Below are 57,671 nucleotides of genomic sequence, written 5' to 3'. Positions count from 1 at the left end.
ATGATCACCGAGGAGGTGATCGAGGCCGCCGTAGCCTCCTGCCACCCGCTTGCCGGCCGGAAGTCGCTGCGGCTGAGCGACTTGGCGCCTCATCCGGTCATATCGTTGCCGAGCGGCACCGGCCTGCGGAGCCGGCTGCAGGACGCGTGCGCGGCCGCCGGTGTGGTCCCGAGGATCGCTTTCGAGGCGACCAGCCCCCAGGAGCTTGCAGAGCTCGCCGTCCACGGCCTCGGCGTAGCCATCCTGCCGCAGTCGATGGCGCGGGCTCACCCCCAACTGCAGACCCTGCGAATAGTGCCGGCGCTGCGCGGCCGGCTGGTGTGGGCATGGCGTCGCGGCGTCAACGATCCGGCGGCGCGCCTGATCTGTGAGCGTGCGCTCCAGATGATCGGGGAGCGTCGGTCGGTGTCGTAGCCGGTGCCTAGAGTGAACGCGTGAGCCCAGCCAAGACCGCAGCGGAGACGAAGGCCGGCCAGACGTCAGACTCCAAGCCGACGCTGATGTTGCTCGATGGCAACTCTCTGGCGTTCCGGGCGTTTTATGCGCTGCCCGCGGAGAACTTCAAGACGCAGGGCGGGCTGACCACCAACGCCGTCTACGGCTTCACCGCGATGCTGATCAACCTGTTGCGTGACGAGCAGCCGAGCCACATCGCCGCGGCGTTCGACGTCTCCCGCCAGACCTTCCGCCTCGAGAAGTACCCGGAATACAAGGCGGGCCGGTCGGCGACCCCGGATGAATTCCGCGGCCAGATCGACATCACCAAGGAGGTGCTCGGCGCACTGGGCATCACGGTGCTCGCCGAGCCCGGGTTCGAGGCCGACGACGTCATCGCCACGCTGGCGACCCAGGCCCAGGGCGAGGGGTACCGCGTGCTGGTGGTCACCGGCGACCGGGACTCCCTGCAGCTGGTCAACGACGACGTCACCGTGCTGTATCCCCGCAAGGGGGTCAGCGAGCTGACCCGGTTCACCCCGGAGGCGGTGGTGGAGAAGTACGGTCTCACACCGGCGCAGTACCCGGACTTCGCGGCGTTGCGGGGCGACCCGAGCGACAACCTGCCCGGCATTCCCGGGGTGGGCGAGAAGACGGCGACGAAGTGGATCGCCGAGTACGGCACGCTGCAGGGCCTGGTCGACAATGTCGACAAGGTCAAGGGCAAGGTCGGCGACAACCTGCGCGCGCATCTGTCCAGCGTCGTGCTCAACCGCGAACTCACCGACCTGGTTCGCGACGTCCCGTTGGCGCAGACCCCGGACACATTGCGCATGCTCCCGTGGAACCGAGACCAGATCCATCGGCTCTTCGACGACCTCGAATTCCGGGTGCTGCGCGACCGGCTGTTCGACACGCTGGCTTCGGCTGATCCGGAGGTCGACGAGGGCTTCGATGTCCGCGGCGGCGCGCTAGAGCAGGGAACGCTGGCCGAGTGGTTGGCGCAATACGACCGCGGCGAGCGGTTCGGCCTGGCCGTCGTCGGCAACCATCTCGCGTTCGACAGCGACGCCACCGCGCTCGCCCTCGTCGCCCCGGACGGTGACGGCCGTTATCTCGACACCGCCACACTGCATCCCGACGACGAGGCGGCACTGGCGTCCTGGTTGGCCGACCCCGCGGTGCCGAAGGCCCTGCACGAAGCCAAGCTGGCGATGCACGACGTGCAGGGCAGGGGCTGGACGTTGGCCGGGGTCACCTCGGACACCGCGCTGGCGGCCTACCTGGTGCGGCCCGGACAACGCAGTTTCGCCCTCGACGACCTCTCGCTGCGTTACCTCAAGCGTGAGCTGCGCGCGGAAAACCCGGAACAGCAACAGCTTTCGCTGCTCGACGACAGCGACGGCGTCGACGACCAGGCGGTGCAGACGCTGCTGTTGCGCGCCAACGCGGTACGGGACCTGGCCGACGCTCTCGACGAGGAACTGGAGCGCATCGACTCCTCGGCGCTGCTGGGCAGCATGGAATTGCCGGTGCAGTGCGTGCTGGCCGAACTCGAGACCGCCGGCATCGCGGTGGACCTGCAGAAGCTCTCAGCGCTGCAAAGTGAGTTCGGCGATCAGATCCGCGACGCCGCGGAGGCGGCCTACGGGGTTATCGGCAAGCAGATCAACCTGGGCTCGCCCAAGCAGCTGCAGGTGGTGTTGTTCGACGAGTTGGAGATGCCCAAGACGAAACGCACCAAGACCGGCTACACCACCGACGCCGACGCGTTGCAGAGCCTTTTCGAGAAGACCGGACACCCTTTCCTGCAGCACCTGCTGGCCCACCGGGACGCGACCCGGCTGAAGGTGACAGTCGACGGGTTGCTCAACGCGGTGGCTTCCGACGGGCGCATCCACACCACGTTCAACCAGACGATTGCGGCCACCGGGCGTTTGTCGTCGACGGAGCCGAACCTCCAGAACATCCCGATCCGCACCGAAGCCGGCAGGCGGATCCGGGATGCCTTCGTCGTCGGCGGTGACGCGACGTACACCGAGTTGATGACCGCGGATTACAGCCAGATCGAGATGCGCATCATGGCGCACCTGTCCGGGGACGAGGGCTTGATCGAGGCGTTCAACACCGGCGAGGACCTGCACTCGTTCGTCGCCTCGCGGGCCTTCTCCGTGCCACTCGACGAGGTCACCGCCGAACTGCGGCGCCGGGTCAAGGCGATGTCCTACGGACTGGCCTACGGACTGAGCGCCTACGGGCTGGCCCAGCAGCTCAAGATCTCCTCGGAAGAGGCCAAGGTGCAGATGGAGCAGTACTTCGACCGGTTCGGCGGGGTGCGCGACTATCTGCGTGACGTCGTCGACCAGGCCCGCAAAGACGGATACACCTCTACGGTGTTCGGTCGCAGGCGTTACCTGCCCGAACTCGACAGCAGTAACCGCAACGTCCGCGAGGCCGCCGAGCGGGCCGCGCTCAACGCGCCGATCCAGGGCAGCGCTGCCGACATCATCAAGGTCGCGATGATCAACGTCGACAAGGCCGTCAAGGACGCCGGCCTGGCGTCGCGGATGCTGCTGCAGGTCCACGACGAGTTGTTGTTCGAAGTCGCCGACGGGGAGCGGGACACCCTCGACGCACTGGTTCGCGAGCACATGGGCAACGCGTATCCGTTGACGGTACCCCTGGAGGTGTCGGTGGGCTACGGACCCAGCTGGGACTCCGCGGCTCACTGAGGATGCAGGAGACGACGGACCGCACACAGTTCCTGGCCCGGCTGGGGGCTGCGATGGCCGGCGCGAGCTATCCGGTGACGTTCGTCCGGCAGACGCTCGAACGGGTGTCCGCCGGCTACGGCCAACACAACGAGGTCGTGGCCTTGCCCAACAACGTGCAGGTGGTGGGACCGACCTCCCGCGAGGGGACGCCGGTGGCTTCCGCCAGCGTCGGTTCGGCCCTGCGGTTCGACCAGACCTTCCCGCTCGCGCAGCTGGTGACCCGGACCGTCGAAGGCAGGGTGTCGCCCGCCGAGGGCCAGCGGGACCTGAACCGGATCATCGCGCGGCGCCGCCCGTATCCAGCGTGGGTCACCGTGCTCGGGTACGGCGTGTTCTCGGCAGGGCTCGCCCTGGTCATGGAACCCACCGTGCTCAACCTCGTGGCGGCCACGGTGCTCGGGTTCATGGTCGGGGTCATGTGGACGGTCAGCGAACGAGTGCCGGTGCTTGCTCCTGTGACGCCGGTGCTTGCCGCGGTGCTCGTGGCGGGGCTGTGCATCGTCGGCGCACAGTATCTGAGCCTTGACCATGTCGGGTTGCGAGCGCTGATCCCGCCCCTGGCGGTGTTCCTGCCAGGGTTGGCCATCACCGTCTCGGTGATCGAGCTGGCGGCCGGTGACGTCATCTCCGGTGCCAGCAGGCTCGTCGCAGGCTTCATGCAACTGGCGCAGCTCGCCTTCGGAATCTTCATCGCGAGCCACATGCTCGGGCTCGACGACGCGCAGCTGACCTCGCAGGCCGTGAACAAGCTCGGCCCGTGGGCGCCCTGGCTCGGGGTCGGCGTATTCGTCGTCGGCATCATGCTGTTCCTCGCGCCGCCACTGGCGTTCCTGCCCTGGCTGGCGGTGCTGGCCTACACCGCCTACGTCGCGCAGTATCTCGGCGATCTGCTGTTGGGTGGCTACACCAGCGGGTTCTTCGGGGCGCTCGCCCTGACAGTCGCGGCGCTGATGATCGCGCGGCGCCGGGACTCGCCGCCTGCGGTGGCGATGGTCGTCCCCGGCTTCTGGCTGCTGGTGCCGGGCTCGCTGGGGCTGATCGGGGTGGCGGAGTTGTTCGGAGCCGACGGCGATTCGGCGTTGCCGGCCACGCTGATCTCGATGATCGCCATCGCGTTCGGGGTGCAGGCGGGTCTGGTGGCCTGGCAGCTGGTCCGCCGACGCCGACAGCGTCACTGACGCCCAGTTGTCGCCGACGTCGACATCTCGCGGCTGGGGTGATCGTGCATGTGCATGATCAACTCACGCGGCCCGGTGGGCAGCCGCCAATGAAACGTGATGGCCGCGAGCCGAAGCACCGTGGCGACTGCGGAGCCCACCACCACCGCCAGCCACTGATGGCCGACGTGGTCGATCGCGACGTAGAGCACCGCCCCGAGCATCGCGGGCGCGGCGTACATGTCGTCGGGTCCCAGCACCATCGGTACCTCGCGCGCCACCACGTCGCGCATCGCGCTTCCCGCGACTGCAGAGATCACGCCCAGCAACGCGGCAGCGAACCAGCTGGCCCCGTGATCGGCCGCGATCGCCGCGCCCGAGGTCGCGAAGAACCCCATGCCGACCGCGTCCAGCACCAGCACGAGCTGGTTGAGCTGGATCACCCATTTGGCGAAGACCGTGGTCAATGCCGACGCTGCCAGGCAGACGGTGATGTCCTGCCAGTGTTGGATCGACGCCGGTGGCGCCAGATCCAGCAGCATGTCCCGCAGGACGACGCCGCCGATTCCGCTCAGTACCGCCAGTGTGGCGATACCGAACAGATCGAACCCTTTGCGCACTCCGACGACCGCCCCCGAGGTCGCCAGCACGGCGATACCGACGTAGTTGACGAGGTGTTGGATCACGACCCGCACGCTAGGGCGGAAAGCTGACAGCTACCTTCCAGGCGGCTGAAAACCACGAAGCTGGACGCCGGCGTGGTAACCCGCCAGCTGTCTCAGCGCAGGCGAGGCGGCGCGGGCAGCGTAGACGGCGTGGGTCTCGTCGACCAACAGTGCGGCGACGCGGTGATCACCGAACCCGCGGTCGATGCGGTCGCGCACGAACGCCAGTTCCACGACCTGCTGGGCGAACCGCTTCACCGATTCACCGGCCTGCTTCCCGCCGAACCGGGAGGCTTCGGCGATCGCGCGCTTGCGGGTGGCGATGGCGCCCAGCCAGCTGGCTTCGTTGGCGGTCACGACACCGGCGGCCACCATGCCCGGCAGTTTGGCGGCCACGATGCGTTGTTCGCGCCGCCGGTTGTACAGCGCGAGCGCGACGGTCGCCCCGAAAACCGGCATCATCCACAGCACATACACCGCGAAGTAGCCCTCGGGGCCCAGCAGCGCCGAGCCGTTCCACATCGCATGCAACAGCACGGCTCCGGCGTAGCCGGCCACGATGCAGCCGGTCTTGGCGATGGCGCTGCGTCGGTGCAGCGCGAACCAGACGCCCAGCGCGAACAGCGTGGTGAACAGAGAATGCGCGAAGGGCGCCATCACCAGGCGCAGAGCCGCGGTGGCCAGCGAGTCCGCCAGCGACTCACCGTCGGCGATGTAGAGGATGTCCTCCAGCCAGGCAAATCCCGCCCCGACCAGTCCGGCGTAGACCAGACAATCGGTCAGCGAGTTCATCTCGTTGCGGCGGGCACCGGTCATCATGAGCAGCAGGAACAAACCCTTGGCCGCTTCCTCGGTTACCGGCGCGGCCAGGACCAGCGTGAGTGCGCTCGGGGTCGCCTCGTCGGTGGCCGGTGTGCCGGCGCTGAACCAGACCTCCAGAACGATCTGCAGCACCGCGGACATCAGCACCGCGACCGACGTTCCCCACAGGAACGCGAACAGCAGCAGCCGCGGCGGTTCGGGCTCCCACCGGTCGAGCCACAGGTAGGCCAGCACCACGACAGTCATCGCGGCGCTGGACAACACGAACCCCACCGCGGTGCCCGCCGGGTTCACCGCGGTCAGCAGGATGACCAGCAGGCCGGCCAGCGTCCCCAGCGTGATCAGTACGCCGATCGGTGCGCCGACGCTGCGCACCCGACGCACGAACGGCGCTCCCGCCGGTGTGCCAGGATGGACGGGTCCGCCGTAGGCGCCGGGGAAAGACACCTGAGCAGCCTATCGACCAGCACAGATGTGCGCCGGCGGCTGGGTCGCTGTCGACCTGCGGTGTCAGCGCCGAGGCGACCAGGTTTGTTCGGGCTGCACCCCGTCGAGTAAACTCGTCACGCACCTGTGTGCAAGATCTCAGGTCACGCAACAACCACAATTGTCCCTACGATCGAACCTGTCCGGAGCAACCCACCATATGCCAAGTCCCTCCGTCACCTCGCCGCAAGTAGCCGTCAACGACATCGGCTCGAGCGAGGACTTTCTCGCCGCCATCGACAAAACCATCAAATACTTCAACGATGGCGACATCGTCGAGGGAACGATCGTCAAGGTTGACCGTGACGAAGTCCTTCTCGACATCGGCTACAAGACCGAAGGCGTCATCCCTTCTCGTGAGCTGTCCATCAAGCACGACGTCGACCCCAACGAGGTTGTGTCCGTCGGCGATGAGGTCGAAGCTCTGGTCCTCACCAAAGAGGACAAAGAAGGCCGCCTGATCCTGTCCAAGAAGCGCGCCCAGTACGAGCGCGCCTGGGGCACCATCGAAGAGCTCAAGGAGAAAGACGAGGCCGTCAAGGGCACCGTCATCGAGGTCGTCAAGGGCGGCCTGATCCTCGACATCGGGCTGCGCGGCTTCCTGCCCGCCTCGTTGGTCGAAATGCGTCGTGTTCGCGATCTGCAGCCGTACATCGGCAAGGAGATCGAGGCCAAGATCATCGAGCTCGACAAGAACCGCAACAACGTCGTGCTCTCGCGGCGTGCGTGGCTGGAGCAGACGCAGTCCGAGGTGCGCAGCGAGTTCCTCAACCAGCTCACCAAGGGCGCCATCCGCAAGGGTGTGGTCTCCTCGATCGTCAACTTCGGCGCCTTCGTCGATCTCGGCGGTGTCGACGGCCTGGTGCACGTCTCCGAGCTGTCGTGGAAGCACATCGACCATCCCTCCGAGGTCGTGCAGGTCGGCGACGAGGTCACCGTCGAGGTGCTCGACGTCGACATGGATCGCGAGCGGGTTTCGCTGTCGCTCAAGGCGACTCAGGAAGATCCGTGGCGTCACTTCGCCCGCACCCACGCCATCGGCCAGATCGTGCCGGGCAAGGTCACCAAGCTGGTGCCGTTCGGCGCGTTCGTCCGCGTCGAGGAGGGCATCGAGGGCCTGGTGCACATCTCCGAGCTGTCCGAGCGCCACGTCGAGGTGCCCGACCAGGTGGTCCAGGTCGGCGACGATGCGATGGTCAAGGTCATCGACATCGACCTCGAGCGTCGCCGGATCTCGCTGAGCCTCAAGCAGGCCAACGAGGACTACAACAGCGAAGAGTTCGAGGCCTGGAAGTACGGCATGGCCGACAGCTACGACGACCAGGGCAACTACATCTTCCCCGAGGGCTTCGACGCCGACACCAACGAATGGGTGGAGGGTTTCGAGAAGCAGCGTGACGAGTGGGAGGCGCGCTACGCCGAGGCGGAGCGCCGCTACAAGATGCACACCGCCCAGATGGAGAAGTTCGCCGCGGCGGAGGCCGAGGAGGCCGCGCGTCCGGCGTCCAACGGCACGTCGCGGTCCGAGGAGTCGTCGGCAGGCGGGTCGCTGGCCAGCGACGCCCAGCTGGCGGCGCTGCGCGAAAAGCTCGCCGGCAACGCGTAGTTCGACACACGAACGGAGGCCCTGGCTCGATTCGAGCCGGGGCCTTCGTCGTTGGGTGACGGGGTCATCGTCGTTGGGTGACGGGGTCATCGTCGTCTGGTGACGGGGTCATCGTCGTCTGGTGACGGTGTCCTGACACACTGATCCGGTGCTGCGCATTGGGTTGACCGGAGGAATCGGGGCAGGCAAGTCCACGGTGTCGGCGACGTTCAGTGAACTCGGTGGCATCGTCGTCGACGGGGACGTGATCGCCCGTGAGGTCGTCGAACCCGGCACCGAGGGGCTGACCCGCCTGGTCGAGGCATTCGGTGACGGCATCCTGTCCGAAGACGGAGCGCTGAATCGGCCCGCGCTGGCGGCGATCGCGTTCAGCGACGACGAGAAGCGCGCGACCCTCAACGGCATCGTGCACCCGCTGGTGGCGCACCGCCGCTCGGAGCTGATCGAGGCCGCGCACGCCGATGCAGTCATCATCGAGGACATTCCGCTGCTGGTAGAATCCCAGATGGCGCCGATGTTCCCGCTCGTGGTGATCGTGCACGCCGACCCGGACCTGCGGGTCAAACGCCTGATCGAGTACCGCGGCTTCACCGAAGAGGACGCCCGCGCGCGCATCGCCGCCCAGGCTTCCGAGGAGCAGCGTCGCGCCGTGGCCGACGTCTGGCTGGACAATTCCGGCAGCGCCGGCGAACTCGTCGAGAAGGCCCGTGCCCTGTGGCACGACCGCATCCGACCCTTCGCCGACAACCTGCAGGCCCGTCGGCCCGCGCGGACTCAACCCGTGCTGGTGGCGGCAGACCCGGACTGGCCCGTGCAGGCGCGGCGGATCGTGGCCCGGCTGAACACCGCATGCGGGCACCGCGCTTCGCGGATCGACCACATCGGGTCCACCGCCGTCGCCGGCATGGACGCCAAGGACATCATCGACGTCCAGGTCACGGTCGCCTCCCTTGATGACGCCGACGGGCTCGGTGACGCGTTGCTGTCAGCCGGCTACGTGGCCACCGCTGTCACAGCCGACGTCGGCAAGCCCGATGCGCGCAGCACCCAGGCACCGTTCGACCACACCGACGACGACGCACTGTGGGGCAAGCGGCTGTACTGTTCGGCCGATCCGGGTCGCCCGACCCACGTGCACCTGCGGGTGGCGGGGTGGCCCGGTCAGCAGTTCGCGTTGCTGTTCGTCGACTGGTTGCGGGCCAACCCAGACGCCGCGTCGGACTATCTCGCGCTCAAGCGCCGCGTCGCCGACGCCGGGCCGGCCGACGGGAGTGCCTATGCCGCGGCGAAGGAGCCGTGGTTCCTCGACGCCTACCGTCGGGCCTGGGCGTGGGCCGATGCGACCGGATGGCGTCCCAGCGCGTAGCTGGACGTTCGGCCGCTAGGCCGGTGCCGGCGCCACCTCCGAGGACGGGGCCGGGGCGGCCGGTTCCGCCGGCGGCGCAGGTGCGGCGGGAATCGCCGCGTCGAGGCCGCCGACGGGCGCCTGGCAGGTCAGGGCGCCGAAGTCGGGGTCGTCGCGCTGGGGGGTCAGCCGTGGCCCGACGAAGTCGTCGGCTTGGGCGACCACCGCGTCGTCGACCAGGATCTCGCAGTGCAGGTTCGCCGAGTACGGCCACTCGATGGACACGCGGATGTTGGCGGTCTGCGATGCGGGTAGCACGGCGTTGGCCTCGAACACCCGGCCCGGCACCATTGTCGGGTTGGCGGTGTGGAACTGGTCTCCCTCGGTGCGGTAGGTGATCGTCGCACCGCGCGAGACCCCGTCGACGCGAGCCCGGTAGACGATGTTGTGCAGGACCTGCTCGGCCGCGGCGGGCGGCGCCTCGGTCTGGGACGGCTCCGGCTGGGCCGACGCCGGTGGGGCAGTCAGCAGGGTGCACGCCACGGCGACGGCGACCGGTAGCGGCCATCTGCGCGGAACGAACCTCATGACTGCCGACATTACAACTTCCCGTCGCTGTCGATCACATGCGCTGGGGGAGGCGGTCGTCGTCATCATCAAGATCATCGCCGCGTGCCAGCCGGTTCGTTACCCGCCCCGTCGAGACCTCCTCAGCCTGGCTGGCACCGCGGGCACCAGACAGTGCTGCGGCCGCCGACTCGGCCGCGGCTCACCCTCGCGCCGCACCGGGGGCAACTGGGATCGGGGTCGTCCCTGACCCGGGTGAGCCAGCGCCGTAGCCCCGGAACGCAACCGTGACGCACCGCGGTGCGCAACACGCTGGTCACGGCGCGGTGCAACTGCCGTATGTCGCTGTCGTCGAGCGCGGCGATGCGGATCTTGGGGTTCAGCCGGGCACGCCAGCAGATCTCGTCGACCAGCAGATTGCCCAGCCCTGCGATCACCGACTGGTCCATGAGGGTCGGCTTGAGCGCGCCGCGGTGGCGCCGCAGGATCTCAGTGAACACGTGCCGATCGAGACCGAGCGCGTCGGGCCCCTGGTCACCGAGCATGTCGTCGAGGTCATCATTGTCTTCGTGGTCGTCTTCGTGGTCGCCGACCAGCCAGATCCCACGCAGTTTGCGCTGATCGGCGTAATGCAGTTCACCGCGGTCCAGGGTGATCACCACGCGGTCGTGGCGGTCACCGTCTCCGGCGGACGTGTAGTAGGGGCGTCCGGTCATCCCGCTGTGCACCAGCAGCGTCGGACCTTCGGCGGGGAGCAGCAGCCACTTGCCGTGGCGCCTCGGCTCCTCGAACCGGCGACCGGACAGCACCCGGTTCAGGGCACGGGCCGAGGCGTTCCGCAGCACACCGGAGTCACGGACCTCGACGGAGTCGATGCGGCGGCCGGGCAACGTCGCGGACAACCGTTCGCGGAAGCCCTCGACGTCAGGAAGTTCGGGCATGTCCGTGGCATACCCGCAGCCGCTCGAACTACGCGTCGCGCCAGGTCAGCGTGACGCCGAGGGTGGCCAGCCAGCGGTGCAGATCGTGGTCGTGGGTGGCCAGCGCGCCGACGGTGGAGATCGCGGTGTGGACTGCGCGCTCCCCGACTTCGGAGCTGAGCAGACCGTCACGCACGGCGACCAGCAATTCGTCCACGTCGGTGACCTCGACCGATCTGCCGGTTCGGACGACCAGGTCCAGGTAGTGGTCTTCACTGCGCCACCGCTGCGGGCCCGGTGAGTAGCGGCCCACATCCAGGTAGAAGTCCTGGTCCCGCTCGTAGCCGGGGTTGAAGTGGAACACCGTCACACGTAGGTCGAGCGTCGGCAGCAACCAGGACTCCAGGTAGTGGAACTGTGCCCGGCCCGGGGCGGGCCGGGCCATGTAGAGGCCCCACGGCTGCACGGTGTACACGTCGACCGCCCGGTCGATGCCCTTGGGATCGGTGTTGGTGCGCGTGGTGAGGTCGAAGGTCTCGCGCTTGGGAGGATGGATGTCGCCCAGCATAAGGTGCGGCCACGGGCCGGCGAGCGGCGACGAGGCGGCATGTCGGTGCCAGGTTCTACCCTGGTGCCATGGCCTTCGCGACTGAACACCCGGTGCTCGCGCATTCGGAATACCGGCCCGTCGACCAGGTCGTCCGGGCAGGCGGAAAGTTCGAGGTCGTCAGCGAATACCGGCCCGCGGGCGACCAGCCGGCGGCGATCGACGAGCTCGAGCGCCGCGTCCGCGCGGGCGAGCACGACGTCGTGCTGCTCGGCGCCACCGGTACCGGCAAGTCGGCGACCACGGCTTGGCTCATCGAGCGCCTGCAGCGGCCCACATTGGTGATGGCCCCGAACAAGACGTTGGCCGCGCAGCTCGCCAACGAGCTACGGGAGATGTTGCCGCACAACGCTGTCGAGTACTTCGTTTCCTACTACGACTACTACCAGCCCGAGGCGTACATCGCGCAGACCGACACCTACATCGAAAAAGACAGCTCGATCAACGACGATGTGGAGCGATTGCGGCATTCTGCGACATCGAGCCTGCTGTCGCGCCGGGACGTCGTCGTGGTGGCGTCGGTGTCCTGCATCTACGGTCTGGGCACCCCGCAGTCCTACCTGGACCGCTCGGTGGAACTCAAGGTGGGCGACGAGGTGCCGCGCGACGCGCTGCTGCGGTTGTTGGTCGACGTGCAGTACACCCGCAACGACATGTCGTTCACCCGCGGGACGTTCCGGGTGCGCGGAGACACCGTCGAGATCATCCCGTCCTACGAGGAACTGGCCGTGCGCATCGAGTTCTTCGGCGACGAGGTCGAGGAACTGTACTACCTGCACCCGCTGACCGGTGACACCGTCCGCAAGGTCGACTCGCTGCGGATCTTCCCGGCCACGCACTACGTCGCCGGACCCGAACGCATGGCCCAGGCGATCTCGACGATCGAAGCCGAACTGGAGGAGCGACTGGCCGAACTGGAGGGTCAGGGCAAGCTGCTCGAGGCCCAGCGGCTCCGTATGCGCACCAACTACGACGTCGAGATGATGCGCCAGGTCGGGTTCTGTTCGGGAATCGAAAACTATTCACGCCACATCGACGGGCGGGGCCCGGGAACCGCGCCCGCCACCCTGTTGGACTACTTCCCCGAGGACTTCCTGCTCGTCATCGACGAGTCGCACGTCACCGTGCCGCAGATCGGCGGCATGTACGAGGGCGACATGTCACGCAAACGGAATCTGGTCGACTTCGGGTTCCGGCTGCCCTCCGCGGTCGACAACCGTCCGCTGACCTGGGAAGAGTTCGCAGACCGCATCGGTCAGACGGTGTATCTGTCGGCGACCCCGGGCCCGTACGAGCTGAGCCAGACCAGCGGCGAGTTCGTCGAGCAGGTCATCCGGCCGACCGGCCTGGTCGATCCGCAGGTCATCGTCAAGCCGACGAAGGGCCAGATCGACGACCTGATCGGGGAGATCCGCCTTCGCACCGAACGTGACGAGCGCGTGTTGGTGACCACGTTGACCAAGAAGATGGCCGAGGACCTGACCGACTACCTGCTCGAGATGGGAATTCGGGTTCGCTATCTGCATTCGGAGGTCGACACACTGCGCCGGGTCGAGCTGCTGCGCCAGCTGCGGCTGGGGGAGTACGACGTCCTGGTCGGGATCAATCTGCTGCGCGAGGGCCTCGACCTGCCGGAGGTGTCGTTGGTGGCGATTCTCGATGCCGACAAGGAGGGGTTCCTGCGCTCGCCGCGCAGCCTCATCCAGACCATCGGCCGCGCGGCGCGCAACGTCTCCGGCGAGGTCCACATGTACGCCGACCGGATCACCGATTCGATGAAGGAAGCGATCGACGAGACCGAGCGCCGTCGCGCCAAACAGATCGCCTACAACGAAGAGCACGGCATCGACCCGCAGCCGTTGCGCAAGAAGATCGCCGACATCCTCGACCAGGTGTACCGCGAAGCCGACGACACCGAGGCGGTGGAGGTCGGCGGCTCCGGTCGGAACGCCTCCCGCGGCCGCCGGGCGCAAGGCGCACCCGGCCGCGCAGTCAGTGCCGGCGTCGTGGAGGGGCGCGATACGACGAACATGCCGCGCGCCGAACTGGCCGACCTCATCAAGGACCTCACCGAGCAGATGATGGTCGCCGCACGCGATTTGCAGTTCGAGCTGGCGGCCCGGATCCGCGACGAGATCGCCGATCTGAAGAAGGAACTGCGGGGGATGGACGCGGCCGGCCTCAAATGAGTTGACCTCAACGGCTGTTGAGGTCTTACGGTCGTCGTCGTGACCGAGATCGCGGCCGTGGCCGCCGGACGCTGGCGAGAACTCCTGGGCCCCAGGAACCTCGGGGCGGCCACAGTGCTGGCCGGAGGCGTGGCGCTGTACGCGACGAACGAATTCCTCACCATCAGCCTGATGCCCAGCGCGGTGGCCGACATCGGTGGGCACCGGTTCTACTCATGGGTGACCACGGTCTATCTCGTCGGCTCGGTAGTGGCGGCGACGACCGTCAGCACCGTCCTCACCCGATGGGGCCCACGGCGGTCATACCTGATGGCGCTGAGCATGTTTGCCGTCGGCAGCCTGGGGTGCGCCCTCGCGCCCAGCATGGCCGCGCTACTCGTCGGCCGCGCCGTGCAGGGGGTCGCCGGTGGTCTGCTCGCCGGCCTGGCCTACGCGGTGATCAACACCGCACTGCCGGTGGTGTTGTGGACGAAGGCGTCGGCACTGGTGTCGGCCATGTGGGGTGTCGGAACCCTCCTGGGGCCCGCGGCCGGCGGGCTGTTCGCGCAGTACGGTTCGTGGCGCTGGGCTTTCGGAGTGCTGGTCGTGATGGTCGCGGCGATGGCGGTACTGGTGCCGATCTCGCTCCCGGCGCACCCCGGTGCTGTCGCGTCCCAGCGGCGGATTCCGATGTGGTCCCTGCTCCTGCTCGGCGTGGCCGCGTTGCTCATCAGTGTGGCGGGCGTCGTCCAGGACACGGCGATGACCGTCGGGCTGGCATGCGCAGGAACGGTGCTGCTCGCGGTGTTCCTGGTCGTCGACCGGCGGGCAGACGCATCGGTTTTGCCGCCCAGCGTCTTCGGGGCAGGTCCACTCAAGTGGGTGTACGCGACGCTGGGTGTGTTGATGGCGGGGACGATGGTCGACATGTATGTGCCGCTGTTCGGGCAGCGGCTCGCGCATCTCACGCCCGTCGCGGCCGGCTTTCTGGGCGCCGGTCTGGCGGTGGGCTGGACGGCTGCGGAGATCAGCAGCGCAACCCTGAGCCGTGACCGGATGATCCGGCGGGTGACGGCGATCGCGCCGGTCGTGATGGCCACCGGCCTGGCGCTGAATGCCCTTTCCCAACGTGAAGACGCGTCCGCGGGATATGTCGCGGTGTGGGCTCTCGGACTGATGATGAGCGGCATCGGGGTCGGCATGGCATGGCCGCATCTGTCAGCGTGGGCGATGAGCAAGGTCGACGACCCCGGCGAGGGGCCGGTGGCGGCCGCGGCCATCAACACCGTGCAACTCATGTCGGCAGCCCTCGGCGCCGCGGCCGCGGGAGTGGTCGTCAATTCCCTCGACAGTGGAGGCGCGACGGCGGCGCGCGCCTTGTTCGCGGTGCTCGTCGCGGCGGGGACGGTGGCCGCGGTCAACAGTGGCCGCGACCCTCATTCGGCGAGGCGCCGCACCAAGGTCCAGTGATTGCCGTCGTGGTCGCGCCGGTAGGACAACTCGTCGAGCACTCGGTAGGCGATCGCCAGACCCCGCCCCCGCTCGGACATCTCGTCGGGCATCGCCACCCGGGTCAGGTCGACGGGGGCCGGTCGCCCATCGTCGGTGAAGGTGATGCGGACGGAGTCGGGCAGCAGTTCCACGTCCATCATCAGGTGCACCGACTTGCCGTCGCCGGAATGCTCGATGATGTTGGCGCTGATCTCGCTGACAGCCAAATCGGTGTACATGCGGGTCGTCTCGGGCACATTGTTGGCGTCCCATACCTCGTCCAACAGTCGCTGGATGTCCCGTAGCGTGTCCGGGCCGGTGGTGGTGTCGAGCACCCGGTGCCGGTCATGGCCGGTCATCGAAGGCGCTTTCCGCCGACGGGTGCACGCTGAGGACCCGGTTGAGATTCGTGAGTTCCAGGACCGTCACCACCTGGCGAGTCGGCGCGGCGATACGCAGATCGCCGCCCGCCTGCCGGGCCACCTTGAGCCCAGAGATCAGTGCCCCGAGCCCCGACGAGTCAATGAGCTCCGTGCCGCTGAGATCGACCACCACCCGGGTGCTGCCGCCATCGACGAGCGCGTGCAACTCCTTGCGCAGCGACGGTGCGGCCACCATGTTGAGCCGGCCGGCGGGCTTGATTACCACCACACCGGATTGCAGTGTTTGCTGAGCGAACTCACCCATCAGAGCCCTCCTGTCCTCCCGCCATGCGTCTCACACCCTAGGACCAACCGCGATCACCAGGGCAGACAACGACGCCATCGGGGGGACCAGGACGGGGTCACGGCGACCGGCTGCGCGTCTGCGAGGGGCATGGCCGATGATGGCCGGGCAGCGACGAGAAGGAGGACCGCCGGGTGACCCTGCTCTATCTGGCTCTGGCCATCGCGACGGAAGTGGCGGCGACGCTGTCGCTGAAGGGTTCGGCCACCATGCCCGCGTTGTATGTGGTGGTGGTGGCGGGCTATCTGGCGTCGTTCGTGTTCCTCACCGTGGTGCTCAAGCGCGGCATGGCCCTCGGAGTTGCCTACGGGATCTGGGGCGCGTGCGGAGTCGCGTTGACGGCGACGCTGTCGACGCTGATCTACCGCGAAGCGTTCACCGTCGCCATGGGCATCGGTCTGGTCTGTGTGATCGCCGGGGTCTTACTGGTGGAGACCGGATCCCGTGCGGAGGACTCCGAACCGCCCGCCGGCGCGGCGGACCGGTGAACGGCATGCAGTACCTGTTGTTGACCGGGGCCATCCTCACCGAAGTCACCGCGACACTGTCACTTCGGGTCGCGGCACGGGGCAGAGCAGCGTTCTACGTCGTGGTCCTGGTCGGCTACCTGCTCGCGTTCACGATGCTGGCCGGGTCGTTGCGCGCGGGTATGCCGCTGGGTGTCGCATACGGCATCTGGGCCGCCGCCGGCGTGGCACTGACCGCAACCGCGTCGCGCTACCTGTTCCAGGAGGCGCTGACTCCCCGAATGCTCGCGGGAATCGCGCTGATCGTCGTCGGTGTGCTTCTGCTCGAAGTCGGCGCCATTCGCTGAGCGGAGGGGATTATCCCGCCGCTGAGACACCGAACGGCTTCATTGCGACACAACTTGGCAACTGTTGGGTCACTCTTGCATCGCCGAGCTGGGCAAATTTGCTAGCAATGTGTCAGCGTGATCGGCGTGCGCACATTCCAGGTCGCTCGCACCCTCATGGTCGCGGCACTGACAGCCGCGGCAGCCGCCGTGTCTGTCGTCAACGGCCCTGTTGCTGCCGCTGTCTCGTGCCCGGACGTCGAGGTGGTCTTCGCCCGCGGAACTGCGGACCGGGCCGGACTGGGCTGGGCCGGCAAAGCCTTCGTTGATTCGCTGAAATGGAAGCTGCTCGGAAAACGAGTCTCGGCTTACGCGGTCGACTATCCCGCCAGCTGGAACTTCTCCAAGTCGACATCGGCAGGTGCCGTCGATGCCAACAAGCACGTTCAGTACATCGCCGGCATGTGTCCGGACACCAAGATCGTCCTGGGTGGCATGTCGCAGGGCGCAGGCGTCATCGACCTCATCACCATCGGCAACAGAACCATCTGGTTCTTCCGGCCCGCGCCGCTGCCCGATTCCATGGTCGACCACGTCGCCGCCATCGCCGTCTTCGGGAACCCCTCGCGCGATGTGTCGACACTGGGCCCACTGACCCAGATCAGCCCGCTCTACGGCGACCGGGCGATCGACCTGTGCGCGAACGGCGACCCCTATTGCTCCGATGGGATCAACTTCTTCGCCCATTTCTCCTACCGCTGGAACGGGATGATCAACGACGCGGCCACCTTCACCGCCGGACGTGTCCTGGGCGTCGATTCCTGAGCGTCGACTCCTGAGCCGAAGGCCAGGTGCCGCTGCCGGCCCCACCGCTGCCTGTGCCGGTGCCCCGGAGGCAGTGTCTCGGTCGTCCGAACCCGCGCGGCCCCAGTGGATTCCGTCGACCGCGGCCACCCACACGGGGAAGGTGTTACTGACGCGCAGAGATATTCGTTGCCGCAGTGCGTGATTCCCCGGGTGTGCGGGTGATGTCATCCCCGGTGTATCGGTCGTCACCCCTGATCGGGCATCGTGATGTTGCCAATTGCGGTGATGCGGCATCCAGGGCGAATGCACCGCGGGTGTGGTGATTCGCACCCATGTTCGCCTGGTGCCGGGTTACTGTCTGTGGCGTTGCAACTGACACTGGGAGGATATGGATGAGCGCCTATCAAACCGTGGTGGTTGGTACGGACGGATCAGATTCGTCGTTGCGTGCCGTGGACCGCGCGGGACAGATCGCCGCCGGGTCGAACGCGAAACTCGTCATCGCGACGGCCTACTTCCCGCAGAGCGAGGATCAGCGCGCCGCTGACGTCCTCAAGGACGAGGGCTACAAGATGTCGGGCAACGCGCCGATCTACGCGATCCTGCGGGAGGCACGTGAGCGGGCGAAGGCCGCCGGTGCGCCCGACATCGAAGAGAAGGCGGTCGTCGGAGCGCCCGTGGATGCGCTCGTCGACCTGGCTGAGGAAGTCGGAGCCGATCTGCTGGTGGTCGGCAACGTCGGGTTGAGCACGATCGCCGGGCGACTGCTCGGCTCGGTGCCCGCCAACGTCGCGCGCCGCTCGAAATCCGACGTACTCATCGTCCACACGTCGTGAGCCACACACCCTGGGCCGGACACAGACCGGCCCAGGGTGTCGGGCGGCTCAGGTGTTGGACGCTTTGGCGATGTTCGTGATCGCCGCGTCGAGGGTGGCGTTGAACTCCTCATCGCTCTGCTGAGCGGTCAGCCCTTCGGTCAGTGCGCGCGAGAAGCTGGCGATGACCCCGTGGTTGGCGGCCAACTTGTCGCAGGCGTCGTCGCGGTTGTAGCCGCCCGAGAGCGCCACCACCCGCACGACCTTCGGGTGCTCGACGAGTTCGCGGTACAGGTTGTTCTCGTCGGGCAGCGTCAGCTTGAGCATCACCGACTGGCCTTCGTCCAGATTGTCCAGACCCCGCAGGAGCGCTTCTTTGAGCTGCTCTTCGGCCTTGCCCTTCTCGGGGCTGTGGATGTCGACCTCCGGCTCGATGATCGGCACCAGGCCGGCGGCCAGGATCTGGCGGGCGACCTCGAACTGCTGATCGACGACGGCCTGCAGACCCGCGCCGGGCAGCTTGATCACCGAGCGCATCTTCGTGCCGAAGACGCCGTGGTCGCGCGCCCGCGCCAGCAGGTCGTCGAGGTTCGGGATCGGCTTCATCACCTGGGCGCCGTCCTTCTCCTCGGCCAGGCCCTTGTCGACCTTGAGGAACGGCACGATGTGCTTGACGTTCCAGAGGTAGTCGGCGCTCGCGCGTCCGTCGATCTGTCGGTCCATCGTGTCCTCGAACAGGATGGCGCCGACGATGCGGTCACCGTCGAACGCGGGGCTGGTGATGATGCGGGTCCGCATCTGATGCACCATGTCGAACATCTCGGCGTCGCCGGAGTAGGCGTCCTCCTCGATGCCGTAGAGCTTCAAGGCCTTGGGTGTGCTGCCTCCGCTCTGGTCCAGCGCCGCGATGAAGCCGGCGCCGCTCTGCGCCTTGGTGAACTGCTCGCTGTTCATGTTCCCTTCCTGATCCTTCACACTGATCCTTTTCGGTCCCTGCCGTCACCACCCGCGGTCGCGCCACTCCTGCAGGTGCGGGCGCTCGGCGCCGAGCGTGGTGTCGTCGCCGTGTCCCGGGTACACGACGGTCTGATCGGCGTACACATCGAACACTCGACTGGTCACATCGCCCAGCAGCTGCTCGAAATCGCCTTCTTTCCAGGTCTTGCCGACGCCGCCGGGAAACAGGCAGTCACCGGTGAACAGATGCACCCGACCGTCGGTGGCCGGCCCGCTGAGCGCCAGCGCCACCGACCCCGGCGTGTGGCCGCGCAGGTGGATGACCTCGAAGCGCAGGTCCCCGACCTCGACGGTGTCACCGTCTTGCAGCAGTCGGTCCGGCCGGACCGGGAGCGGGTCGGCGTCCAGGGGGTGCGCGGCGGTGGGAGCGTGTGTCGAATCTGCGACCTCGGTCAGCGCACCCCAATGGTCAGGGTGCTGATGGCTGGTGACGATGAGCGACAGCGTCGGCGCGTATCGTTCGATCAGATCGAGCAGGAGCTCGGGTTCGTTCGCGGCGTCGATGAGTAGCGTCTGACCGGTTTGGGAACAGGTGACCAGATAGGTGTTGTTGTCCATCGGGCCCACCGATGCCTTGATGATCGTGGCTCCGGGTAGGACGCGTCGCGCGGCGTTGTGCGGCTCGACGTGTCCGGTGTAATCGTCATCGACCACTGTCATGGTGGTCACGTTACTTCCCGGAGTCGGGGCGTCGGCGCTGCCGCCGCGATTCGGGACCGGGCGGCGGGCTCGCTGGCAGCAGGACTTGTCGGTGGGGATGCTTAGCATGGGCCTGTGCTGCGTCTGCGGCCCGTAACGCGTGGAAGGGACATCGTTGGCTGACCGCCTCATTGTCAAAGGTGCCCGGGAACATAATCTGCGTGGCGTCGACTTGGATCTGCCGCGCGACGCGATGATCGTGTTCACCGGGCTGTCGGGTTCGGGCAAATCGTCGCTCGCCTTCGACACGATCTTCGCCGAGGGCCAGCGGCGCTACGTCGAATCGTTGTCGGCGTATGCGCGTCAGTTCCTGGGCCAGATGGACAAACCCGACGTCGATTTCATCGAGGGGCTGTCGCCCGCGGTGTCGATCGATCAGAAGTCCACCAACCGCAACCCGCGCTCGACCGTGGGCACCATCACCGAGGTCTACGACTACCTGCGCCTGCTCTACGCCAGGGCCGGTACCCCGCACTGCCCGGTGTGCGGCGAGCGCATCGCCCGCCAGACCCCTCAACAGATCGTCGATCAGGTCCTCGCAATGGACGAAGGCCTGCGGTTCCAGGTGCTCGCACCGGTGGTGCGCACCCGCAAGGGCGAGTTCGTCGACCTGTTCGACAAACTGAACACCCAGGGCTACAGCAGGGTGCGGGTGGACGGTGTGGTGCACCCGCTGTCCGATCCGCCGAAGCTGAAGAAGCAGGAGAAGCACGACATCGAGGTGGTCGTCGACCGCCTCACCGTCAAGGCCAGCGCCAAGCAGCGGTTGACCGACTCGGTGGAGACCGCGCTGAACCTGGCCGACGGCATCGTCGTCCTCGAGTTCGTCGACAGGGAAGACGACCACCCGCACCGCGAGCAGCGGTTTTCCGAGAAGCTGGCCTGCCCCAACGGCCACCCCCTGGCCGTCGACGACCTCGAGCCCCGGTCGTTCTCGTTCAACTCGCCGTACGGCGCGTGCCCGGAATGCGTCGGGCTGGGCATCAAGAAAGAGGTCGATCCAGATCTCGTCATCCCCGACCCGGACCTCACCCTCGCCGAAGGCGCCATCGCGCCGTGGTCGATGGGCCACACCGCCGAGTACTTCACCCGGATGCTGTCCGGGTTGGGCGACCAGCTGGGCTTCGACGTCGACACGCCGTGGCGCAAGCTGCCCGCCAAGGCGCGCCGCGCCATTCTCGAGGGCTGTGACGAGCAGGTTCATGTGCGCTACAAGAACCGATACGGTCGCACCAGGTCCTACTATGCCGACTTCGAGGGTGTGCTGGCGTTTCTGCAGCGCCGTATGGAGCAGACCGACTCCGAACAGATGAAGGAGCGTCTCGAAGGCTTCATGCGCGACGTGCCGTGCCCCGAATGCCAGGGCACCCGGCTCAAATCCGAGATCCTCGCCGTCACGATGTCGGCCGGTGACTTCGGCGCCAAGTCGATCGCCGAGGTCGCCGAGCTGTCCATCGCCGAGTGCGCCCGGTTCCTCAATGCGCTGACCCTCGGTTCCCGGGAGAAGGCGATCGCCGGTCAGGTACTCAAGGAGATCCAGTCTCGGCTCGGCTTCCTGCTCGACGTCGGGCTGGACTACCTGTCGCTGTCGCGGGCCGCGGCCACGCTGTCGGGTGGGGAGGCCCAGCGCATCCGGCTGGCCACCCAGATCGGGTCCGGTCTGGTCGGTGTGCTCTACGTCCTCGACGAACCGTCGATCGGACTGCATCAGCGGGACAACCGCAGGCTGATCGACACCCTGGTGCGGCTGCGGGACCTCGGCAACACCCTGATCGTGGTCGAACACGACCTGGACACCATCGCCCACGCCGACTGGGTCGTCGACATCGGGCCCGCGGCCGGCGAACACGGCGGCCGCATCGTGCACAGCGGACCCTATGAAGCTCTTTTGGAGAACACCGACTCACTGACCGGGGCCTACCTGTCCGGCAAAGAGCAGATCGAGGTGCCGGCCCTGCGCCGCCCGGTCGACAAGAAGCGTCAGCTCACCGTGGTGGGCGCCCGCGAGCACAATCTGCGCGAGATCGACGTCACCTTCCCGCTCGGCGTGCTGACCTCGGTGACCGGGGTGTCCGGCTCCGGCAAATCCACCTTGGTCAACGACATCCTGGCTGCCGTGCTCGCGAACAAACTCAACGGAGCGAGACTGGTGCCGGGCCGGCACACCCGGGTGACCGGACTGGACAAGGTCGACAAGCTCGTCCGGGTCGACCAGTCGCCGATCGGGCGGACGCCGCGGTCCAACCCCGCGACCTACACCGGCGTGTTCGACAAGATCCGCACCCTGTTCGCCGCAACGACGGAAGCCAAGGTCCGCGGCTACCAACCCGGGCGCTTCTCGTTCAACGTCAAGGGCGGCCGGTGCGAAGCCTGCTCCGGCGACGGCACGATCAAGATCGAGATGAACTTCCTGCCCGACGTCTACGTGCCGTGTGAGGTCTGTCAGGGTGCCCGGTACAACCGGGAGACGCTGGAGGTGCACTACAAGGGCAAGACCATTGCCGAAGTTCTCGACATGTCCATCGAGGAAGCATCCGAGTTCTTCGCGCCGATCACCTCGATCCACCGCTACCTCAAGACACTGGTGGACGTCGGGCTGGGCTATGTGCGACTCGGTCAGCCCGCGCCGACGCTGTCGGGGGGTGAGGCCCAGCGCGTCAAGCTCGCCTCCGAGCTGCAGAAGCGTTCCACCGGCCGCACCGTCTACATCCTCGACGAGCCCACCACCGGACTGCATTTCGAGGACATCCGCAAGTTGCTGACCGTCATCAACGGTCTTGTCGACAAGGGCAATTCGGTCATCGTGATCGAACACAACCTCGACGTGATCAAGACCTCGGACTGGATCATCGACATGGGGCCCGAAGGTGGTTCGGGAGGCGGAACCGTGGTGGCCACCGGAACCCCCGAGGACGTCGCCGCGGATCCGGACAGCTACACGGGCCACTTCCTGGCCGAGACGCTGGGCGTCTCCCGTCCGACCCGCAAAACCCGAAACGGCCGCCGCAAGGTCAGCGCCTAGCATCCGGTCGGCAGGCGGGGGAGGGAAACCGCGGACTGACGCGGACCCCGTCCAGCCACGCGGTGAGCTGCTCGGCGCGGGATGTCAGGTCGCGGTGTGCGCGACGGCCGACGTCCTCGAGCAGCACGAGTTCGACGCGTCCGGTGTCGTCCTGTCGCCACGCACCGACGACGCGGCCGTCGACCCACACCGTCGGGCCGGCATTGCCGTTGCGGTCGAAAACCTGGTCACGGTGTGCGCCCACGTACCAGTCGCGCTCCAGCCAACCCATCGTCGTGACGTCCAGTGCGGGCAGCAGCGCGCACCACGGCTCGACGTCACCGACGGCGGGTCCGGGCTCCACATCCTCGGGCAGCGCGTAACCCGAGCAGCCGGCCAGATCGACCGGCACGGCATCGACCTCGCTCAGCGCCTGCCGTGCCCAGGTGAGCGTCTGGCCGAACCACCACTTGACGTCGGCGACGGTGGCCGGCCCGAAGGCGGACAGCCACCGCCGCACCAGTTCCGCCCGCGCCAGTTCCGGTGACACCGGCCCCGGCGTGGTCGGCAGCCAGTCGGCCATCGTGGTCCAGCGCGGCCGCGACGCGATCCACCGGCCGTCGTTGGGGCCGCGCACGATATCGCCGCGGGCACCGAGCACGGTCAGCACCCTCGGCGCCAAGGGTGTCGGGCCGCCCCAGCGTTTGCCCGGGGCGGTGTCGTGGCTGCCGGCCAATTCTGTGAGCCCTTCGCGCAGTTCCCGCGCGCTGGCCGGTCCGTGCGAGGTGAGATGCTCCAGCACCGCGGCCGCCGCCGCGGCGAACCACGCCTCACCGTCGTCGGTGACGCCGGCTTTCTGCACATCGGCGACGAGTCGCCGGTGTTCGGTGTCGGCGACTCGGTCGCTGACCGCAGACTGGATCAGGGGAAGATCCTCGGCGTTCACCATCCACAACGTCCGCCGCATCGCCAGGTGCTTGACCACGGTGCGGTCTCGATACATCGCGGTATCGAGGTCGTCGACCGAGAAGCCGGGCGAGCGTGCCCACAGCGTCAGGTACGGGGTGGCCGGGTCGGTGGCGTGCAGACCGACGAAGCTGGCCGCTGCGCCGGCCACCGACGGCGCAGGTTCATCGAGAAAGTGCCGTCGCGCCAGGCGCGCGCGGCGCTCTTCGGCAGTGATTGACCGCATTGATCGCGACCGTACCGGTGACGTCGGACAGATCAGCCGGAGTCGTCGGCCCGATGCATGGACTCCCGGATGCGGGCCAGCCGCTCGGCGGCGGCTTTCTGGCGCGCCTCGTACTGCTCCTCGACGGAACGGCCTTCGGGGGTCTCCGAGGCCAGCTCCGCCGCGCCGATCGCGGTGCCGTAGCGGGTCTCGATCTTCTCGCGCACCGACTCGAAGGTCGGCACCCCGTCACGGGTGTAACCGGATGCGGGCTCGGTAATGGTGTCCCCGGGCCCGACCGGCTCAGGTGCGCTGACGGTCTCGTCGGGCTCGGGGGTGGTGACGGTCCCGTCCGGCTGAGAGGCGCTGTCGGGCGCAGGCCACGGCTCGACGATCTCCGCGTCGACAGGCTCGGGCTGCGGTTCGTCCGGCATGCCGCAAACGCTACCGCGGTTTGGCCAGCGGGAAGGGCAGCGTCTCGCGAATGCTGCGCCCGGTGATGAGCATGACGACACGGTCCACGCCCATGCCGAGACCGCCCGTCGGGGGCATCGCGTACTCCATCGCCTGCAGGAAGTCCTCGTCGAGTTCCATCGCTTCCGGATCGCCGCCGGCGGCCAGCAGCGACTGTTCCAGCAACCGGCGGCGCTGCTCGACAGGGTCGGTCAGCTCGCTGTAGGCGGTGCCCAGTTCGACGCCCCACGCGACCAGATCCCACCGCTCTGCGACGCCGGGGATGCTGCGGTGCGGCCGGGTCAGCGGTGACACCGACGTCGGGAAATCGGTGTAGAACGTCGGCTCCTCGGTGCGGTCCTCGACGAGACGTTCGTAGAGTTCGAGCACGACCGCACCGGCGTCCCAGTGCGACAGGTAGGGAATGTGGGCGGCGTCGCAGAGCCGCCGCAGCGTGCCGAGGTCGGTATCCGGCTCGATCGTCTCGCCGAGGGCTTCCGACACCGCGCCGTGCACGGTCTTGACCGTCCACGATCCGGAGATGTCGACGGGCTCGAGAGCGCCGTCGGGGCGTGGACGCCAGAACACCTGGGCTCCGTTGGCGGCGTCTGCGGCGTTCTGGATCAGTTCCCGGCATCCGTCGATCCAGACGCGATAGTCGGCGTGTGCCTGGTAAGCCTCCAACAACGTGAACTCGGGGTTGTGGCTGAAGTCGACGCCCTCGTTGCGGAAGGCGCGCCCGAGTTCGAAGACCTTTTCCACTCCGCCGACGCACAACCGCTTCAGATACAGTTCGGGCGCGATGCGCAGATACAGATCGAGGTCATAGGCGTTGATGTGAGTCATGAACGGACGCGCGTTCGCACCGCCGTGGATCTGCTGCAGGATCGGTGTCTCGACCTCCAGGAATCCCTTGCCGACCAGGGTTTCGCGAATGGCGTGCAGGACTGCGCTGCGCGCTCTGATCAGGTCGCGGGCCTCGGTGTTGATCGCGAGGTCGACGTAGCGGGCGCGCACCCGGGCCTCCTGATCCGTCAGCCCTTTCCATTTGTCGGGCAACGGCCGCAGGCATTTGCCGATCAGCCGCCACCCGGTGACCAGCACCGACACCGTGCCGTTGCGGCTGTGGCCCATCGTTCCCGACACCTCGAGCAGATCGCCGAGGTCGATCGCGCGGGTGAAGTCAGCGGTGCTGCCCGCGCGTAGCGCCGAGTTGTCAAGCAGGAGTTGGACTTCGGCAGACCAGTCACGCAGTTGCGCGAACAGCACGCCGCCGTAGTCGCGCAGGCGCAACACCCGGCCCGCGACCGACACCTCGGTGCCGTCCCGGGCCGACAACGCCGCGGCGACGGTGTGGCTGGGCGGACTGCCCACCGGATAGGCGTCCACCCCCTCGCTCTGCAGTGCCTTGAGCTTGGCCATCCGAACCCGGACCTGCTCGGGCAGTCCGTGACTCACGTCCTCGTCCGGCCCGCCCGGCAGGCTGACGTCGGGCGCGGAACCGTCACTGTGCAGCAGCCCGGTCGCGACGAGGGTGCCCGGTGCAGCGATGTGGTGGCCGGTGTGGGGCTGCTCGTGACGCTTGGAGAACGGAAGGACCAGAAAGCCTTCCGCGATCACCGAGGCCACCCCGACGCGCGGGACCAGCCGGGCGTCCTCGTAGCACGCGTAGCGCGGGACCCACCGAGGCTGGTACTTCATGTTGGACCGGTACAGCGTCTCGAGCTGCCACCAGCGCGAGAAGAACACCAGGATCCAGCGCCACAGTCGTGCGACGGGGCCCGCGCCGAGTTGGGTCCCCTGCTCGAAAGCCGACCGGAACATCGCGAAATTCAGTGACACCCGGCCGATCCCGACGTCCTCGGAGTTCAGGCACAGTTCGCTGACCATCAGTTCGATGGTGCCGTTGGGGGAGCGGGGCGAGCGACGCATCAGATCCAGGGACACCCCGTTGGCGCCCCACGGCACCAGCGACAACATCGCGACCACCTGACCGTCCTCGCGCACCGCCTCCACCAGCAGACAGTCACCGTCGGCGGGGTCGCCGAGTCGCCCCAGCGCCATGGAGAAGCCCCGCTCGTCATCGGTGTCGCGCCAGGCGTCCGCGCGTGTGATCACGTCGGTCATCTCGTCGGCGCTCAGCTCGCGGTGGCGGCGCATCCGCACCGCGACGCCGGCACGGCGGGCCCGGGTCACCGCCTGGCGCACGCCGCGCATCTCCGGTCCGGACAGCCGGAACTCATCGGTGTGCAGGATCGCCTCGTCGCCGAGCTGCAATGCGTTGAGCCCCGCGCCGCGGAAGGCCTGCGCTCCGGCCGCGCTCGCACCCATCACGCCGGGCGCCCACCCGTACGCCAGGCACAGCTCCAACCAGGCCCCGATCGCCTGCGGCCAGGATTTCGGGTCGCCGACCGGATCTCCGCTGGCCAGACACACGCCGACCTCGACGCGGTACGTGATGGCGGCGCGGCCGTCGGGGGAGAACACCACCGCTTTGTCGCGGCGGGTGGCGAAGTACCCCAACGAATCGTTTTTGCCGTAGAGCTCGAGCAGCCCGCGGATCGCTGACTCGTCCTCGCCGGTCAGCGCGTTGTCGGCGCGTTGCGACTGAAACAACACCACTGCGGCCGCCATCAGGGCCAGCGCGCCGAACAAGCCGAGCATCGCGTTGACGAGCCCGTGGGGAGCCCCGCTGAAGGAGTCGGGATCGGCGCCTGCGAAGGCGCTGACACGGTTCAGGGCGTAGAGGAACCGGTCCGGTCGCGCCAGCGTGCCCGGAAACAGCTCGAACAGGGCCCAGCCGGTCAGCGTGCCGATCCCCATGCCGGCCACCAGGACACCGGCCGCTTTCGCCAGCGCGCCCCGACGGGCCCTGGCCCAGAACTGTCCGCGTGCCAGGAGCAGGAACACAATGGCCGCGACGTGGAAGACCAACCCGATCATCTCGCCGAACTGCGCCAGCCGGGACTCCTCGCCGGAGAGCAGGTCGGCGATGTTCCACCCGGTTGCGGCGACCATGTAGCCCACGAGCGTCCACCAGGCGATGCGCTTACGCGCGGCGAGCGCCCCGGCCAGCACCGCCAGCACGAACGCCCACGCGAAGCTGGTGTCGGGGAAGTTGAAGATGTAGTCGTTGACGAACTCACGCGGCACTGCGATGACCGAGCGGACCAGGGGCGAGATGCTGGCCAGCAGCGACAACGTGGCGATGATGCCGACCGTCCAGCCGGCGGCCGCCGGCACCCAGCGGAAGCGCGAGCGGGCAGCGGCCCGGATGGGACTCGTGACGGTCATACGCCGGGAGGATATGCGCTCACCAGGCCCACCGGGCAGATGTCCGGCTTCGGCGAGTGGCGCTACCAAACCGGCCCGGTGTACTTCTCTCCCGGCCCCTTACCGGGCTCCTCGGGTGCCGCGCTGGCCTCGCGGAACGCCAGCTGCAGGGATTTCAACCCGTCGCGCACCGGTCCGGCGTGCGGTCCCAGATATTCGGCGGACGCGGTCACAAGACCGGCCAGTGCGGTGATCAGGCGGCGGGCCTCGTCGAGGTCGCGATGGGGGCTGTCGTCGGGGTCGTCGGCCGACAACCCGAGCTTCTCGGCGGCGGCACTCATCAGCATCACCGCGGCACGGGTGATGACCTCGACGGCGGGGACGTCGGCGAGCTCGCGTACGGACAGCTCGGCTGCCAGGGAGGATGGTTCGGGAACCTCGGTCATGCCTGCTAGACTGGCATGCGCGACCGTCCCGGCAACGTCCGGGACAGCAAAGTGGAGTCCCGCTCCCACCGTTCACCGACGATACGTCGGAGGTGCAACGGTCCGGTCACAGACATCGCAGATGTCTGTCCTGGTCGGTGTCGGGCCCTGCTCTGAGCAGGGCTTTTCTGTTCTGTAGGGACAGGGCGCCGGGTATGTGTGGGCTCCTCGAGGACAGCAGGATCTATCCAGGGAGGCCCCATCAGCACTGAGACCCGCGTCAACGAGCGCATCCGCGTACCTGAAGTCCGCCTGATCGGACCGGGCGGTGAACAGGTAGGCATCGTGCGCATCGAAGATGCTCTCCGCGTTGCCGCGGATGCCGATCTCGATCTCGTCGAAGTAGCTCCCAATGCCAGGCCGCCGGTCTGCAAGATCATGGACTACGGCAAGTACAAGTACGAGACGGCCCAAAAGGCGCGCGAGTCTCGCAAGAACCAGCAGCAGACCGTCGTCAAGGAACAGAAGCTGCGTCCCAAGATCGACGACCACGACTACGAGACCAAGAAGGGTCACGTCGTCCGCTTCCTGGAAGCCGGGTCGAAGGTCAAGGTGACCATCATGTTCCGCGGACGTGAGCAGTCGCGGCCCGAGCTCGGGTTCCGGCTCCTGCAACGCCTGGGCGCCGACGTCGCCGACTACGGCTTCGTCGAGACGTCCGCCAAGCAGGACGGCCGCAACATGACGATGGTGCTGGCCCCGCACCGCGGCGCGAAGACTCGCGCCAAGGCGGCGCACGATGCAGACGCTCCAGCGGCGCAGCGCAAGGCGCAGCCCGCCCAGGAAGCACCCACCGATACCCCACAGAACTGAGGAAACATGCCGAAGGCGAAGACCCACAGCGGCGCGTCGAAGCGGTTCCGCCGCACCGGAACCGGAAAGATCGTGCGCCAGAAGGCCAACCACCGCCACCTGCTCGAGCACAAGCCGTCGACCCGCACCCGCCGGCTCGAAGGCCGCACCGAGGTGTCGGGCAACGACACCAAGCGCATCAAGAAGATGCTCAACGGCTGAGCGCTCCACCCGCTAGACCGGTGGTCCGACCGTCCCGGCCGGACCCCGACCCCTGACTGAACGACGATAGGAAACTCCCATGGCACGCGTGAAGCGCGCGGTCAACGCGCAGAAGAAGCGGCGTACCGTACTCAAGGCATCGAAGGGCTACCGGGGCCAGCGCTCGCGGCTGTACCGCAAGGCCAAGGAACAGCAGCTGCATTCGTTGACCTACGCCTACCGGGACCGCCGCGCCCGTAAGGGTGAGTTCCGCAAGCTGTGGATCTCGCGCATCAACGCCGCGGCCAGGTCCAACGACATGACCTACAACCGGCTGATGCAGGGCCTCAAGGCCGCCGGCGTGGAGGTCGACCGCAAGAACCTCGCCGAGCTGGCCGTCAGCGACCCGGCTGCCTTCACCGCGCTGGTCGAGGTGGCCAAGGGCGCACTGCCTGCCGACGTGAACGCCCCGTCGGGCGAGGCTGCCTGACCCTCACCGAGCGTTCTGCCCGGGTGGTGGCGGCGGTCAAACTGCACCGCCACACCGGGCGCCGCCGCGCCGCACGTTTCCTCGCCGAGGGGCCCAACCTCGTCGAGGCCGCGCTGCGGCGCGGACTCGTTTCCGAGGTGTTCGTCACCGAGAACGCTGCCGCCCGGTTCGCCGACCTGCTCGCCGGCGCCCCGACCCAGCTCGTCACCGAACGCGCGGCAAAAGCATTGTCGGACACGGTGACTCCGGTGGGCCTGGTGGCCGTGTGCACGATTCCTGACGCCGGCCTCGCGCAGGTGCTCGCCGACGCGCCCACGTTGGTCGCTGTGCCTGTCGGTGTCTCCGAGCCCGGCAACGCCGGGACCATCATCCGCGTCGCCGACGCCATGGGCGCCGACGCGGTGGTACTCGCCGGCCCGAGCGTGGATCCGTACAACGGCAAGTGCCTGCGCGCCTCGGCCGGCAGCATCTTCTCGATCCCCGTCATCGCCGAGCCCGACACGCAAGCAGTGATCGCCGGGCTGCGGGACGCCGGATTGCAGGTGTTGGCCACCGTGCTGGACGGTTCGGTCAGCCTCGACGACGTCGACCTGGCCCGGCCGACCGCATGGTTGTTCGGGCCGGAGGCCCACGGCTTGCCGCCGGACGTCGTCGAGCTCGCCACAGCCCGGGTGCGAATCCCGATGGCGGGCAACGCCGAAAGCCTCAACATCGGCTCCGCGGCGGCCATCTGCCTCTACCAGAGCGCGCGCGCCTCCCGCGACCGCTGACCGTTGCGCGGCACGACGCTGCCCTGGCGGGCGTGACAATCTGCGCCGGCCTGGATCGGTAACCCGGGCTTCGCGGAGGAGGTTGTCAGGCCGCCTCGGTCCGGCCGCGCGCCGGGCGCACGCCGGCCAGCGAGAACGTCGAATGCACCAGCGAGCCGACGCGGTCCAGGAGCGACTTGCGGGTCGGCACGTAGTGCATCGGCATTCCTCGACGATCCCGCGGCGGGGCCATGAATGCAGGCGCTTCGACCAGCGGCGCGTCCGGCGCCAGCTTGCCCTCCGCACGGCGGTAGGCGGCCAATGCACGCGGATGCAACCGGATCTCGTCGGGTACGGCCACGAATGCGAACTCCACCAGCTTGCCGAACAGCCGCAGCAGAATCTCGTCGCCGGGTGTCCATCGCATGCCCGCTCGCTCGCGCAGCGCCGGGTCGAAGACCCCTGCGGCGATCCAGCGTTGCGCATCGACCATCGGCTTGAACATCTGGTCCCAGACCGGTGTCGGCATCAGCACGAACCGCGGCTTGGGAATCCGGATGGAGAAGATGTCCAGTGTCGCCCGGTTGATCTCGAGTTCCTCGTCGCACTTGTGTGTCCAGTACTCCTGAAAGGCCTCCCAGGACGACGGCACCGGCCGCATGCTCATGCCGTACATGCGATACCACTGCACGTGCTCGTCGAACAGCTGGCGTTTCTCGGCTTCGGTCAGTCCGCCGCAGAAGTACTCGGCAGTCTTGAGGATCAGCATGAAGAACGTGGCGTGCGCCCAGTAGAACGTCTCGGGATTCAGCGCGTGGTAGCGCCTCCCGGCGGCGTCGACACCCTTGATGGTCTTGTGATAGCTGCGAATCTGCGCGCCCGTGGACGCGGCGCGGTCGCCGTCGTAGACGACTCCCATGATCGGATACACCGACCGCGCGACTCTCTGCAACGGTTCGCGCAGCAACACCGAGTGATCCTCGACGCCCGCTCCGAGTTGGGGGTACATGTTCTGGATCGCGCCGATCCACACGCCGAGCATGCCGGTGCGGACGTCGCCGAAGTACCTCCACGTCAGCGAGTCCGGCCCGAGCGGATTGTCGGTCGGGACGGTCGTCGAGGAGGTCGAATGGTCTGCCATCGCCGTTGATCGCATCGCCTCACGATAAGCGTGACAACGACCGTTGTCTACGAATTCCACGCACCGCGCGGCCAGTGTTATACACCCTCCACACCGGCGGCATACGCGCGTGACCTGCGAATTTATCCGGTCGTTTCGGCTCGATTAGGCTGAGCGGCGTGGACGACGCCGAGTCGAGTGAGCCGGGAACCGATCACTCGTCAGGCCCGCTCGGCTGGCTGCGGGGAGTCAATCAGCACGACGGTGTCGTTTCCGCCATCCGTCGCGCCCGGCGGGCCCTGCCCGGTGATCCCGAGTTCGGCGATCCGCTGTCGGTGTCCGGTCTGGGCGGACCGCGAGCGGCCGCCCGGGCCGCCGACCGCCTGTTGGAACGCGCAGCCGCATCCCGTGAGCTCAGCCTGGGGGCGTTGCAGGTCTGGCAGGCCCTGACCGAGCGGGTCTCGGGCCGGCCTGCCAACGCCGAGGTGACGTTGGTGTTCACCGATCTGGTCGGTTATTCGGCGTGGTCGCTGAACGCCGGCGATGAGGCGACGCTGCGGTTGCTGCGCCGCATGGCCCAGGTGGTGGAGCCTCCGCTGCTGGAGTCGGGGGGCCACATCGTCAAGCGCATGGGCGACGGCATCATGGCGGTGTTCTCCGATCCGACCACCGCCGTCCGCTCGGCGATCGCCGCTCGCGAAGCGATCAGAGCCGTCGACGTCGACGGATTCACCCCACGCATGCGGGTCGGCATCCACACCGGACGTCCGCAGCGCATCGGCTCGGACTGGCTGGGCGTCGACGTCAACCTGGCCGCGCGGGTGATGGAACGCGCCACGCGCGGCGAGCTCATGGTCTCCGCCGCGACGCTGGAACGGATCCCACAGGAGGAGTTCGACGCGTTGGGCGTGACCGCACGCAAGCTCCGGCGCCAGATGTTCGCACCCAAGCAGGACGGCGTCCCGCCCGACTTCGTCATCTACCGGCTCAAGAGCCGCAAGCCGACCGACGAGGACGACGGCGAAGCCACGGGGTCGTGACGGCACTCTCCCGACCTCGGCCGTGACATCCGTTGGGGCTGCGCTGGCTGCGGCTTTCACTCGCACTTTGCCGCCGTGGTCACAGTCTGAACGTCGACGGCGACGTCGATGGCGACGTCGATGGCGACGTCGATGGCTCAGACGAATTCATCGGCCGAGGCCTCGATCCAATCGGAACGCCACGACTCCGGCGGGTCGTCGAGTAGTTCCCCTGGCATGAGCCACTCGTAGATTTCGGCATAGGTGAGAGTGCGCTGGCCTTCGATGCGACGGTTGAGCATCGCCGGACAGAGCTCGTCGAAGCCGGACAGCCCCATCGACGCGACGATCTGTGCCGCGCTGGCCACGGTGGCGCGCTGAAAATTGACCACCCGTGCGGTCTTGTCGTCGACATCAAGAGCTCTGACCCGACCGGGATCCTGGGTGGCCACGCCGGTGGGGCACCGATTGGTGTTGCACTTGAGCGCCTGGATGCACCCGACGGCGAACATCATCGCCCGTGCGGACAGCGTGAAATCCGCTCCCTGGCAGATCCTGCTGACGATGTCGACACCGCTGGCGACCTTTCCGGACGCGCCGATCCTGATCCGGTCCCGCAGTCCGGCGCCGACCAGGCTGTTGTGCACCAGCATCAGGCCCTCGGTGAGGGGCATCCCGACGTGATCTTCGAACTCGACCGGTGCCGCGCCCGTGCCACCTTCGGCGCCATCGACGATCACGAAGTCCGGCGCGACACCGGTGGCGATGATGCCCTTGCAGATGGACAGGAACTCGGTTCGGGCTCCGACGCACAACTTGAAGCCCACGGGCTTGCCGCCGGACAACCGCCGCAGCAGTGCGACGAACTCCATGAACGCGATCGGGGTGGCGAAGGCGCGGTGTGCGGGCGGCGACACCACCGTGCGCCCCACCGCCACACCGCGCGTGGCGGCGATCTCGGCGCTGACCTTGGCCCCCGGTAGCACACCGCCGAGCCCGGGTTTGGCGCCCTGCGACAACTTCACCGAGATGGCCTTGACCGCCGGGAGCGCCGCCTTCTCGGCGAATGCGACAGGATCGAAATTGCCGTCGGCGTCGCGGCACCCGAAGTATCCCGAGCCGATCTCCCAGATCAGGTCGCCGCCGCCACGCAGGTGGTACGGGCTGATGCCACCCTCTCCGGTGTCGTGGGCGAACCTTCCCCGGGCCGCACCGGCGTTGAGGGCCTCGATCGCGTTGGCCGAGAGAGCGCCGAAGCTCATCGCGGAGACGTTCAGCAGTGCGATGTCGTACGGCTGGGAGCAGTCCGGACCGCCGAGCCGTACCCGAGGATCCAGATCGTCGGCGAAGCGGGCCCGCAGGGAATGCCGCAGGAACTCGTAACCGACGACGTTGACGTCTCGTTCGGTGCCGAACGGCTCGTCACCCTTGGTTCCGCGAGCACGGTCGTAGACCAGATCGCGGGTCTCCCGGTCGAACGGCGCCGCCTCGGTGTTCGACTCGATGAAGTACTGACGGATCTGGGGCCGAACCGATTCCAGCAGCGGGCGCAGATGGCCCACGACGGGGTACACCCGCAGAATCGTGTGCCTCTTCTGCACCAGGTCCGCGGTACCAAGCACCGCGATCGGAGTCAGCAGCACCGCCGCCACGCCCCACCCGATGTGGTGGCCGAGGGCCAGGCCCGCCGCCACTGCCGCCAGAACCCACACTGTGCCGACGATCACAGGCCGGATCCACACGGCGTGAGGGTATCGCGCCCCGGATGAAATGGGTGCGAAGCGCGGTCAGCCCATCACCTATGATCGCCGGGTGGCTGAGCAGCCAGTGGACCTATCCGACACCGCACTCGACGAGGCGGTGCGTGCCGCCGTGCGCGCCTTCGACCAGGCCGGCACCCTCGACGAGTTGTCCCGCGCGAAGACAGAGCATCTCGGGGACCGGTCGCCGATCGCTCTGGCGCGCCAGGCCCTCGGGTCGCTGCCCAAGACGGAACGCGCCGACGCGGGCAAGCGCGTCAACGTCGCCCGCGCCGCGGCGCAGGCCGCCTACGACGAACGGCTGGCGGCGCTGCGTATCGAACGCGACGCCGCGGTGCTGGTGGCCGAACGCATCGACGTCACCCTGCCGTCGACACGTCAGCCGGTCGGCGCCCGCCACCCCATCACGATCCTCGCCGAGCACGTCGCCGACACCTTCGTGGCGATGGGCTGGGAGCTAGCCGAGGGGCCCGAGGTCGAGACCGAACAGTTCAACTTCGACGCGCTGAACTTCCCGCCGGACCATCCGGCCCGCAGCGAGCAGGACACCTTCCACGTCGCACCCGAGGGGTCGCGGCAGGTGCTGCGCACCCACACCTCGCCGGTGCAGATCCGTGCCCTGCTCGAGCGTGACCTGCCGGTCTACATCGTCTCGATCGGCCGCACGTTCCGCACCGACGAGCTCGACGCCACCCACACCCCGGTGTTCCATCAGGTGGAGGGCCTGGCAGTGGACAAGAACCTCACAATGGCCCATCTGCGGGGCACCCTCGACGCGTTCGCGCGCTCGGAGTTCGGCCCCGAGGGCCGCACCCGGTTCCGCCCGCACTTCTTCCCGTTCACCGAGCCGTCGGCCGAGGTCGACATCTGGTTCCCGAACAAAAAGGGCGGTCCCGGCTGGGTCGAGTGGGGCGGCTGCGGCATGGTCAACCCGAATGTGTTGCGCGCGTGCGGCATCGATCCCGAGGTGTACTCGGGCTTCGCATTCGGCATGGGATTGGAGCGCACCCTGCAGTTCCGCAACGGCATCCCCGACATGCGCGACATGGTCGAGGGCGACGTCCGGTTCTCGCTACCGTTCGGGGTGGGAGCCTGATGCGCCTTCCCTACAGCTGGCTGCGCGAGGTCGTGGCAGCCGGCGCCCCGGGCTGGAACGTGTCGGCCGAGGACCTCGAGCAGGCGCTGATCCGTATCGGCCACGAGGTCGAGGACATCATTGCGGTCGGCCCGGTCAGCGGACCGCTGACGGTCGGTCGCGTCGCCGAGATCGAAGAACTCACCGAGTTCAAGAAGCCGATCCGGGCGGTGAAGGTCGATGTGGGGGAGCCGCAGTTACGTGACATCGTCTGCGGGGCAACGAACTTCGCGGTCGGCGACCTTGTGGTCGCGGCCCTGCCCGGGACGGTGTTGCCCGGCGACTTCCGCATCGCTGCGCGAAAGACCTACGGGCGCACCTCCGACGGCATGATCTGCTCGACTGCCGAACTCAACCTCGGCACCGATCACTCCGGGATCTTGGTGCTGCCGCCCGGCACCGCCGAACCGGGTGCCGCGGCCGCCGACGTGCTGGGGCTCGACGACGTCGTGTTCCATCTGGCGATCACGCCGGACCGCGGCTACTGCCTGTCCGTTCGGGGGATGGCCCGCGAGATCGCCAACGCCTACGACCTCGACTACGTCGACCCCGCGGAGGTGGCCCCTCTGCCCGCCGAGGGCGAGGCGCTGGCGGTGACCATCGACGCGGGCACGGGCGTGCAGCGGTTCGGGCTCCGGCCGGTGACCGGCATCGACCCTCATGCGGTGTCGCCGTGGTGGATGCAGCGCCGTCTGCTGCTGTCCGGGATCCGGGCGATCTCGCCTGCGGTGGACGTGACGAACTACGTGATGCTCGAACTGGGGCATCCGATGCACGCGCACGACCGTGGCCTCATCAGCGGTGGCTTCCGGGTGCGGTTTGCCGAGCCGGGTGAGACGGTCGTCACGCTCGACGATGTCGAACGCACACTGGATCCCGCCGACGTGCTGATCGTCGACGACGCCGCGACGGCCGCGATCGGCGGGGTGATGGGTGCGGGGACCACCGAGGTCCGCGACACCACCACCGATGTGCTGCTGGAGGCGGCGGTGTGGGATCCGGCTGCGGTGTCGCGCACGCAACGTCGGCTGCACCTGCACAGCGAGGCGGGCCGTCGATACGAGCGCACTGTCGACCCCGCGGTGTCGGTCGCCGCGCTGGATCGGTGCGCCGCACTGCTGGCCGACATCGCCGGCGGCACCGTCGAGCCGCGGCTGACCGACTGGCGCGGCGACCCGCCGACCGAGGACTGGTCGCATCCGCCGGTCAGCATGCCTCTGGATCTACCCGACCGCACCGCCGGAGTCGACTATCCGGCCGGCACCGCCGAGAAACGGTTGACACAGATCGGCGCGGCGGTCCGCGTCGACGAAGACCGGATCACCGCGACTCCGCCGAGCTGGCGGCCCGACATCCGTCAGCCCGCCGACCTGGTCGAGGAGGTCATGCGCCTCGAGGGGCTCGACGCGATCCCCTCGGTGCTGCCCACCGCCCCTGCCGGCCGGGGCCTGACACCCGGTCAGAAGCGTCGCCGGGCCGTCGGGAAATCGCTCGCGCTGAGCGGATTCGTCGAGATCCTGCCCACGCCGTTCCTGCCTGCGGGCATCTTCGACAAATGGGGCCTGGACGACGACGACCCGCGTCGGCGCACCACCTCGGTGCTCAACCCGCTCGAATCCGACCGCCCGCACCTGGCCACCACGCTGCTGCCCGGACTGTTGGAGGCGTTGAGCCGCAACGTCTCCCGCGGTGCCGTGGACGCGGCGTTGTTCGCGATCGCGCAGGTGGTCGAGCCCACCAGCGACACCCGCGCGGTCGAGCGCATCCCGAATGACCGCCGGCCCACCGACGACGAGATCGCGGTGCTGGATTCCTCGCTTCCGCACCAGCCCCAGCACGTCGCTGCGGTGTTGGCCGGTCTGCGTGAACCTGCGGGTCCCTGGGGTCCCGGGCGCCCGGTCGAGGCCGCCGACGCGTTCGAAGCCGTCCGCGTGATCGGGCGCGCCGCAGGAACCGACCTGACCCTGCGCGCCGCCGAACACCTGCCCTGGCATCCCGGCCGATGCGCGGCGGTCATGATCGGCGACGTGGTGGTCGGGTACGCCGGCCAGCTCCACCCCGCGGTCATCGAGCGGTCCGGGCTCCCGAAGGGCACCTGCGCGCTCGAGCTCGACCTCGACGCCGTGCCGATCGTGGAGTCACTGCCCGCACCCACGGTGTCGCCGTTCCCGGCGGTGTTCCAGGACGTCGCGCTCGTCGTGGCAGACGACGTGGCGGCCCAGAGCGTGGTCGACGTGGTCCGCGCCGGGGCCGGGGAGCTGCTCGAGGACGTGCGGCTCTTCGACGTCTACACCGGGCCTCAGATCGGTGCGGGCCGTAAATCGCTGGCCCTGGCTCTGCGGTTCCGCGCGCCGGACCGCACGCTGACCGAGGAGGAAGCCAGCGCCGCACGCGACGCCGCGGTGGCGGCCGCGGCCGAGAAACTCGGGGCTGAACAACGCCGCTGAGGCGACATGCGCTCAGCCGTTGCCGAGCGACACGGGCAGGTGCGCGACCCGGGAACAAACCCGGCGGGCAGCGGGCCAATAATGAGTTTGCGTGTAGGTGAATAATCATGCAACCATGGCGGCCATGATTTCAGTCGCGGTTGCAGGGGCGAGCGGATACGCCGGTGGCGAGATCCTCCGGCTCCTGCTGGGGCATCCCGCTTTCGCCGACGGCCGTCTGCAGATCGGTGCGCTGACGGCGGCCGCCAGTGCGGGCACCGCCCTCGGTGAGCACCATCCGCACCTGGTGCCGCTGGCCGGCCACGTCCTGGAACCCACTGACATCGACACGCTCGCCGGTCACGACGTCGTGTTCCTGGCGCTGCCGCACGGACACTCCGCTGTCCTGGCCGACCAGCTGGGTGCCGACACTCTGATCATCGACTGCGGCGCCGACTTCCGGCTGACCGACTCGAGCGCCTGGCAGCGGTTCTACGGCTCAGAGCACGCCGGCAGCTGGCCCTACGGGCTGCCCGAACTGCCCGGCGCGCGGCAACGCCTCGTGGGGGCACGGCGCATCGCAGTGCCGGGCTGTTATCCGACCGCGGCGCTGCTGGCGCTGTGGCCGATGTTCGCCGAAGACCTCGCCGAACCCGCCGTCACGGTTGTCGCGGTCAGCGGCGCGTCGGGCGCCGGCCGCTCGGCCAAGGTGGAGCTGCTCGGCGCGGAGATCATCGGCTCCGCCCGCGCCTACAACGTCGGCGGCAGACATCGCCACACTCCCGAGATCGCCCAGGGGCTGCGCGCAGTCACCGGCACCGATGTCTCGGTGTCGTTCACCCCGGTGCTGATACCGACCTCGCGGGGCATCCTCGCCACGTGCACGGCCCGGACCAGTGCGTCGCTGTCCCAGCTGCGCAGCGCCTATGAAAAGGCCTATGCCGACGAACCTTTCGTCCATCTGCTGCCCGAAGGACAGTTGCCGACCACCGGGTCGGTGATCGGCAGCAACGCCGCGCAACTGGCCGTCGCACTCGACGAGGACGCCGAGACATGCGTTGTCATCGCCGCGATCGACAACCTCGTCAAAGGCACCGGGGGTGCCGCCGTGCAGTCGATGAACCTCGCCCTGGGCTGGCCCGAAACCGCCGGCCTGTCGACGGTCGGAGTGGCCCCGTGACCCGGATGCTGCGCACCCAGGGCGTCACCGCACCGGCCGGATTTCGCGCCACCGGCATCTCGGCGGGCATCAAGGCCTCCGGGGCACTCGATCTGGCACTCGTGTTCAACGAAGGACCCGACCACACCGCCGCCGGGGTCTTCACCCGCAACAAGGTCAAGGCCGCGCCGGTGCTGTGGTCGCAGCAGGTCCTGACCACCGGCCGGCTCCGCGCGGTCGTCCTGAACTCCGGCGGCGCCAACGCCTGCACCGGTCCGCTGGGTTTCCAGGACACCCATGCCACCGCCGAGGCCACCGCTGCCGCGCTGTCGGACTGGGGTACCGAGACCGGCGCGATCGAGGTCGCGGTGTGTTCCACAGGCCTGATCGGTGACCGGCTGCCGATGGACAAGGTCCTGGCCGGTGTGCGGGAGGTCGTCCACGAGATGGCCGGCGGGCTCACCGGCGGGGAGGAAGCCGCCCGCGCCATCATGACCACCGATACAGTGCCCAAACAGGTTGCGCTGCACCAGGACAACTGGACCGTCGGTGCGATGGCCAAGGGTGCGGGGATGCTCGCGCCATCGCTGGCCACGATGCTCTGCGTCATCACCACCGACGCGGTGGCCAGCCCTGAAGCGTTGCGCGCCGCCCTGAACGCCGCCACCGCCACGACATTCGACCGGCTCGACGTCGACGGCAGCTGCTCGACCAACGACACGGTGCTGCTGCTGTGCTCGGGCGCCAGTGAGATCACCCCCTCCCAGCAGGAACTGACCGCGGCGGTCACGCGGGTGTGTGAGGACCTGTGCGCGCAGCTGCAGGCCGACGCCGAAGGCGTGACGAAACGCGTCGCGGTCACCGTCACCGGCGCCCAGACCGAAGACGACGCGGTCCTCGCCGCGCGGGTCATCGCCCGCGACAGCCTCGTCAAGACCGCACTGTTCGGTTCCGACCCGAACTGGGGCCGGGTGCTGGCCGCCGTCGGAATGGCCCCGGTGGCCTTGGATGCGAATCGGATCACCGTGTCGTTCAACGGGTCTCCGGTGTGTATCGACGGTGTCGGCGCGCCCGGCGCGCGCGAGGTGGACCTGTCCGGAGAGGACATCGAGGTCAGCGTCGACATCGGCGTGGGGGACGCGTCGGCGACCATCCGCACCACCGACCTGTCGCACGCCTACGTCGAAGAGAACTCGGCGTACAGCTCATGACACTGCAGACTCCGGACAAGGCGCAGGTACTGGCCGCGGCGCTGCCGTGGCTGAAGGCACTGCACGACAAGATCGTCGTGGTCAAGTACGGCGGCAATGCGATGACCGACGACACCCTCAAGGCCGCGTTCGCCGCCGACATGGCGTTCCTGCGCAACTGCGGCATCCACCCGGTCGTCGTCCACGGCGGTGGACCCCAGATCAGTGCGATGCTCAAGAAGCTCGGCATCGCCGGCGACTTCAAAGGCGGCTTCCGGGTGACCACACCCGAGGTGCTCGACGTCGCACGCATGGTGCTCTTCGGCCAGGTGGGCCGGGAACTGGTCAACCTGATCAACGCACACGGCCCGTACGCGGTGGGCATCACCGGCGAGGACGCCGGACTGTTCACCGCGGTGCGGCGCACCGTCATGGTGGAGGGGATCGCCACCGACATCGGACTGGTCGGCGACGTCGCCGACGTCAACACCGACGCGGTGCTGGACCTGATCGACGCCGGCCGCATCCCGGTGGTCTCGACGATCGCCCCCGACGGCGACGGGCTGGTCTACAACATCAACGCCGACACCGCGGCGGCCGCGCTGGCCGAAGCGCTGGGCGCGGAGAAGCTGCTGATGCTCACCGACGTGGAGGGCCTGTACACCCGATGGCCGGACCGCGGATCGCTGGTGAGCCAGATCGACGCGGCCGCGCTGACCCAACTGCTTCCGACCCTCGAGGAGGGCATGGTGCCCAAGATCGAAGCCTGCCTGCGGGCGATCCACGGCGGGGTGCCCAGCGCCCACGTCATCGACGGCCGCGTCGCGCACTGCGTGCTGGTCGAGCTGTTCACCGACGAGGGTGCGGGCACCAAGGTGGTGAGCGGGGCATGACCGAGCAGGCACCTCTGCTGCAGCGGTGGTCGGCGGTGATGATGAACAACTACGGCACCCCGCCGTTGGCACTGGCCAGCGGAGACGGCGCCGTCGTCACCGACGTGGACGGCAACGACTATGTCGATCTGCTCGGCGGCATCGCCGTCAATGTGCTCGGCCACCGCCACCCTGCGGTGATCGAGGCGGTGAACCGGCAGATGAACACGTTGGGGCACACCTCCAACCTCTACGCCACCGAACCCGGCGTCGCACTCGCCGAGGCGCTGGTGGACCTGCTCGGGGCGCCCGCGCGGGCGTTCTTCTGCAACTCCGGCACCGAAGCCAACGAGGTCGCCTTCAAGATCACCCGGCTGACCGGCCGCACCAAGCTGGTGGCAGCCGAAGGGGCGTTCCACGGCCGCACGATGGGCTCACTGGCGTTGACGGGCCAGCCGTCCAAGCAGGCGCCGTTCGCCCCGTTGCCGGGCGACGTGACGTTCGTGCCCTACGGCGACGTCGACGCGCTGCGCGCCGCTGTCGATTCCAGCACCGCGGCGCTGTTCCTGGAACCGATCATGGGGGAGGGCGGCGTCGTCGTACCGCCGGCCGGCTACCTGGCCGCCGCCCGCGACATCACCGCCGAGCACGGTGCGCTGCTGGTTCTCGACGAGGTGCAGACCGGTGTCGGGCGTACCGGCGCGTTCCTCGCCCATCAGCACGACGGCGTCACCCCTGACGTCGTCACACTGGCCAAGGGACTCGGCGGCGGGCTGCCGATCGGGGCGTGCCTGGCCATCGGGGCCACAGCTGAGCTGCTCACTCCGGGGCTGCACGGCAGCACCTTCGGCGGCAACCCGGTGTGCACGGCGGCCGCGCTCGCGGTACTGCAGGCGCTGGCTGACGAACGGCTGATCGAACGGGCCGACGTGCTGGGCAAGACGCTCAGCCACGGCATCGAGTCGCTCGGGCATCCGCTGGTCGACCATGTCCGCGGCCGCGGCCTGCTGCGCGGTGTGGTGCTGACGGCGCCCAGCGCCAAGCACGTCGAGACCGCCGCGCGCGAGGCCGGGTTCCTGGTCAACGCCGCCGCGCCCGACGTGGTGCGACTGGCGCCCCCGCTGGTCATCACCGAGACACAGATCGATTCCTTCCTGGCGGCGCTGCCCGCCGTGCTGGACAAGGCGGTGCAGTCCTGATGCGACACTTCCTGCGCGACGACGACCTGAGCCCCGACGAGCAGGCCGAGGTGCTGGCCCTGGCCGCCGAGGTCAAGGCCGACCCGTTCGGGCGCACACCGTTGGCGGGCCCGCGTGGCGTGGCGGTGATCTTCGAGAAGAACTCGACCCGCACCCGGTTCTCGTTCGAGATGGGCATCGCCCAACTGGGCGGGCACGCCGTCGTGGTCGACGGGCGGAGCACCCAGTTGGGCCGGGAGGAGACGCTGGAGGACACCGGCCGGGTGTTGTCGCGTTACGTCGACGCCGTCGTGTGGCGCACCTTCGCCCAGGAACGGCTGACCGCGATGGCATCGGGCTCCACGGTGCCCATCGTCAACGCGCTGTCCGACGAGTTCCACCCGTGCCAGGTGCTGGCCGACCTGCAGACCCTGGTGGAATGGAAGGGCGCGCTGAAAGGCCTGCGGCTGAGCTACTTCGGTGACGGCGCCAACAACATGGCGCACTCGTTGATGCTCGGCGGGGTGACCGCCGGCATCGACGTCACCATTGCTGCGCCGCGCGGCTTCGAACCGCATCCGATGTTCGTCGCGGCCGCGGCCGAACGTGCCCGCCACACCGGCGCCACCGTCACCGTGACCGACGACGCGCAGGCCGCGGCCGACGGCGCCGACGTCCTGGTGACCGACACGTGGACCTCGATGGGACAGGAGAACGACGGTCTGGACCGGGTCCGCCCGTTCCGGCCGTTCCAGGTGAACTCGGCCCTGCTCGATCGTGCCGACTCAGAAGTCGTTGTCCTGCACTGCCTTCCCGCGCACCGCGGGCATGAGATCACCGACGACGTGCTCGACGGTCCGCGCAGTGCGGTGTGGGACGAGGCCGAGAACCGGCTGCACGCCCAGAAAGCGCTGCTGGTGTGGCTGCTGGACAAGAGCACGTCGTGACGTCCACACCCTCGCAAGCCACCACCCGGGCGGGGCGCCAGGCTCGCATCGTCGCGCTGCTGTCGGCGCAGTCGGTGCACAGCCAGAGCGAGCTGGCGGCGCTGCTGGCCGCCGACGGGATCGAGGTGACGCAAGCGACGTTGTCGCGTGATCTCGAAGAGCTCGGCGCGGTGAAGCTGCGCGGAGCGGACGGGGGAACGGGTGTCTACATCGTGCCCGAGGACGGCAGCCCGGTGCGCGGCGTCACCGGCGGCACCGAACGAGTGTCGCGGTTGCTGTCGGACCTGCTGGTGTCCACCGACGCCAGCGGCAACCTGGCCGTGTTGCGCACCCCGCCGGGTGCCGCGCACTATCTGGCCAGCGCCATCGACCGCGCGGCCCTGCCGTTCGTGGTCGGCACCATCGCCGGTGACGACACCATCCTGGTCGTCGCGCGTGAACCGATGACCGGAGTGGAGCTCGCCGCCACGGTCGAAAACCTGTCCCGAGCCTGAAGCAACAACAAGAGGAGCAACAACTATGTCCGAGCGCGTCATCCTGGCGTATTCCGGCGGTCTGGACACCTCGGTGGCGATCAGCTGGATCGGCAAGGAGACCGGGCGTGAGGTGGTGGCCGTGGCCATCGACCTCGGGCAGGGCGGCGAGGACATGGACGTCGTTCGCCAGCGTGCGCTGGACTGCGGCGCGGTCGAAGCCGTCGTCGTGGACGCCCGCGACGAGTTCGCCGAGCAGTACTGCCTGCCCGCCATCAAGTCCAACGCGCTCTACATGGACCGCTACCCCCTGGTGTCGGCGCTGAGCCGGCCGCTGATCGTCCGCCACCTCGTCGACGCGGCCCGCGAGCACGGCGGCGGCATCGTCGCGCATGGGTGCACGGGCAAGGGCAACGACCAGGTGCGCTTCGAGGTCGGTTTCGCCTCGCTCGCCCCCGACCTGCAGGTGCTGGCCCCGGTCCGCGACTACGCGTGGACGCGCGAGAAGGCGATCGCGTTCGCCGAGGAGAACGCGATCCCGATCAACGTCACCAAGCGTTCGCCGTTCTCCATCGACCAGAACGTGTGGGGACGCGCGGTGGAAACCGGCTTCCTCGAGCACCTCTGGAACGCCCCGACCAAGGACGTCTACGACTACACCGAAGATCCGACGATCAACTGGAGCAGCCCGGACGAGGTCGTGGTCGGTTTCGAGAAGGGCGTCCCGGTCAGCATCGACGGCCAGCCGGTCACGGTGCTGCAGGCCATCGAGCAACTCAACCAGCGCGCCGGCGCGCAGGGGGTCGGGCGCCTGGACGTCGTCGAGGACCGCCTCGTCGGCATCAAGAGCCGCGAGATCTACGAGGCGCCCGGCGCGATGGTGCTCATCACCGCGCACACCGAGCTCGAACACGTCACGCTGGAACGCGAACTCGGCCGGTTCAAGCGCAACACCGACCAGAAGTGGGGCGAGCTGGTCTACGACGGCCTGTGGTACTCGCCGCTGAAGACCGCACTGGAAGCGTTCGTCGCGAACACCCAGGAGCACGTGACCGGCGAGATCAGGATGGTGCTGCACGGCGGTCACATCGCGGTCAACGGTCGCCGCAGCGCGGAATCGCTGTACGACTTCAACCTCGCCACCTACGACGAGGGTGACACGTTCGACCAGTCCGCGGCCAAGGGCTTCGTCCACGTCCACGGGCTGTCGTCGAGCCTGTCGGCGCGCCGGGACCTGGCCGGTCAGTGAGTACCAACGAAGGTTCTCTGTGGGGCGGCCGATTCGCCGACGGCCCCGCCGATGCCCTTGCCGCACTGAGCAAGTCGACCCATTTCGATTGGGTGTTGGCGCCGTACGACATCGCCGCGTCCAAAGCTCACGCGCAGGTGTTGTTCCGGGCCGACCTGCTCACCGCCGAGCAACGCGACGGTCTGCTCGCCGGCCTGGACAGCCTGGCCGCCGACGTCGCCGACGGCAGCTTCGGGCCGCTGGTCAGTGACGAAGACGTGCACGGCGCGCTCGAGCGTGGGCTGATCGATCGGGTCGGCGCCGACCTGGGCGGCCGCCTGCGGGCGGGACGTTCGCGAAACGACCAGGTGGCCACGCTGTTCCGGATGTGGCTGCGCGACGCGATCCGCCGCGTCGCCGACGGTGTGCTCGACGTGGTCAAGGCGTTGGCCACCCAGGCCGCCGCCCATCCCACCGCGATCATGCCCGGCAAGACGCACCTGCAGTCCGCTCAGCCGATTCTGCTGGCCCACCACCTACTGGCACACGCCCACCCGTTGTTGCGCGATGTCGACCGACTCGCGGACTTCGACGCACGGGCCGCGGTGTCGCCGTACGGGTCCGGCGCGTTGGCCGGGTCCTCGCTGGGGCTCGACCCCGACGCGATCGCCGACGAACTCGGCTTCGCTGCGGCGGCCGACAACTCGGTCGACGCCACCGCGTCGCGGGACTTCGCCGCCGAGGCGGCGTTCGTGCTGTCGATGATCGGCGTCGACCTGTCCCGGCTCGCCGAAGACATCATCTTGTGGAGCACCACCGAATTCGGTTACGTCACGCTGCACGACGCCTGGTCGACGGGCAGTTCGATCATGCCGCAGAAGAAGAACCCCGACATCGCCGAGTTGGCGCGGGGCAAGAGTGGACGGTTGATCGGCAACCTCACCGGGTTGCTGGCCACGCTCAAGGCCCAGCCGCTGGCCTACAACCGTGACCTGCAGGAGGACAAAGAGCCGGTGTTCGACTCGGTGGCGCAGCTGGAGATGCTGCTGCCGGCGATGGCCGGCCTGGTCGGCACTCTGCGCTTCGACACCGACCGGATGGCCGAGCTCGCACCGCTGGGGTACACGCTGGCCACTGACGTCGCCGAATGGCTCGTCCGTCGCGGGGTGCCGTTTCGGGTGGCACATGAAGCCGCCGGTGCCGCGGTGCGCGCGGCCGAAGCCCGCGGTGTCGGCCTCGAGGAACTCGAGGACGCCGAATTGGCCGGAATCCACGCCGAACTCACCCCGCAGGTGCGCGAGGTGCTCACCGTGGAGGGCTCGGTCAACTCCCGCGACGCGCGCGGCGGCACCGCCCCCATCCAGGTCGCCCGGCAGCTCGGCGCGGTGCGTGACGTCACAGACCGGTTGCGGCTGCGGCTAAACCGATAGACGAGAGCTGCCGGCCGGACCGCTAACCGGTCTCGTCGGCCAGCTCCAGCCAGTTCTCCTCGAGGGCCTGCTTGCGGTCGAGCAACTCGGCGAGCTCACCGTTGAGCTCCGCGGCGCGCACATGGTCGGCAGCGGCCTCGGCCATCGCCTCGTGCAGCGCGGTGATGCGGTCGTCGAGCTTGCCGAGCTGGTTCTCGATGCGCGTCATCTCCTTGCCGGTGCGGCGCTCGCGGGCCGCAGCGGTCTCACCGCCGGCCGGTTCGGCTCGGCCGGGCTGGGTTCGCGCCGGTTCGCGCGCCGCCGACGTGCGTTCGGCCAGATACTGCTCGATGCCGCCGGGCAGGAGTTCGCAGCGACCGCCACCGGTCAGCGCGTAGGTGACGTCGCTGACCCGCTCGAGGAAGTAGCGGTCGTGGGTCACCGCGATCAGCGTCCCCGGCCATCCGTCGAGGTAGTCCTCGATCACCGTGAGCGTGTCGATGTCGAGGTCGTTGGTCGGCTCGTCGAGCAGCAGCACGTTGGGCTCGTCGAGCAGCATCCGCAGGAACTGCAGCCGTCGGCGTTCACCGCCGGACAACTCACCGATGCGCGCGGTCAGCTTGTCGCCGACGAAGCCGAAGTCCTTGAGCAACGTGTCCGCGGTGATCTCACGACCCCCGGCCAGCTCGGTGACCCGGCGCCGGTCCTCGACCGCATCGATCACCCGTCGTGAGCCGTCCAGTTCCTTGAGCGCCTGGCTGAGATAACCGATCCGCAGCGTGAGGCCCCGCTTGACGGTGCCCGCCGTCGGCGCGAGCTCGCCGGCGAGCAGCCGCAGCACCGACGTCTTGCCCGAACCGTTCACACCCACCAGCCCGATCCGCGCCCCGGGCCCGATCGACCAGTCCACGCTGTCGAGCAGCACCCGGGGCGGCTCGCCGACCTCGAGCCGAACCCGGTGCAGATCGAAGACGTCTTTGCCCAATCTGGTCGTCGCGAACCGTTGCAGCACCAGCGAATCACGCGGCGGTGGCTCGTTGGCGATCAGCTCGTTGGCCGCCTGGATGCGGAACTTCGGTTTGGAGGTGCGCGCGGGCGGTCCGCGCCGCAACCACGCCAATTCCTTGCGCATCAGGTTCTGGCGGCGTGCTTCGGCGCCTGCGGCCAGCCTCATGCGCTCGGCGCGCGCCAGCACGTAGGCGGCATAACCGCCGTCGTAGGCGTCGACGACACCGTCGTGGACCTCCCAGGTGCTGGTGCACACCGCGTCGAGAAACCAGCGGTCGTGGCTGACCACCACCAGCGCCCGCGCCGGGCGCGAGGACAGGTGGTCGGCCAACCACCCGATCACCTCGACGTCGAGATGGTTGGTGGGTTCGTCGAGCACCAGGACGTCGTGGCCGGCCAGCAGCACCTCGGCCAGCGCGACCCGGCGGCGCTCGCCACCCGACAGCGCCGACACCTCGGCGTCCAGATCCACCCCGGACAGCAGGTTCTCCACGACGGCCCGGGTGGCGGGTTCGGCGGCCCAGATGTGGTCGGGGCGGCCACCGGTGATCACACCGCGCACGGTGGTGCCGCGGGCGAAGTCGTCGGCCTGACGCAGATAGCCCACAGACAGACCGGAGGTGTGGGTGACGCGCCCGGAATCGGGCTGCTCGGCACCGGTCAGGATCCGCAGCAGCGTCGTCTTGCCGTCACCGTTGCGGCCCACGACGCCGATCGCGTCGCCTTCCTCCACGCCCAGACTGACCGCATCGAGCAACGTGCGGGTACCGAAGCCGATCGTGGCTCGTTCGAGGTTGACCAGGTTTGCCATCAGCCGCCGATGATAGGTGGCCGCTGTGCCATGATGACGACTGCAGTACCGGGGGACCGCAACAGGCGGACGCGTTCAGAGAGGGGAGTGCCGGTGGTGGACCTCTCGGCGATCACCCGCCCCGTCGGGCGGCTGGTGGCCACCGCACAGAACGGCCTGGAGGTGCTCAGGTACGGCGGTCTGGAAACCGGTGCGGTGCCGTCGCCGTTCCAGATCATCGAAAGCGTGCCGATGTACCGGCTGCGGCGGTACTTCCCGCCCGATGCCCGCCCCGGGGCCAAACCGGCGGGGCCGCCCGTGCTGATGGTGCACCCGATGATGATGTCGGCCGACATGTGGGACGTCACCCGCGAGGACGGCGCGGTCGGCATCCTGCACCGCGCGGGCGTCGATCCGTGGGTCATCGACTTCGGCTCACCGGACAAGATCGAGGGCGGGATGCAGCGCAACCTCGCCGATCACGTGGTGGCGCTCAGCGAGGCGATCGACACGGTCAAGACGGTGACCGGTCGCGATGTGCACCTCGCCGGCTACTCACAGGGCGGGATGTTCGCCTACCAGACGGCGGCCTACCGCCGCTCCAAGGACCTGGCCAGCATCATCGGTTTCGGATCGCCGGTCGACACATTGGCCGCGATGCCGATGAACCTGCCGGCGAGCCTGGCGCCGGCGGCCGCGGACTTCATGGCCGACCACGTGTTCAGCCGCATCGACATCCCCGGCTGGCTGGCCCGGACCGGGTTCCAGATGCTCGATCCGATCAAGACCGCACAGTCGCGGCTGGATTTCCTGCGCCAGCTCCACGACCGCGAGGCGCTGCTGCCCCGCGAACAGCAGCGCCGGTTCCTGGCCTCCGAGGGGTGGATCGCCTGGTCGGGGCCGGCGATCTCCGAGCTGCTGAAACAGTTCATCGCCCACAACCGGATGATGACCGGCGGCTTCTCCATCCACGGGGATCTGGTGACGTTGTCGGACATCAGCTGTCCGGTGCTGGCCGTCATCGGTGAGGTCGACGACATCGGTCAGCCGGCCGCGGTGCGCGGCATCAAACGCGCCGCCCCCGAAGCCGATGTGTACGAATTCCTCATCCGCGCCGGTCATTTCGGGCTCGTTGTGGGCTCCAAGGCGGCGTCGCAGACGTGGCCGGCGGTGGCGGCCTGGGTGCGCTGGCTCGACGAGGGCGGCCCGATGCCCGAAGGGGTCAGCCCGATGGCCCTGCAGGCATCCGAACCCAGCGAGAGCGGGGTGACGCTGGCGTCCCGCCTGGCCCACGGCGGGGCTGCGGCCACCGAGATGGCGTTCAGCCTGGCCCGGTCGGCCGCCGACGCCCTGGTGGCGGCGAACAAGTCCGCGCGCACGCTGGCGGTGGAGACCGCCCGCACGCTGCCGCGGCTGGCCCGGCTGGGACAGGTGAACGACCACACCCGGATTTCGCTGGGCCGCATCATGACTGAGCAGGCGCACGAGGCCCCCAAGGGTGAGGCGCTGCTCTTCGACGGACGGGTGCACACCTACGAGGCGGTGGACCGCCGCATCAACAACGTGGTGCGCGGCCTCATCGAGGTGGGCGTGCGTCAGGGTGCGCGCGTCGGCGTGCTGATGGAGACCCGGCCCAGCGCGCTGGTCGCCATCGCCGCGCTGTCGCGGCTGGGCGCTGTCGCGGTGCTGATGCCGCCTGATGCCGACCTCGCCACGGCGGCACGACTGGGCGGGGTGACCGAGGTCATCACCGATCCCAGCAACCTGGCCGCGGCCCGCGAACTGGAATCGCGGATCCTGGTGCTCGGCGGTGGTGAGTCCCGGGATCTGCACCTCGACGCCTTCGACGGCGTCGCCGAGGTCGTGGACATGGAGAAGATCGATCCCGACGTCGTCGAGCTGCCCGGCTGGTACCGGCCCAACCCGGGTCTGGCGCGCGACCTCGCCTTCATCGCGTTCAGCACGATCAGCGGTGAGCTCGTCGCGCGCCAGATCACGAACTACCGGTGGGCACTGTCGGCGTTCGGAACCGCCTCGGCGGCCAACCTGTCCCGCAGCGACACGGTGTACTGCCTCACCCCGCTGCACCATCAGTCGGGGCTGCTGGTCAGCCTCGGCGGGGCAGTCGTCGGCGGGGCCCGCATCGCGCTGTCGCGCGAGGTTCGCCCCGACCGCTTCCTGCAGGAGATCCGGCAGTACGGCGTCACCGTGGTGTCCTACACGTGGGCGATGTTGCGCGAGGTGATCGACGATCCGGCGTTCTCGCTGACCGGTAACCATCCGGTGCGCGTGTTCATCGGTTCCGGAATGCCCTCCGGGTTGTGGCGGCGCGTCGTCGACGTGTTCGCGCCGGCCAATGTCGTCGAGTTCTTCGCCACCACCGACGGGCAGGCGGTGCTGGCGAACGTCGCCGGCGCCAAGGTCGGCAGCAAGGGCAGGCCCCTGCCCGGAGGCGGGGACATCGCCCTGGCGGCCTACGACGCGGAAGACAACCTGATCCTCGAAGACGAGCGCGGGTTCGTCCGCCGGGCCGAGACGAACGAGGTCGGTGTGCTGCTGGCCCGGCCGCGCGGCCCGGTCGACCCGTTGGCTTCGGTCAAGCGCGGTGTGTTCGCCCCCGCCGACACCTGGGTGTCCACCGAGTACCTGTTCCGCCGGGACGAGGACGGCGACTACTGGCTGGTGGACAACCGGGCGGCGGTCGTGCACACCGAACGGGGACCGGTGTTCGCCGGCACCGTCAACGACGCCGTCGGCAGGCTGGGTGCGGTGGACATGGCCGTCACCTACGGCGTGCCCCACGGCGACGGATGTCTCGCGGTCACCGCGCTGGCGCTGCGGCCGGGCGGCACCGTCCCGTCTGCCGACCTGTCCGAGGCGTTGGCCGACCTCGCCGTGGGCTGCCCGCCGGACATCGTCCATGTCGTCGCCGACATGACCCTGACCGCCACCTACCGCCCGCTGGCCGGGCCGCTGCAACAGCAGGGTGTTCCCAAACCCTCCCGTAACGCCTGGTACCTGGACCCCGATAGTGATCGGTACAAGCGGTTGACCGTGGCTGTGCGGAGCGAGATCGTCGAGAGCGCGCAGTGATGCCCGTCGAGGGCCACACTGTTAGGGTCCTGGAGACGATGCCGGGTCGTGTGGTCGGGCGTGCTGTCCACGAGGAGGATTGATGTCACCACAACCTTGGCGCCGCACCGCGGTGGCCGCGCTGGCCGCATCCACGCTGGTCGGTGGCCTGGCCCTGGGTGCCACTGCGCCCACGGCGCTGGCGCAGCCGGCTGACTCGTCCTCGTCGACCGAGCAGACTCAGGCGCCGATCTCACCGGATCAGGTGCTGATGATGATCTCGCAGGAGTACCAGACCGGTAAGGGCGGCGGTCAGGTGTCCAAGCTCATCGAGCAGGTCATGACGCTGCGGATGCGCGGTATCCGACCCTCGCGCGGCAACGCCGTGGCGTTGTCCGCGGCTCTGGAGAAGCGCCCCAACCAGGTCCCGCTGATCCAGGCGCTGGAGGAGACGCTGACCTACCAGCGCAAGCAGATGATGCGCTCGCAGAACCAGGTGCCGTCCGGCGGCGGCGCGCCTCCGGTGGCGACCCCGGGGATCCCGAACGGTCCCGCATGGCAGCCGGGCAACCCGATGCAGCAGGACAGCGACACGATCTTCCCGATGCCCGGTCGCTGAGCCGATGGTGCTGGATCCGGACTTACTGGCCATCCTGGTGTGCCCCGAGGATCGCGGTCCTCTGTTGCTGGTCGATGGCGCCTTGTACAACCCGCGGCTGCACCGCAAATACCGCATCGACGACGGGATTCCGGTCCTGCTGGTCGACGAGGCGATCGCCGTCGACGACGACGAGCACCGGCGGCTGGTCGCCGCGGCAGGACAGTCCTAGCTGAGTTCGGGCAGCTCACCGGTCAGGTAGCGCTGCAGATTCGGCGCAATCGTCTCCACGACCTCGGTCACCGGCAACGATCGAAACGGCTCCAGTTCGAGGATGTAGCGGGCCATCACCACCCCGATGAGTTGCGACGCCACGAATTGGACGCGTACCAGGCCGCTGCCCGGTGGATCGTCGACCCGGCTGCCCACCTCGGCGGTGATGACGTCCTGCAGGAACGAGCGGAACATCGACAGTTCGGCAACGTTGCTGCCACCGAGCACCGATCGCAGCGTGGCGATGAACCCCTTGCCCAGCTCCGAATCCCACAGCGGCAGCAGCAGCGACGGCAGCACGTGGCCGATCTCGTCGACGGGCACTTCGCGGAGCGGGCCGATGATGCTCATCGGATCGATGGGGATCTTGATCGCCGCGGCGAACAGCTGGGTCTTGGTTCCGAAGTAGTGGTGCACCAGGGCCGGATCCACGCCCGCGTCGGTGGCGATGGCGCGGATGGATGTCTTGTCGATCCCGTTGCGCGCGAACAACTCACGCGCGCTGGACAAGATGCGATCTCGGGTGTCCGAAGCGCCCGGCGGCCGGCCGGGTCGCTTGCGGTCCTGGTGGGTGGTCAATCTGTCTAGGGTGTCCTTCGCCGTAGGGTCGCAGCTGCCAGGGCCAGCGCCGCCACTGCGAATCCGACGACGACCGCGATGTCACGAACGGCGATCGACGTCAGCTCCGGGTGCGCACCGACTTCCTGCAGTGCCTCAAGAGCGTAGCTGGCGGGTAGGGCGTTGCTGATCCACTGCAGCCAATCGGGGAGTTGTGAACGCGGAACGATGATCCCGCACAACAGCAACTGCGGGGCGATGACCAGCGGCATGAATTGGACCGCCTGGAATTCGGTGCGGGCGAAGGCACTGCACAGCAGGCCGAGCCCCACTCCGAGAACGGCGTTGATGATTGCGATGGTGAACACCCACACCGGGCTGCCTGCAGTGTCGAGGCCGAGCAACCAGAACGACACCAGGCAGGCCAGGGTGGCCTGCGCGGCCGCGGCGAGCGAGAAGGCGGTGCCGTAGGCGGCCAGCAGGTCGAGTCGGCGCAGCGGTGTGGTCAGGATCCGCTCGAGTGTTCCGGAGGACCGCTCGCGCTGCATCGTGATCGAGGTGATGAGGAACATGACGATCAGCGGGAACACGCCGAGCATGATCAGGCAGGCGTTGTTGAACGGTGACGGGGCGCCGGGACGAACCGGCACGTCGGTGAACATGAAGTACATCAGCGCGATGATCACGCTCGGTACCAGCAGGATCATCGCGACGCTGCGGTGGTCGCCGGCCAGCTGGCGCAGAATGCGGACGGTCGTTGCCGAGAATGCGCGCGGACTCAGCGGGTGGGCGCCGCCTCTGCTGCGGTGCCGCGCCGGATGATGGACAGAAACGCTTCCTCCAGGGACTGACATCCGGTGTCCTTTCGCAATCGGGTTGGCGTGGTGTGGGCGAGAATTCGACCGTCGCGCATCAACAGCAGGTCAGCGCAGTGATCGGCTTCGTCCATGACGTGGCTGGAGACCAGCAGCGTGGTGCCGCGGCGGGCCAACTCGGTGAAGCGGTCCCACAGATCGGCGCGCAGGACGGGGTCCAGGCCGACGGTCGGTTCGTCGAGCACCAGCAGATCGGGGTGGCCCACCAGCGCGCAGGCCAGTGACACTCTGGTGCGCTGACCACCGGACAGGTTCGCCGTCAGCGCCTTTCGGTGGCTGTCCAGTCCGACCGCGTCGATCGCCCGGTCGACCTCGTCGGGCTCGGAGCCGTAGAGGGCGGCGAAATAGCGCACGTTGTCCACCACCCGCAGGTCCGGATAGATGGTCGGGTCCTGGCTGACGTAGCCGACCCGGTGGCGCAGCTCGGCTGATCCTGCCGGCTTGCCCAGCACCGTCACCGTGCCGCGCGTGACGATCTGGGTTCCCACGACGCTGCGCATCAGGGTGGTCTTGCCGCACCCCGACGGGCCGAGAAGGCCGGTGATGGTCCCCCGGGACACCGCGACGGTGACGTCGTCGAGCGCCACGTGATGACCCCGCAACACCCGGAGTCGGTCGATCTCGATCGCAGGCGACGAGCCGACCAAGAATTCACCGTCCGATGAAGTCATCATGCAATGAATTCTGGTCCGGTGCCGCAGGCCCTGTCAAGGTCTCCGTAGCATGTCGACGGTGACTCTCGATTCGCTGCGGTGCATCCCGGCCGGCAAGGTCGACGTCACCGCCCCGGTGGAGATCGACGGGTTGAGCTACATCGCCGCCGACGACCCGGCCATGCCGATGTACCGCGTCATCGCCAACAACCGGCAGCCCGTAGCGCTGCGGGACCTGATGATCGCGCCGGTGCGCACGGGCTACATCGGGGACGGCCATCAGCCGGATCCGGCGCTGGTGCCGCCCAGCGGCGCCCAAGCGGTTCCCGACGTGGCGGTCGATCAGGTTTATCTGCCGGTGCGCGACGGTGTCGCGCGATGCCAGCTCTACCGTCCCTTGTCGCCAACCGAGACTGCGCTGCCGGTCATCGTCTACTTCCACGGCGGCGGCTTCACTGTGGGCTCGTCCGAGGACTGCGACTTCGTGGCCCGCAAGCTCGCGTTCACGAACAACGCCGTGGTGGTGTCCGCCAATTACCGGTCCGCCCCGGAGTTCGCGTTTCCGGTGCCCTTCGACGACGCCTTCGACATCTACACCTGGGTGGTCGAGCACGGGGCACAGTTGGGCGGCGACACCGCCCGCCTCGTCGTCGCCGGGGACTCGGCCGGGTCGAACTTCGCCGCCGCCATTCCGTTGCGCGCCCGCACCGACGGGGTTCGGGTTCCTGATGCCACCGTCATGCTGGGCGCCTTCGCGGACTTCCAGTTCGAGCGCTGGCCGTCGTTCCGCGAATTGGCGCCGCGAGGCATCGTCTACGACATGGCATTCGCCGGCTTCATTCGCGGCGCCTATGTCGGGACCACCGCATGGGACCACCCCTGGGTCAGCCCCATCGAAGGTGATCTCGCCGGCTATCCGTTGGCGGTCGTGGTCGCCGGCACCCACGATCCGATCGTCGACTCGGCCCGTGCGTTCGTCCGCCGGATCCGCGACGCAGGAGGCTCGACCGTCGACTACTTCCCCGAGGGCATGCCACACGGCTTCTACTTCTTTCCCGGCGTCCATCCCGAGGAGGATGTCGCCTTCCGCGTGGTCGCCGAGGCGCTTGCCGATGTCTTCGACCGGTGAGGCCACCGGCGGACGGCTGGCGGCCGATCCGGTACTCGCCGCGCGTTCGCTGCTCGGAGCGGTCCTGGTAGGCCGTTCGGTGAGCGCGGAGATCGTCGAGGTCGAAGCCTACGGCGGGCCGGCCGACGGACCCTGGCCCGATGCGGCGTCGCATTCGTTCCGTGGTCCCGGGGTGCGCAACGCGGTGATGTTCGGCCCGCCCGGGCATCTGTACACCTACCGCAGCCACGGAATCCACGTCTGCGCCAATGTCGTGTGTGCGACGGACGGGGTGGCCGGCGCGGTGCTGCTTCGCGCTGCGGTCATCCGCGACGGCTTCGATGTCGCCTGGGCCCGGCGGGGATCCCGGGTCCGGGAAGCAGGCCTGGCCCGCGGTCCGGGCAATCTCTGTTCGGCGCTGGGAATCACCATGGACGACAACGGTGTCGACCTCTTCGATCCACAGGCGCCGATCCGTATCAGTGCACGTCGGCCGCGAAAGGGTGTCGCCGGACCGAGGGTCGGGGTGAGCAAGGCCGCCGACCGGCCCTGGCGACTGTGGCTGGACGGACACCCCGAGGTGTCGGCCTACCGCCGCAGTCCACGGGCACCGGCTCCCGGGGCCAGTGACTAGTACGGAAAGATCGACGGCGTGGGTAGCGACATCCTTGACGAACTGGAATGGCGTGGTCTGATCGCTCAGTCCACCGATCGCGCCGCCCTCGCCGAAGCCATGGCCGGCGGGCCGCTGACGGTGTACTCCGGGTTCGACCCGACGGCGCCGAGCCTGCACGCCGGGCATCTCATCCCGCTTCTGACGCTGCGCCGCTTTCAGGCGGCCGGCCACCGGCCCATCGTGCTGGCCGGCGGAGCGACCGGGATGATCGGCGATCCGCGCGACGTGGGCGAGCGCACACTGCAGACCGCCGACATCGTCGCCGAGTGGGCCGGGCGCATCCGGGGACAGCTGGAACGATTCGTGGAGTTCGACGATTCGCCGAGCGGCGCCCTGGTCGCCGACAACCTGTCGTGGACGGGCGAGTTGTCGGCGATCGAGTTCCTGCGCGACATCGGCAAGCACTTCTCGGTGAACGTCATGCTCGACCGCGACACGGTCCGCCGCCGGCTCGAGGGGGAGGGTATCTCCTACACCGAGTTCAGTTACATGCTGTTGCAGGCCAACGACTTCGTCGAACTCCATCGACGTTACGGCTGCACCCTGCAGATCGGCGGTTCGGATCAATGGGGCAACATCATCGCCGGCGTCCGGCTGGTACGGCAGAAGGCCGGCGCCACCGTGCATGCGTTGACCACCCCGCTGGTCACCGACTCCGAGGGCAAGAAGTTCGGCAAGTCCACCGGCGGCGGAAGCTTGTGGCTGGACCCCACGATGACGAGCCCGTACGCCTGGTACCAGTACTTCGTCAACACCGCCGACGCCGACGTCATCGCCTATCTGCGATGGTTCACCTTCCTCAGCGCCGAGGAGCTGGCCGAACTGGAGCAGGCGACCGCCGAGCGGCCGCACGAACGTGCCGCCCAGCGTCGGCTGGCACGTGAGCTCACCAACCTCGTGCACGGTCCGCAGGCCACGGCCTCGGTCGAGCACGCCAGCCAGGCGTTGTTCGGTCGCGGCGAGCTCACCGACATGGATGAGGACACGCTGGCCGCAGCGCTGCGCGAAGCGGGCAACAACGAGGTGGCGCAGTTGGTTCCGGGAGGGCCCGACGGCATCACCGATCTCTTGGTCGCCAGTGGTCTGTCGGCAAGCAAGGGTGCGGCTCGGCGCACCATCGCCGAGGGTGGCGTCTCGGTGAACAACGTGAAGATCACCACAGACGACTGGGTGCCGGATTCCTCGGACTTCCTGTTCGGGAAGTGGCTGGTGCTGCGCCGGGGCAAGCGCAACATCGCAGGCGTGCTGCGCGCCGAGCGAGGATGACCACGGTTCACGCTGCTCAGGCTTTGTTGCAACGGCCGGGAACAATGCGGGGCGTGCGCGCGTTGAGCATCTTCGGAGTGACCGTCGGAGCGCCCCTTGGGGCGATCCCGTCCGCCTGAGGTCTGGGCGGATGCTGGGATTCCGGGTCGAAAGACACGCCCTAGCAGGCGATTTGACTCGGCGTTAGCCCTGACGTAACTTATCGGAGTCGCCGCGACACGGGCCAAAACCCGGAGAGCGCGGCCGACTCCCAAGAGGATGACCACTTCGGTGGAAGTTCTCATCTGCCCGCACGAGAGATCGCGGCTTTACGCCGCGGCCTTCTTGCGCGGTCGGACGGGTGTGTTGTTTGAGAACTCAATA

52 protein-coding genes (1 of these 52 running past the window's edge) are annotated in these 57,671 nt (G+C 68.4%); 33 read left to right on the top strand and 19 right to left on the bottom strand.

Annotated features, from left to right (window positions below; all coding sequences use genetic code 11):
* From J3476_RS01275 to J3476_RS01265, 3 genes are all read left to right on the top strand, one after another.
* Positions 1-414: the end of a LysR family transcriptional regulator gene (locus J3476_RS01275; RefSeq protein WP_207064807.1), read on the top strand. 477 nt of this gene lie to the left of the window's left edge; the window shows 414 of its 891 coding nt (coding positions 478-891); its start codon lies beyond the left edge, outside the window; it ends in the stop codon at positions 412-414.
* Positions 415-500: 86 nt separating this feature from the next.
* Positions 501-3,167, top strand: coding sequence for a DNA polymerase I (polA, locus tag J3476_RS01270; protein WP_207064827.1), 2,667 nt, complete (start codon positions 501-503; stop codon positions 3,165-3,167).
* 2 nt (positions 3,168-3,169) lie between these two features.
* A complete protein-coding gene (locus tag J3476_RS01265) occupies positions 3,170-4,387 on the top strand; it encodes a threonine/serine exporter ThrE family protein (RefSeq protein ID WP_207064806.1) in 1,218 nt (405 codons plus the stop codon).
* On the opposite strand, the gene J3476_RS01260 is transcribed toward J3476_RS01265, so the two are convergent.
* On the bottom strand, positions 4,381-5,052 hold the full coding sequence (locus J3476_RS01260) for a trimeric intracellular cation channel family protein (protein ID WP_207064805.1): 672 nt from the start codon (positions 5,050-5,052) through the stop codon (positions 4,381-4,383). The genes J3476_RS01265 and J3476_RS01260 overlap by 7 nt on opposite strands.
* Before the next feature lie 30 nt (positions 5,053-5,082).
* Positions 5,083-6,300, bottom strand: coding sequence for a PrsW family intramembrane metalloprotease (locus J3476_RS01255; protein WP_207064804.1), 1,218 nt, complete (start codon positions 6,298-6,300; stop codon positions 5,083-5,085).
* A 199-nt stretch (positions 6,301-6,499) separates the two neighbouring features.
* Here J3476_RS01255 and rpsA point away from each other — a divergent pair, with 199 nt between their 5' ends.
* Together rpsA and coaE are read left to right on the top strand one after the other, a co-directional pair.
* Entirely contained in the window at positions 6,500-7,945 is a 1,446-nt protein-coding gene (rpsA, locus tag J3476_RS01250) for a 30S ribosomal protein S1 (protein WP_207064803.1), read from the top strand.
* A 148-nt stretch (positions 7,946-8,093) separates the two neighbouring features.
* Complete coding sequence (gene coaE / locus J3476_RS01245) at positions 8,094-9,311, top strand: dephospho-CoA kinase (RefSeq protein ID WP_207064802.1); 1,218 nt, start codon at positions 8,094-8,096, stop codon at positions 9,309-9,311.
* Positions 9,312-9,326: 15 nt separating this feature from the next.
* On the opposite strand, the gene J3476_RS01240 is transcribed toward coaE, so the two are convergent.
* The 3 genes from J3476_RS01240 to J3476_RS01230 form a co-directional block, all read right to left on the bottom strand.
* Positions 9,327-9,878 carry a hypothetical protein gene (locus J3476_RS01240; protein ID WP_207064801.1) on the bottom strand — a complete coding sequence of 184 codons (552 nt, stop codon included), beginning with the start codon at positions 9,876-9,878 and terminating at the stop codon, positions 9,327-9,329.
* Positions 9,879-10,000: 122 nt separating this feature from the next.
* Positions 10,001-10,798, bottom strand: coding sequence for an Fpg/Nei family DNA glycosylase (locus J3476_RS01235; RefSeq protein ID WP_207064800.1), 798 nt, complete (start codon positions 10,796-10,798; stop codon positions 10,001-10,003).
* Between the two features lie 28 nt (positions 10,799-10,826).
* On the bottom strand, positions 10,827-11,333 hold the full coding sequence (locus J3476_RS01230; protein WP_207064826.1) for a DUF402 domain-containing protein: 507 nt from the start codon (positions 11,331-11,333) through the stop codon (positions 10,827-10,829).
* An 80-nt stretch (positions 11,334-11,413) separates the two neighbouring features.
* On the opposite strand from J3476_RS01230, the gene uvrB reads away from it, so the two are divergent.
* Together uvrB and J3476_RS01220 are read left to right on the top strand one after the other, a co-directional pair.
* Positions 11,414-13,573, top strand: coding sequence for an excinuclease ABC subunit UvrB (gene uvrB, locus J3476_RS01225; protein ID WP_207064799.1), 2,160 nt, complete (start codon positions 11,414-11,416; stop codon positions 13,571-13,573).
* A gap of 39 nt (positions 13,574-13,612) precedes the next feature.
* Entirely contained in the window at positions 13,613-15,022 is a 1,410-nt protein-coding gene (locus J3476_RS01220) for an MFS transporter (RefSeq protein ID WP_207064798.1), read from the top strand.
* On the opposite strand, the gene J3476_RS01215 is transcribed toward J3476_RS01220, so the two are convergent.
* Both J3476_RS01215 and J3476_RS01210 read right to left on the bottom strand, forming a co-directional pair.
* On the bottom strand, positions 14,989-15,402 hold the full coding sequence (locus tag J3476_RS01215; RefSeq protein ID WP_207064797.1) for an ATP-binding protein: 414 nt from the start codon (positions 15,400-15,402) through the stop codon (positions 14,989-14,991). The two genes, J3476_RS01220 and J3476_RS01215, sit on opposite strands and share 34 nt — an antisense overlap.
* Positions 15,389-15,730: an STAS domain-containing protein gene (locus tag J3476_RS01210; protein WP_207064796.1), complete on the bottom strand. Its 342-nt coding sequence runs from the start codon at positions 15,728-15,730 to the stop codon at positions 15,389-15,391. Before J3476_RS01210 ends, J3476_RS01215 begins: the two co-directional genes overlap by 14 nt.
* 173 nt (positions 15,731-15,903) lie before the next feature.
* On the opposite strand from J3476_RS01210, the gene J3476_RS01205 reads away from it, so the two are divergent.
* The 4 genes from J3476_RS01205 (at position 15,904) to J3476_RS01190 (ending at position 18,205) form a co-directional block, all read left to right on the top strand.
* The gene (locus J3476_RS01205) at positions 15,904-16,257 is read left to right on the top strand and encodes a multidrug efflux SMR transporter (protein WP_207064795.1); all 354 of its coding nucleotides are present in this window, start codon (positions 15,904-15,906) and stop codon (positions 16,255-16,257) included.
* A 5-nt stretch (positions 16,258-16,262) separates the two neighbouring features.
* A complete protein-coding gene (locus J3476_RS01200) occupies positions 16,263-16,583 on the top strand; it encodes a multidrug efflux SMR transporter (protein ID WP_207064794.1) in 321 nt (106 codons plus the stop codon).
* A gap of 156 nt (positions 16,584-16,739) precedes the next feature.
* Positions 16,740-17,387, top strand: coding sequence for a cutinase family protein (locus J3476_RS01195; protein ID WP_207064825.1), 648 nt, complete (start codon positions 16,740-16,742; stop codon positions 17,385-17,387).
* A 374-nt stretch (positions 17,388-17,761) separates the two neighbouring features.
* Complete coding sequence (locus tag J3476_RS01190; RefSeq protein ID WP_152517171.1) at positions 17,762-18,205, top strand: universal stress protein; 444 nt, start codon at positions 17,762-17,764, stop codon at positions 18,203-18,205.
* 48 nt (positions 18,206-18,253) lie between these two features.
* On the opposite strand, the gene J3476_RS01185 is transcribed toward J3476_RS01190, so the two are convergent.
* Complete coding sequence (locus tag J3476_RS01185) at positions 18,254-19,138, bottom strand: fructose bisphosphate aldolase (RefSeq protein ID WP_207064793.1); 885 nt, start codon at positions 19,136-19,138, stop codon at positions 18,254-18,256.
* A 45-nt stretch (positions 19,139-19,183) separates the two neighbouring features.
* The gene (locus J3476_RS01180; RefSeq protein WP_207064792.1) at positions 19,184-19,861 is read right to left on the bottom strand and encodes an MBL fold metallo-hydrolase; all 678 of its coding nucleotides are present in this window, start codon (positions 19,859-19,861) and stop codon (positions 19,184-19,186) included.
* Between the two features lie 154 nt (positions 19,862-20,015).
* On the opposite strand from J3476_RS01180, the gene uvrA reads away from it, so the two are divergent.
* Positions 20,016-22,922 (top strand): excinuclease ABC subunit UvrA, encoded by a 2,907-nt coding sequence (gene uvrA, locus J3476_RS01175; RefSeq protein WP_207064791.1) that lies wholly within the window; start codon positions 20,016-20,018, stop codon positions 22,920-22,922.
* On the opposite strand, the gene J3476_RS01170 is transcribed toward uvrA, so the two are convergent.
* The 4 genes from J3476_RS01170 to J3476_RS01155 all read right to left on the bottom strand — a co-directional run bounded on the left by J3476_RS01170 (position 22,912) and on the right by J3476_RS01155 (position 28,244).
* Positions 22,912-24,093, bottom strand: a complete 1,182-nt coding sequence (locus tag J3476_RS01170) for a winged helix DNA-binding domain-containing protein (RefSeq protein ID WP_207064790.1) — start codon at positions 24,091-24,093, stop codon at positions 22,912-22,914. The genes uvrA and J3476_RS01170 overlap by 11 nt on opposite strands.
* A 32-nt stretch (positions 24,094-24,125) precedes the next feature.
* Positions 24,126-24,353: a hypothetical protein gene (locus J3476_RS01165; RefSeq protein ID WP_207064824.1), complete on the bottom strand. Its 228-nt coding sequence runs from the start codon at positions 24,351-24,353 to the stop codon at positions 24,126-24,128.
* Positions 24,354-24,516: 163 nt separating this feature from the next.
* Complete coding sequence (gene lysX / locus J3476_RS01160) at positions 24,517-27,819, bottom strand: bifunctional lysylphosphatidylglycerol synthetase/lysine--tRNA ligase LysX (protein WP_207064789.1); 3,303 nt, start codon at positions 27,817-27,819, stop codon at positions 24,517-24,519.
* A gap of 62 nt (positions 27,820-27,881) precedes the next feature.
* Positions 27,882-28,244 (bottom strand): DUF1844 domain-containing protein, encoded by a 363-nt coding sequence (locus J3476_RS01155; protein ID WP_207064788.1) that lies wholly within the window; start codon positions 28,242-28,244, stop codon positions 27,882-27,884.
* A gap of 240 nt (positions 28,245-28,484) precedes the next feature.
* Between J3476_RS01155 and infC the strand changes: the two genes are divergently transcribed.
* From infC to J3476_RS01135, 4 genes are all read left to right on the top strand, one after another.
* Entirely contained in the window at positions 28,485-29,096 is a 612-nt protein-coding gene (gene infC / locus J3476_RS01150) for a translation initiation factor IF-3 (RefSeq protein ID WP_173012211.1), read from the top strand.
* A 6-nt stretch (positions 29,097-29,102) separates the two neighbouring features.
* A complete protein-coding gene (rpmI, locus tag J3476_RS01145) occupies positions 29,103-29,297 on the top strand; it encodes a 50S ribosomal protein L35 (RefSeq protein ID WP_152517179.1) in 195 nt (64 codons plus the stop codon).
* Positions 29,298-29,376: 79 nt separating this feature from the next.
* The gene (rplT, locus tag J3476_RS01140; protein ID WP_152517180.1) at positions 29,377-29,766 is read left to right on the top strand and encodes a 50S ribosomal protein L20; all 390 of its coding nucleotides are present in this window, start codon (positions 29,377-29,379) and stop codon (positions 29,764-29,766) included.
* A gap of 23 nt (positions 29,767-29,789) precedes the next feature.
* Positions 29,790-30,536 carry an RNA methyltransferase gene (locus J3476_RS01135; RefSeq protein WP_207064787.1) on the top strand — a complete coding sequence of 249 codons (747 nt, stop codon included), beginning with the start codon at positions 29,790-29,792 and terminating at the stop codon, positions 30,534-30,536.
* A gap of 85 nt (positions 30,537-30,621) precedes the next feature.
* Here the strand turns inward: J3476_RS01135 and J3476_RS01130 are convergent, their stop codons facing one another.
* Positions 30,622-31,656, bottom strand: a complete 1,035-nt coding sequence (locus J3476_RS01130; RefSeq protein WP_207064823.1) for an oxygenase MpaB family protein — start codon at positions 31,654-31,656, stop codon at positions 30,622-30,624.
* A 158-nt stretch (positions 31,657-31,814) separates the two neighbouring features.
* Here J3476_RS01130 and J3476_RS01125 point away from each other — a divergent pair, with 158 nt between their 5' ends.
* Positions 31,815-32,675 carry an adenylate/guanylate cyclase domain-containing protein gene (locus tag J3476_RS01125; RefSeq protein WP_286182479.1) on the top strand — a complete coding sequence of 287 codons (861 nt, stop codon included), beginning with the start codon at positions 31,815-31,817 and terminating at the stop codon, positions 32,673-32,675.
* 137 nt (positions 32,676-32,812) lie between these two features.
* Here J3476_RS01125 and J3476_RS01120 read toward each other — a convergent pair whose 3' ends face one another.
* Positions 32,813-34,390, bottom strand: coding sequence for an FMN-binding glutamate synthase family protein (locus J3476_RS01120; RefSeq protein WP_207064821.1), 1,578 nt, complete (start codon positions 34,388-34,390; stop codon positions 32,813-32,815).
* Positions 34,391-34,466: 76 nt separating this feature from the next.
* Here J3476_RS01120 and pheS point away from each other — a divergent pair, with 76 nt between their 5' ends.
* The 10 genes from pheS (at position 34,467) to argH (ending at position 46,452) form a co-directional block, all read left to right on the top strand.
* Positions 34,467-35,510 (top strand): phenylalanine--tRNA ligase subunit alpha, encoded by a 1,044-nt coding sequence (pheS, locus tag J3476_RS01115; RefSeq protein ID WP_207064786.1) that lies wholly within the window; start codon positions 34,467-34,469, stop codon positions 35,508-35,510.
* Complete coding sequence (pheT, locus tag J3476_RS01110; protein WP_207064785.1) at positions 35,510-37,996, top strand: phenylalanine--tRNA ligase subunit beta; 2,487 nt, start codon at positions 35,510-35,512, stop codon at positions 37,994-37,996. The genes pheS and pheT overlap by 1 nt, the downstream gene beginning before the upstream one ends.
* Positions 37,997-38,111: 115 nt before the next feature.
* Positions 38,112-39,155 carry an N-acetyl-gamma-glutamyl-phosphate reductase gene (gene argC, locus J3476_RS01105; protein WP_207064784.1) on the top strand — a complete coding sequence of 348 codons (1,044 nt, stop codon included), beginning with the start codon at positions 38,112-38,114 and terminating at the stop codon, positions 39,153-39,155.
* A 5-nt stretch (positions 39,156-39,160) separates the two neighbouring features.
* Positions 39,161-40,345, top strand: coding sequence for a bifunctional glutamate N-acetyltransferase/amino-acid acetyltransferase ArgJ (gene argJ / locus J3476_RS01100; RefSeq protein ID WP_207064820.1), 1,185 nt, complete (start codon positions 39,161-39,163; stop codon positions 40,343-40,345).
* The gene (argB, locus tag J3476_RS01095; protein WP_207064783.1) at positions 40,342-41,217 is read left to right on the top strand and encodes an acetylglutamate kinase; all 876 of its coding nucleotides are present in this window, start codon (positions 40,342-40,344) and stop codon (positions 41,215-41,217) included. Before argJ ends, argB begins: the two co-directional genes overlap by 4 nt.
* A complete protein-coding gene (locus tag J3476_RS01090) occupies positions 41,214-42,395 on the top strand; it encodes an acetylornithine transaminase (protein ID WP_207064782.1) in 1,182 nt (393 codons plus the stop codon). Before argB ends, J3476_RS01090 begins: the two co-directional genes overlap by 4 nt.
* Positions 42,392-43,321: an ornithine carbamoyltransferase gene (argF, locus tag J3476_RS01085; protein WP_207064819.1), complete on the top strand. Its 930-nt coding sequence runs from the start codon at positions 42,392-42,394 to the stop codon at positions 43,319-43,321. Before J3476_RS01090 ends, argF begins: the two co-directional genes overlap by 4 nt.
* Entirely contained in the window at positions 43,318-43,815 is a 498-nt protein-coding gene (locus J3476_RS01080; RefSeq protein WP_207064781.1) for an arginine repressor, read from the top strand. The genes argF and J3476_RS01080 overlap by 4 nt, the downstream gene beginning before the upstream one ends.
* A gap of 25 nt (positions 43,816-43,840) precedes the next feature.
* Positions 43,841-45,043: an argininosuccinate synthase gene (locus tag J3476_RS01075; RefSeq protein ID WP_207064780.1), complete on the top strand. Its 1,203-nt coding sequence runs from the start codon at positions 43,841-43,843 to the stop codon at positions 45,041-45,043.
* Positions 45,040-46,452 carry an argininosuccinate lyase gene (gene argH, locus J3476_RS01070; RefSeq protein WP_207064779.1) on the top strand — a complete coding sequence of 471 codons (1,413 nt, stop codon included), beginning with the start codon at positions 45,040-45,042 and terminating at the stop codon, positions 46,450-46,452. Before J3476_RS01075 ends, argH begins: the two co-directional genes overlap by 4 nt.
* Positions 46,453-46,474: 22 nt before the next feature.
* Here argH and J3476_RS01065 read toward each other — a convergent pair whose 3' ends face one another.
* The gene (locus J3476_RS01065; protein WP_207064778.1) at positions 46,475-48,250 is read right to left on the bottom strand and encodes an ABC-F family ATP-binding cassette domain-containing protein; all 1,776 of its coding nucleotides are present in this window, start codon (positions 48,248-48,250) and stop codon (positions 46,475-46,477) included.
* 93 nt (positions 48,251-48,343) lie between these two features.
* Here J3476_RS01065 and J3476_RS01060 point away from each other — a divergent pair, with 93 nt between their 5' ends.
* From J3476_RS01060 to J3476_RS01050, 3 genes are all read left to right on the top strand, one after another.
* Positions 48,344-51,322 (top strand): acyl-CoA synthetase, encoded by a 2,979-nt coding sequence (locus J3476_RS01060; protein ID WP_373889009.1) that lies wholly within the window; start codon positions 48,344-48,346, stop codon positions 51,320-51,322.
* Between the two features lie 82 nt (positions 51,323-51,404).
* Positions 51,405-51,920 (top strand): hypothetical protein, encoded by a 516-nt coding sequence (locus J3476_RS01055; protein WP_207064777.1) that lies wholly within the window; start codon positions 51,405-51,407, stop codon positions 51,918-51,920.
* Between the two features lie 7 nt (positions 51,921-51,927).
* The gene (locus J3476_RS01050) at positions 51,928-52,131 is read left to right on the top strand and encodes a Trm112 family protein (protein ID WP_173012213.1); all 204 of its coding nucleotides are present in this window, start codon (positions 51,928-51,930) and stop codon (positions 52,129-52,131) included.
* On the opposite strand, the gene J3476_RS01045 is transcribed toward J3476_RS01050, so the two are convergent.
* The 3 genes from J3476_RS01045 to J3476_RS01035 are packed head-to-tail and all read right to left on the bottom strand — an operon-like array spanning position 52,128 to position 54,279.
* A complete protein-coding gene (locus J3476_RS01045) occupies positions 52,128-52,751 on the bottom strand; it encodes a TetR/AcrR family transcriptional regulator (protein WP_207064776.1) in 624 nt (207 codons plus the stop codon). The genes J3476_RS01050 and J3476_RS01045 overlap by 4 nt on opposite strands.
* Positions 52,752-52,756: 5 nt before the next feature.
* Complete coding sequence (locus J3476_RS01040; RefSeq protein WP_207064775.1) at positions 52,757-53,584, bottom strand: ABC transporter permease; 828 nt, start codon at positions 53,582-53,584, stop codon at positions 52,757-52,759.
* Entirely contained in the window at positions 53,509-54,279 is a 771-nt protein-coding gene (locus J3476_RS01035; RefSeq protein WP_207064774.1) for an ABC transporter ATP-binding protein, read from the bottom strand. Before J3476_RS01035 ends, J3476_RS01040 begins: the two co-directional genes overlap by 76 nt.
* A gap of 58 nt (positions 54,280-54,337) precedes the next feature.
* Here J3476_RS01035 and J3476_RS01030 point away from each other — a divergent pair, with 58 nt between their 5' ends.
* From J3476_RS01030 to tyrS, 3 genes are read left to right on the top strand one after another with little or no spacing between them, the layout of a single operon-like run.
* Positions 54,338-55,387, top strand: a complete 1,050-nt coding sequence (locus J3476_RS01030; protein WP_207064773.1) for an alpha/beta hydrolase — start codon at positions 54,338-54,340, stop codon at positions 55,385-55,387.
* Positions 55,371-56,000, top strand: coding sequence for a DNA-3-methyladenine glycosylase (locus J3476_RS01025; protein WP_207064772.1), 630 nt, complete (start codon positions 55,371-55,373; stop codon positions 55,998-56,000). Before J3476_RS01030 ends, J3476_RS01025 begins: the two co-directional genes overlap by 17 nt.
* 18 nt (positions 56,001-56,018) lie before the next feature.
* Positions 56,019-57,308, top strand: coding sequence for a tyrosine--tRNA ligase (gene tyrS / locus J3476_RS01020; protein WP_207064771.1), 1,290 nt, complete (start codon positions 56,019-56,021; stop codon positions 57,306-57,308).
* Positions 57,309-57,671 lie beyond the last annotated feature (363 nt).

The sequence above is a fragment of the Mycobacterium sp. PO1 genome, assembly GCF_017312405.1.
In the GTDB taxonomy this organism is placed as follows: Bacteria; Actinomycetota; Actinomycetes; order Mycobacteriales; family Mycobacteriaceae; genus Mycobacterium.
The sequence above is the reverse complement of the archived record's forward strand: the minus strand, read 5'-3'. Positions and strand labels throughout refer to the sequence as shown.

Excerpts from the sequence above, each read along its gene's own strand:
- polA (WP_207064827.1), top strand. The coding sequence starts at position 501 with ATGTTGCTCGATGGCAACTCTCTGGCGTTCCGGGCGTTTTATGCGCTG.
- J3476_RS01265 (WP_207064806.1), top strand. The coding sequence starts at position 3,170 with ATGCAGGAGACGACGGACCGCACACAGTTCCTGGCCCGGCTGGGGGCT.
- rpsA (WP_207064803.1), top strand. The coding sequence starts at position 6,500 with ATGCCAAGTCCCTCCGTCACCTCGCCGCAAGTAGCCGTCAACGACATC.
- J3476_RS01240 (WP_207064801.1), bottom strand. The coding sequence starts at position 9,878 with ATGAGGTTCGTTCCGCGCAGATGGCCGCTACCGGTCGCCGTCGCCGTG.
- J3476_RS01235 (WP_207064800.1), bottom strand. The coding sequence starts at position 10,798 with ATGCCCGAACTTCCTGACGTCGAGGGCTTCCGCGAACGGTTGTCCGCG.
- uvrB (WP_207064799.1), top strand. The coding sequence starts at position 11,414 with ATGGCCTTCGCGACTGAACACCCGGTGCTCGCGCATTCGGAATACCGG.
- J3476_RS01215 (WP_207064797.1), bottom strand. The coding sequence starts at position 15,402 with ATGACCGGCCATGACCGGCACCGGGTGCTCGACACCACCACCGGCCCG.
- J3476_RS01210 (WP_207064796.1), bottom strand. The coding sequence starts at position 15,730 with ATGGGTGAGTTCGCTCAGCAAACACTGCAATCCGGTGTGGTGGTAATC.
- J3476_RS01200 (WP_207064794.1), top strand. The coding sequence starts at position 16,263 with ATGCAGTACCTGTTGTTGACCGGGGCCATCCTCACCGAAGTCACCGCG.
- J3476_RS01195 (WP_207064825.1), top strand. The coding sequence starts at position 16,740 with ATGGTCGCGGCACTGACAGCCGCGGCAGCCGCCGTGTCTGTCGTCAAC.
- J3476_RS01190 (WP_152517171.1), top strand. The coding sequence starts at position 17,762 with ATGAGCGCCTATCAAACCGTGGTGGTTGGTACGGACGGATCAGATTCG.
- J3476_RS01185 (WP_207064793.1), bottom strand. The coding sequence starts at position 19,138 with ATGAACAGCGAGCAGTTCACCAAGGCGCAGAGCGGCGCCGGCTTCATC.
- J3476_RS01180 (WP_207064792.1), bottom strand. The coding sequence starts at position 19,861 with ATGACAGTGGTCGATGACGATTACACCGGACACGTCGAGCCGCACAAC.
- J3476_RS01170 (WP_207064790.1), bottom strand. The coding sequence starts at position 24,093 with ATGCGGTCAATCACTGCCGAAGAGCGCCGCGCGCGCCTGGCGCGACGG.
- lysX (WP_207064789.1), bottom strand. The coding sequence starts at position 27,819 with ATGACCGTCACGAGTCCCATCCGGGCCGCTGCCCGCTCGCGCTTCCGC.
- J3476_RS01155 (WP_207064788.1), bottom strand. The coding sequence starts at position 28,244 with ATGACCGAGGTTCCCGAACCATCCTCCCTGGCAGCCGAGCTGTCCGTA.
- rpmI (WP_152517179.1), top strand. The coding sequence starts at position 29,103 with ATGCCGAAGGCGAAGACCCACAGCGGCGCGTCGAAGCGGTTCCGCCGC.
- rplT (WP_152517180.1), top strand. The coding sequence starts at position 29,377 with ATGGCACGCGTGAAGCGCGCGGTCAACGCGCAGAAGAAGCGGCGTACC.
- J3476_RS01130 (WP_207064823.1), bottom strand. The coding sequence starts at position 31,656 with ATGGCAGACCATTCGACCTCCTCGACGACCGTCCCGACCGACAATCCG.
- pheT (WP_207064785.1), top strand. The coding sequence starts at position 35,510 with ATGCGCCTTCCCTACAGCTGGCTGCGCGAGGTCGTGGCAGCCGGCGCC.
- argC (WP_207064784.1), top strand. The coding sequence starts at position 38,112 with ATGGCGGCCATGATTTCAGTCGCGGTTGCAGGGGCGAGCGGATACGCC.
- argJ (WP_207064820.1), top strand. The coding sequence starts at position 39,161 with ATGCTGCGCACCCAGGGCGTCACCGCACCGGCCGGATTTCGCGCCACC.
- argB (WP_207064783.1), top strand. The coding sequence starts at position 40,342 with ATGACACTGCAGACTCCGGACAAGGCGCAGGTACTGGCCGCGGCGCTG.
- J3476_RS01090 (WP_207064782.1), top strand. The coding sequence starts at position 41,214 with ATGACCGAGCAGGCACCTCTGCTGCAGCGGTGGTCGGCGGTGATGATG.
- J3476_RS01075 (WP_207064780.1), top strand. The coding sequence starts at position 43,841 with ATGTCCGAGCGCGTCATCCTGGCGTATTCCGGCGGTCTGGACACCTCG.
- J3476_RS01065 (WP_207064778.1), bottom strand. The coding sequence starts at position 48,250 with ATGGCAAACCTGGTCAACCTCGAACGAGCCACGATCGGCTTCGGTACC.
- J3476_RS01055 (WP_207064777.1), top strand. The coding sequence starts at position 51,405 with ATGTCACCACAACCTTGGCGCCGCACCGCGGTGGCCGCGCTGGCCGCA.
- J3476_RS01040 (WP_207064775.1), bottom strand. The coding sequence starts at position 53,584 with ATGTCAGTCCCTGGAGGAAGCGTTTCTGTCCATCATCCGGCGCGGCAC.
- J3476_RS01035 (WP_207064774.1), bottom strand. The coding sequence starts at position 54,279 with ATGATGACTTCATCGGACGGTGAATTCTTGGTCGGCTCGTCGCCTGCG.
- J3476_RS01025 (WP_207064772.1), top strand. The coding sequence starts at position 55,371 with ATGTCTTCGACCGGTGAGGCCACCGGCGGACGGCTGGCGGCCGATCCG.